The 56,474-nt window shown below is 72.3% G+C and carries 50 protein-coding genes, 2 tRNA genes and 1 pseudogene (1 of these 53 running past the window's edge); 23 read left to right on the top strand and 30 right to left on the bottom strand.

The features are described 5' to 3' along the window. Together C2865_RS19605 and C2865_RS19600 are read left to right on the top strand one after the other, a co-directional pair. Window positions 1-471, top strand: partial view of a glycoside hydrolase family 13 protein gene (locus C2865_RS19605; protein ID WP_106399918.1) — the end only. Its footprint begins 1,026 nt before the window's first position; 471 of the gene's 1,497 nt are visible here — the last part of the coding sequence; its start codon lies off the left edge, out of view; the stop codon is at window positions 469-471. 39 nt (window positions 472-510) lie between these two features. Continuing rightward, entirely contained in the window at window positions 511-1,128 is a 618-nt protein-coding gene (locus C2865_RS19600; protein ID WP_106399917.1) for a hypothetical protein, read from the top strand. Window positions 1,129-1,167: 39 nt separating this feature from the next. On the opposite strand, the gene C2865_RS19595 is transcribed toward C2865_RS19600, so the two are convergent. From C2865_RS19595 to C2865_RS39490, 14 genes are all read right to left on the bottom strand, one after another. After that, window positions 1,168-1,527, bottom strand: a complete 360-nt coding sequence (locus tag C2865_RS19595) for a hypothetical protein (protein ID WP_106399916.1) — start codon at window positions 1,525-1,527, stop codon at window positions 1,168-1,170. A gap of 118 nt (window positions 1,528-1,645) precedes the next feature. Beyond that, window positions 1,646-2,098 carry an acyl-CoA thioesterase gene (locus C2865_RS19590; protein ID WP_106399915.1) on the bottom strand — a complete coding sequence of 151 codons (453 nt, stop codon included), beginning with the start codon at window positions 2,096-2,098 and terminating at the stop codon, window positions 1,646-1,648. Between the two features lie 132 nt (window positions 2,099-2,230). Beyond that, complete coding sequence (ettA, locus tag C2865_RS19585) at window positions 2,231-3,892, bottom strand: energy-dependent translational throttle protein EttA (protein WP_106399914.1); 1,662 nt, start codon at window positions 3,890-3,892, stop codon at window positions 2,231-2,233. Between the two features lie 58 nt (window positions 3,893-3,950). Then, window positions 3,951-4,331: a type II toxin-antitoxin system death-on-curing family toxin gene (locus tag C2865_RS19580; RefSeq protein WP_106399913.1), complete on the bottom strand. Its 381-nt coding sequence runs from the start codon at window positions 4,329-4,331 to the stop codon at window positions 3,951-3,953. Beyond that, window positions 4,328-4,537 carry a toxin-antitoxin system HicB family antitoxin gene (locus C2865_RS19575; RefSeq protein ID WP_106399912.1) on the bottom strand — a complete coding sequence of 70 codons (210 nt, stop codon included), beginning with the start codon at window positions 4,535-4,537 and terminating at the stop codon, window positions 4,328-4,330. Before C2865_RS19575 ends, C2865_RS19580 begins: the two co-directional genes overlap by 4 nt. A 268-nt stretch (window positions 4,538-4,805) precedes the next feature. Beyond that, window positions 4,806-6,089 carry a GGDEF domain-containing protein gene (locus C2865_RS19570; protein WP_106399911.1) on the bottom strand — a complete coding sequence of 428 codons (1,284 nt, stop codon included), beginning with the start codon at window positions 6,087-6,089 and terminating at the stop codon, window positions 4,806-4,808. Between the two features lie 185 nt (window positions 6,090-6,274). Beyond that, a complete protein-coding gene (locus tag C2865_RS19565) occupies window positions 6,275-6,832 on the bottom strand; it encodes a single-stranded DNA-binding protein (RefSeq protein ID WP_106399910.1) in 558 nt (185 codons plus the stop codon). A 304-nt stretch (window positions 6,833-7,136) separates the two neighbouring features. Next, window positions 7,137-9,893: a P-loop NTPase family protein gene (locus C2865_RS40845; protein WP_232835704.1), complete on the bottom strand. Its 2,757-nt coding sequence runs from the start codon at window positions 9,891-9,893 to the stop codon at window positions 7,137-7,139. Further along, complete coding sequence (locus C2865_RS19555; protein WP_110554882.1) at window positions 9,890-11,650, bottom strand: GTPase family protein; 1,761 nt, start codon at window positions 11,648-11,650, stop codon at window positions 9,890-9,892. Before C2865_RS19555 ends, C2865_RS40845 begins: the two co-directional genes overlap by 4 nt. Beyond that, a complete protein-coding gene (gene cobA, locus C2865_RS19550) occupies window positions 11,647-12,879 on the bottom strand; it encodes a uroporphyrinogen-III C-methyltransferase (RefSeq protein WP_198653431.1) in 1,233 nt (410 codons plus the stop codon). Before cobA ends, C2865_RS19555 begins: the two co-directional genes overlap by 4 nt. 90 nt (window positions 12,880-12,969) lie before the next feature. Further along, the gene (cobC, locus tag C2865_RS19545) at window positions 12,970-14,007 is read right to left on the bottom strand and encodes an Rv2231c family histidinol phosphate aminotransferase CobC (RefSeq protein ID WP_269802731.1); all 1,038 of its coding nucleotides are present in this window, start codon (window positions 14,005-14,007) and stop codon (window positions 12,970-12,972) included. Window positions 14,008-14,009: 2 nt separating this feature from the next. Beyond that, window positions 14,010-14,597, bottom strand: coding sequence for a precorrin-8X methylmutase (locus C2865_RS19540; protein ID WP_106399909.1), 588 nt, complete (start codon window positions 14,595-14,597; stop codon window positions 14,010-14,012). Between the two features lie 90 nt (window positions 14,598-14,687). Beyond that, window positions 14,688-15,608, bottom strand: a complete 921-nt coding sequence (locus C2865_RS41465; RefSeq protein WP_269802730.1) for a methyltransferase — start codon at window positions 15,606-15,608, stop codon at window positions 14,688-14,690. A gap of 9 nt (window positions 15,609-15,617) precedes the next feature. Continuing rightward, the gene (locus C2865_RS39490) at window positions 15,618-16,805 is read right to left on the bottom strand and encodes a magnesium chelatase ATPase subunit I (RefSeq protein WP_232835703.1); all 1,188 of its coding nucleotides are present in this window, start codon (window positions 16,803-16,805) and stop codon (window positions 15,618-15,620) included. Window positions 16,806-16,841: 36 nt separating this feature from the next. Here C2865_RS39490 and C2865_RS19520 point away from each other — a divergent pair, with 36 nt between their 5' ends. After that, window positions 16,842-17,675, top strand: a complete 834-nt coding sequence (locus C2865_RS19520; RefSeq protein ID WP_106399906.1) for an oxygenase MpaB family protein — start codon at window positions 16,842-16,844, stop codon at window positions 17,673-17,675. Here the strand turns inward: C2865_RS19520 and C2865_RS19515 are convergent. Next, on the bottom strand, window positions 17,672-18,094 hold the full coding sequence (locus C2865_RS19515) for an ATP-binding protein (RefSeq protein ID WP_106399905.1): 423 nt from the start codon (window positions 18,092-18,094) through the stop codon (window positions 17,672-17,674). The two genes, C2865_RS19520 and C2865_RS19515, sit on opposite strands and share 4 nt — an antisense overlap. A 170-nt stretch (window positions 18,095-18,264) precedes the next feature. Here C2865_RS19515 and C2865_RS19510 point away from each other — a divergent pair, with 170 nt between their 5' ends. From C2865_RS19510 to C2865_RS19495, 4 genes are read left to right on the top strand one after another with little or no spacing between them, the layout of a single operon-like run. Next, complete coding sequence (locus tag C2865_RS19510; RefSeq protein ID WP_106399904.1) at window positions 18,265-19,095, top strand: helix-turn-helix domain-containing protein; 831 nt, start codon at window positions 18,265-18,267, stop codon at window positions 19,093-19,095. Between the two features lie 3 nt (window positions 19,096-19,098). Then, window positions 19,099-19,281 carry a DUF397 domain-containing protein gene (locus C2865_RS19505; protein WP_106399903.1) on the top strand — a complete coding sequence of 61 codons (183 nt, stop codon included), beginning with the start codon at window positions 19,099-19,101 and terminating at the stop codon, window positions 19,279-19,281. A 48-nt stretch (window positions 19,282-19,329) separates the two neighbouring features. Continuing rightward, window positions 19,330-20,334, top strand: a complete 1,005-nt coding sequence (locus C2865_RS19500) for an LLM class F420-dependent oxidoreductase (RefSeq protein ID WP_106399902.1) — start codon at window positions 19,330-19,332, stop codon at window positions 20,332-20,334. 12 nt (window positions 20,335-20,346) lie between these two features. Then, the gene (locus C2865_RS19495; protein WP_106399901.1) at window positions 20,347-21,300 is read left to right on the top strand and encodes an alpha/beta hydrolase; all 954 of its coding nucleotides are present in this window, start codon (window positions 20,347-20,349) and stop codon (window positions 21,298-21,300) included. A 3-nt stretch (window positions 21,301-21,303) separates the two neighbouring features. Here the strand turns inward: C2865_RS19495 and C2865_RS19490 are convergent, their stop codons facing one another. The 4 genes from C2865_RS19490 to C2865_RS19475 form a co-directional block, all read right to left on the bottom strand. Further along, window positions 21,304-22,947 (bottom strand): serine/threonine-protein kinase, encoded by a 1,644-nt coding sequence (locus C2865_RS19490; RefSeq protein ID WP_232835702.1) that lies wholly within the window; start codon window positions 22,945-22,947, stop codon window positions 21,304-21,306. Window positions 22,948-22,991: 44 nt separating this feature from the next. Next, a complete protein-coding gene (locus C2865_RS19485) occupies window positions 22,992-23,954 on the bottom strand; it encodes a quinone oxidoreductase family protein (protein ID WP_106399899.1) in 963 nt (320 codons plus the stop codon). Between the two features lie 31 nt (window positions 23,955-23,985). Further along, complete coding sequence (locus tag C2865_RS19480; RefSeq protein ID WP_106399898.1) at window positions 23,986-24,615, bottom strand: TetR family transcriptional regulator; 630 nt, start codon at window positions 24,613-24,615, stop codon at window positions 23,986-23,988. Window positions 24,616-24,705: 90 nt separating this feature from the next. Further along, window positions 24,706-25,389 carry a DUF4328 domain-containing protein gene (locus C2865_RS19475; RefSeq protein ID WP_106399897.1) on the bottom strand — a complete coding sequence of 228 codons (684 nt, stop codon included), beginning with the start codon at window positions 25,387-25,389 and terminating at the stop codon, window positions 24,706-24,708. A 118-nt stretch (window positions 25,390-25,507) separates the two neighbouring features. Here C2865_RS19475 and C2865_RS19470 point away from each other — a divergent pair, with 118 nt between their 5' ends. Beyond that, the gene (locus C2865_RS19470) at window positions 25,508-26,077 is read left to right on the top strand and encodes a TetR/AcrR family transcriptional regulator (RefSeq protein WP_157963809.1); all 570 of its coding nucleotides are present in this window, start codon (window positions 25,508-25,510) and stop codon (window positions 26,075-26,077) included. 11 nt (window positions 26,078-26,088) lie between these two features. Here the strand turns inward: C2865_RS19470 and C2865_RS19465 are convergent, their stop codons facing one another. Genes C2865_RS19465 through C2865_RS19455 form a run of 3 tightly spaced genes read right to left on the bottom strand, consistent with a single transcriptional unit; the run spans window position 26,089 to window position 29,086 of the window. Further along, window positions 26,089-26,655: a DUF1444 domain-containing protein gene (locus C2865_RS19465; RefSeq protein ID WP_106399896.1), complete on the bottom strand. Its 567-nt coding sequence runs from the start codon at window positions 26,653-26,655 to the stop codon at window positions 26,089-26,091. A 32-nt stretch (window positions 26,656-26,687) separates the two neighbouring features. After that, window positions 26,688-28,187 (bottom strand): cobyric acid synthase, encoded by a 1,500-nt coding sequence (locus C2865_RS19460; protein WP_106399895.1) that lies wholly within the window; start codon window positions 28,185-28,187, stop codon window positions 26,688-26,690. Next, window positions 28,184-29,086: a cobalamin biosynthesis protein gene (locus tag C2865_RS19455; RefSeq protein ID WP_232835701.1), complete on the bottom strand. Its 903-nt coding sequence runs from the start codon at window positions 29,084-29,086 to the stop codon at window positions 28,184-28,186. Before C2865_RS19455 ends, C2865_RS19460 begins: the two co-directional genes overlap by 4 nt. A 167-nt stretch (window positions 29,087-29,253) precedes the next feature. Here C2865_RS19455 and C2865_RS19450 point away from each other — a divergent pair, with 167 nt between their 5' ends. Beyond that, window positions 29,254-30,558, top strand: coding sequence for an FAD-binding oxidoreductase (locus C2865_RS19450; protein ID WP_106399893.1), 1,305 nt, complete (start codon window positions 29,254-29,256; stop codon window positions 30,556-30,558). 146 nt (window positions 30,559-30,704) lie between these two features. On the opposite strand, the gene C2865_RS19445 is transcribed toward C2865_RS19450, so the two are convergent. From C2865_RS19445 to C2865_RS19435, 3 genes are all read right to left on the bottom strand, one after another. After that, window positions 30,705-31,205, bottom strand: a complete 501-nt coding sequence (locus C2865_RS19445) for a methylated-DNA--[protein]-cysteine S-methyltransferase (protein WP_198653430.1) — start codon at window positions 31,203-31,205, stop codon at window positions 30,705-30,707. Beyond that, the gene (locus C2865_RS19440) at window positions 31,202-32,650 is read right to left on the bottom strand and encodes an AlkA N-terminal domain-containing protein (RefSeq protein WP_106399892.1); all 1,449 of its coding nucleotides are present in this window, start codon (window positions 32,648-32,650) and stop codon (window positions 31,202-31,204) included. Before C2865_RS19440 ends, C2865_RS19445 begins: the two co-directional genes overlap by 4 nt. Before the next feature lie 133 nt (window positions 32,651-32,783). Next, window positions 32,784-32,857 (bottom strand) — tRNA-Arg (locus tag C2865_RS19435). Between the two features lie 284 nt (window positions 32,858-33,141). Between C2865_RS19435 and C2865_RS19430 the strand changes: the two genes are divergently transcribed. Together C2865_RS19430 and C2865_RS19425 are read left to right on the top strand one after the other, a co-directional pair. Beyond that, on the top strand, window positions 33,142-34,191 hold the full coding sequence (locus tag C2865_RS19430; protein ID WP_157963808.1) for an FKBP-type peptidyl-prolyl cis-trans isomerase: 1,050 nt from the start codon (window positions 33,142-33,144) through the stop codon (window positions 34,189-34,191). Window positions 34,192-34,393: 202 nt separating this feature from the next. After that, on the top strand, window positions 34,394-36,607 hold the full coding sequence (locus C2865_RS19425) for a transglycosylase domain-containing protein (RefSeq protein ID WP_106399890.1): 2,214 nt from the start codon (window positions 34,394-34,396) through the stop codon (window positions 36,605-36,607). On the opposite strand, the gene C2865_RS19420 is transcribed toward C2865_RS19425, so the two are convergent. Beyond that, window positions 36,604-36,993 (bottom strand): hypothetical protein, encoded by a 390-nt coding sequence (locus C2865_RS19420; RefSeq protein WP_106399889.1) that lies wholly within the window; start codon window positions 36,991-36,993, stop codon window positions 36,604-36,606. The genes C2865_RS19425 and C2865_RS19420 overlap by 4 nt on opposite strands. A 188-nt stretch (window positions 36,994-37,181) precedes the next feature. Here C2865_RS19420 and C2865_RS41835 point away from each other — a divergent pair. The 4 genes and pseudogenes from C2865_RS41835 to C2865_RS19400 all read left to right on the top strand — a co-directional run. Continuing rightward, window positions 37,182-37,517, top strand: a pseudogene (locus C2865_RS41835) (SseB family protein); the annotation flags it as partial. A gap of 3,087 nt (window positions 37,518-40,604) precedes the next feature. Next, on the top strand, window positions 40,605-42,524 hold the full coding sequence (locus C2865_RS40835) for an SseB family protein (protein ID WP_232835700.1): 1,920 nt from the start codon (window positions 40,605-40,607) through the stop codon (window positions 42,522-42,524). Next, on the top strand, window positions 42,521-42,889 hold the full coding sequence (locus C2865_RS19405; RefSeq protein WP_106399886.1) for a hypothetical protein: 369 nt from the start codon (window positions 42,521-42,523) through the stop codon (window positions 42,887-42,889). Before C2865_RS40835 ends, C2865_RS19405 begins: the two co-directional genes overlap by 4 nt. Window positions 42,890-43,582: 693 nt before the next feature. Then, a complete protein-coding gene (locus tag C2865_RS19400) occupies window positions 43,583-44,293 on the top strand; it encodes a hypothetical protein (RefSeq protein WP_106399885.1) in 711 nt (236 codons plus the stop codon). 63 nt (window positions 44,294-44,356) lie between these two features. Here C2865_RS19400 and C2865_RS19395 read toward each other — a convergent pair whose 3' ends face one another. Both C2865_RS19395 and C2865_RS19390 read right to left on the bottom strand, forming a co-directional pair. Continuing rightward, complete coding sequence (locus tag C2865_RS19395) at window positions 44,357-45,175, bottom strand: TrmH family RNA methyltransferase (RefSeq protein WP_106399884.1); 819 nt, start codon at window positions 45,173-45,175, stop codon at window positions 44,357-44,359. Between the two features lie 77 nt (window positions 45,176-45,252). Continuing rightward, window positions 45,253-46,254 carry an endonuclease/exonuclease/phosphatase family protein gene (locus C2865_RS19390; protein WP_157963807.1) on the bottom strand — a complete coding sequence of 334 codons (1,002 nt, stop codon included), beginning with the start codon at window positions 46,252-46,254 and terminating at the stop codon, window positions 45,253-45,255. Between the two features lie 307 nt (window positions 46,255-46,561). Here C2865_RS19390 and C2865_RS19385 point away from each other — a divergent pair, with 307 nt between their 5' ends. After that, window positions 46,562-48,787: a substrate-binding and VWA domain-containing protein gene (locus tag C2865_RS19385; RefSeq protein WP_106399882.1), complete on the top strand. Its 2,226-nt coding sequence runs from the start codon at window positions 46,562-46,564 to the stop codon at window positions 48,785-48,787. Between the two features lie 138 nt (window positions 48,788-48,925). Beyond that, complete coding sequence (locus C2865_RS19380; protein WP_157963806.1) at window positions 48,926-50,452, top strand: RNA polymerase sigma factor; 1,527 nt, start codon at window positions 48,926-48,928, stop codon at window positions 50,450-50,452. On the opposite strand, the gene C2865_RS19375 is transcribed toward C2865_RS19380, so the two are convergent. Further along, entirely contained in the window at window positions 50,449-51,474 is a 1,026-nt protein-coding gene (locus tag C2865_RS19375) for a phosphotransferase family protein (protein WP_106399880.1), read from the bottom strand. The genes C2865_RS19380 and C2865_RS19375 overlap by 4 nt on opposite strands. A 190-nt stretch (window positions 51,475-51,664) precedes the next feature. Here C2865_RS19375 and C2865_RS19370 point away from each other — a divergent pair, with 190 nt between their 5' ends. From C2865_RS19370 to C2865_RS19355, 4 genes are all read left to right on the top strand, one after another. Then, the gene (locus C2865_RS19370) at window positions 51,665-52,300 is read left to right on the top strand and encodes a hypothetical protein (RefSeq protein ID WP_198653429.1); all 636 of its coding nucleotides are present in this window, start codon (window positions 51,665-51,667) and stop codon (window positions 52,298-52,300) included. Window positions 52,301-52,335: 35 nt separating this feature from the next. Then, the gene (locus tag C2865_RS19365) at window positions 52,336-53,274 is read left to right on the top strand and encodes a DUF2510 domain-containing protein (RefSeq protein WP_106399879.1); all 939 of its coding nucleotides are present in this window, start codon (window positions 52,336-52,338) and stop codon (window positions 53,272-53,274) included. Between the two features lie 36 nt (window positions 53,275-53,310). After that, window positions 53,311-53,922, top strand: coding sequence for an oligoribonuclease (gene orn / locus C2865_RS19360; protein WP_106399878.1), 612 nt, complete (start codon window positions 53,311-53,313; stop codon window positions 53,920-53,922). 66 nt (window positions 53,923-53,988) lie between these two features. Beyond that, window positions 53,989-54,064, top strand: a tRNA-His gene (locus tag C2865_RS19355). Between the two features lie 219 nt (window positions 54,065-54,283). Here C2865_RS19355 and C2865_RS19350 read toward each other — a convergent pair. Beyond that, entirely contained in the window at window positions 54,284-54,736 is a 453-nt protein-coding gene (locus tag C2865_RS19350) for a hypothetical protein (protein ID WP_106399877.1), read from the bottom strand. A gap of 241 nt (window positions 54,737-54,977) precedes the next feature. Between C2865_RS19350 and C2865_RS19345 the strand changes: the two genes are divergently transcribed. Together C2865_RS19345 and C2865_RS19340 are read left to right on the top strand one after the other, a co-directional pair. Then, window positions 54,978-55,259, top strand: a complete 282-nt coding sequence (locus C2865_RS19345) for a hypothetical protein (protein WP_157963805.1) — start codon at window positions 54,978-54,980, stop codon at window positions 55,257-55,259. 60 nt (window positions 55,260-55,319) lie between these two features. Next, window positions 55,320-55,835, top strand: a complete 516-nt coding sequence (locus C2865_RS19340) for a hypothetical protein (protein ID WP_106399875.1) — start codon at window positions 55,320-55,322, stop codon at window positions 55,833-55,835. The last annotated feature ends 639 nt before the right edge of the window (window positions 55,836-56,474 follow it).

Genomic DNA, 56,474 nt, shown 5'->3' with positions numbered 1-56,474 from the left:
CAGGGCGAGGAGCTGGGCCTGCCGGAGGTCTTCGACCTGCCCGACGAGGCGCGCCAGGACCCGATCTTCTTCCAGGGCAAGGGCATGGGCCGGGACGGCTGCCGGGTGCCGCTGCCCTGGTCGGGCACGCAGGCGCCCTACGGCTTCACCTCCGGCAAGCCCTGGCTGCCCCAGCCCGCCGACTGGGGGCCGCTGACGGTCGAGGCACAGGAGGGCGACCCGGCGTCGATGCTCTCCTTCTATCGACGCGCTCTTGCCCTGCGGCGGACCCTGCGCGCGGCCCTGCCGCCTACCCTGGAATGGCAGGAGTGGCCCGACCCCGGGGTGCTGGCCTTCCGGCGGGGTGATCTCGTCTGCGCGGTCAACTTCGGGGACGAGCCCGTGGAGTTCCAGGGCGACGTCCTGCTGGCCAGCGGGCCGTCGGCGGAGGGGCGTATCGCGGGAGGTGGTGCGGTCTGGCTGAGGACATGACCGAAGAGCACGGATTCGCTTCTCGACGAGGAGAGCGCGATGTTCATCCAGATCATCCAGGGGCATGTGACCGACCCCGCGGCGATGCGGGAGGCCTTCGAGCAGTGGCAGAGGGACCTGGCTCCGGGCGCTGAGGGCTGGCTCGGCGGAACGGCCGGGATCACCGGGGACGACACCTTCTTCGCCTCGGCCTGCTTCGCGTCGGCGGCCGAGGCCCGGCGCAACAGCGAACGGCCCGAGCAGCACCAGTGGTGGATGGAGACCGCCAAGTACTTCAGCGGCGAGGTCGCCTTCCACGACTGCGAGCGGGGGGAGGTCTTTCCCGAGGGGAAGACGGACTTCTTCCCCGATGCCGGGTTCGTCCAGGTGATGCAGGGGCGGCTGCGCGACCCCGACAAGGTCACCGCCCTCATGCACCGCATGGAGGGCGACATGCGGGAGTGGCGGCCCGACCTGCTGGGGGCCGTCCTGGCGATCCACCCGGCAGGGGACGCCTACACCCAGTTCACCTACTTCACCTCCGAGCCGGAGGCGCGGGAGAACGAGTCCAAGGAGCCGCCGGAGAGGCTCAGGGGGGTGATGGACGAACTCATGGGACTCGAGGTCGGCGAGCCGGTCTACCACGACCTGCGCGAGCACTGGACCGACGCCCCCTGAGCGGAACGCACGGTCGGCCCCGCAGGGCGGGGCCGGTCGTCATCTCACGTACCAGCAGTTCTTCTTGTACGAGAAGTACCAGTGTTTGCCCTTGAGCCGGTAGCCCTTGGAGAGCGCGATCCGGTTCTTCTTGCCGTAGCGGGCCTGGATGCTGAGCGTCCGCGGTTTGACCTTGGCGGCCTTGACGTTGGCCCGGACCTCCGCCGCCCGGGAGAGCGCCAGCTTGCGCGTGCCGCCCTTGACCTCCACCCAGACCGCGTCCGGGTCGCCGCCCCACTCGCACCGTTCGACGCCCTCGCAGGCCTTGGGCGCCTTGACGGGAACGCAGGTGATGCCGGCACTCGCCTGGGTCGCCGCCCCCGTCACCATTCCGCAGGCCATCAGGACGGTCAACAACATACGGCGCAAGATGCCTCCCCGGGAGCGCTGAGGACGCCTACGGTACCTCCTCCGATCAAGGCATCCCAGGGCCTGCGGCGAGAGTCCGCCCGAGAACCCGCGGGCCGGGCGGAGGGGGTCAGGCGTCGGCGGGCTTGAGGAAGCGGGCGATGTACGCGCGCTCCTGGGGGGTGTAGCGGCGCAGGCGGGCGCTCTCGACGTCGAAGGCGACGAGGGTCGAGGTGGCGGTGGCGTAGAGGTTGTCCGCGTCGCGCACCTCGTAGGCGAGCTTGAAGGAGGCGGCCCGCAGCTCGGTCACCCAGGTCTCGACCCGGATGGGGTGGATCACACCGGACAGCGGCACCTTGTAGTCGATCTCGTGCCGGGAGACGACCATGCCCCGCACCGGCTCCAGGCCCGCCCGGACGGGGTCGGCGTGGAACATCGCCAGCCGGGCGTCCTCCAGATAACCCAGGAACTTCACGTTGTTCACGTGCATCTGGGAGTCGATGTCCCCGAACCTGACGTGGAACTCGTAGACGTGGCGGTACCCGGTGTCCTCCAGCCGGTGGAGCGTCGCGGTGTCTTCCATGTCCTCGCCTCGGGGGTCGTGGGGGAAATGTCGGGCGCCTCGCATGCTACAGGGATCCGCGGGGTCCCCCGGAAAGCCGTCAGGCCCGCGACGGGTGTCGCGGGCCTGACGGGACGGCTGGAAGACCGTGGATCAGCGGGTGAGCTTGCGGTAGGTCACCCGGTGCGGACGTGCCGCGTCGGCGCCCAGCCGCTGGATCTTGTTCTTCTCGTAGTCGGCGAAGTTGCCCTCGAACCAGAACCAGTTCGACTCGCCCTCCCACGCCAGGATGTGGGTGGCGATGCGGTCGAGGAACCAGCGGTCGTGCGAGGTGATCACGGCGCAGCCGGGGAACTCCAGCAGCGCGTTCTCCAGCGACGACAGCGTCTCGACGTCCAGGTCGTTGGTCGGCTCGTCCAGCAGCAGCACGTTGCCGCCCTGCTTGAGGGTGAGCGCCAGGTTGAGGCGGTTGCGCTCGCCGCCGGAGAGCACCCCGGCCTTCTTCTGCTGGTCGGGGCCCTTGAAGCCGAACGCCGCGATGTAGGCGCGGGACGGCATCTCGACCTGGCCGACCTTGATGTGGTCGAGCCCGTCGGAGACGACCTGCCACACGTTGGCCTGCGGGTCGATGCCGCCGCGGCCCTGGTCGACGTAGGAGATCTGCACGGTCTCGCCGATGCGCAGCTTGCCCTCGTCGGGCTGCTGCTCACCGGTGATCATCCGGAACAGCGTCGTCTTGCCGACGCCGTTCGGGCCGATCACACCCACGATCCCGTTCGGCGGGAGGTTGAAGGAGAGCTTGTCCATCAGCAGGCGGTCGCCGAAGCCCTTGGTGAGGTCCTCGGCGACGATCACCGTGCCGCCCAGGCGCGGGCCCGGCGGGATCTGGATCTCCTCGAAGTCCAGCTTGCGGGTCTTGGCGGCCTCGGAAGCCATCTCCTCGTACCGCTGCAGCCGGGCCTTGCTCTTGGTCTGGCGGGCCTTGGCGTTGGAGCGGACCCACTCCAGCTCGTCCTCCAGGCGCTTCTTGCGCTTGACGTCCTTGTTGCCCTCGACCTTGAGGCGCTCGGCCTTCTTCTGCAGGTAGGTCGAGTAGTTGCCCTCGTAGACGTGGCAGCGGCCGCGGTCCAGCTCCAGGATCCAGCCCGCGACGTTGTCCAGGAAGTAGCGGTCGTGGGTGACGGCCAGGACCGTCCCGGCGTACTTCTCCAGGTAGGACTCGAGCCAGTTCACCGACTCGGCGTCCAGGTGGTTGGTGGGCTCGTCCAGCAGCAGCAGGTCGGGCGCCTCCAGCAGCAGCTTGCACAACGCGACGCGGCGGCGCTCACCACCGGACAGCTGGGTGACGGGCAGCTCGGGCGCCGGGCAGCGCAGCGCGTCCATCGCCTGGTCGAGCTGGGAGTCCAGGTCCCAGGCGTTGCGGTGGTCGAGCTGCTCCTGCAGCTTGCCCATCTCCTCCAGGAGATCGTCGCTGTAGTCGGTGGCCATCTGCTCGGCGATCTCGTTGAACCGCGCGAGCATGGCCATGGTCTCGGCGACGCCCTCCTGGACGTTCTCCAGGACCGTCTTGCTCTCGTTCAGCGGGGGCTCCTGCTGGAGCATCCCGACACTGAACCCGGGCATCAGCTTCGCGTCGCCGTTGGACGGCTGCTCCAGGCCGGCCATCATCCGCAGGAGCGTCGACTTGCCGGTGCCGTTGGGTCCCACCACGCCGATCTTCGCCCCGGGCAGGAAGCTCAGCGTGACATTGTCCAGAACCACCTTGTCGCCGTGCGCCTTGCGCACACGCTGCATCGTATAGATGTACTCGGCCATGCTCCTAGCCTATTGGCTCGGACCTCTTGCCCACGCCGCCCGCGAGGCGCCCCTTCCCTCACCCCCGCCGGACGGTGACCCGCAGCACCCGCGCGAGCCCTGCGATCTCGGTCCGCGAACAGGCCCCCGCGGTCCCGAGCACCAGATCGAACACCTCGTCGTGGCCGAGCTCCGAGTCCGCCCCGTTCATCAGCAGGAACGTACGGCAGGCCGCCCATCCCGTCCGCTTGTTGCCATCGACGAACGGGTGGTTGCAGAGCACCGAGTGCAGGAGGGCCGCCGCCTTCTCCGCCAGCGTCGGGTAGGCCTCCTCCCCGAAGGCCACGGTGGCCGGGCGGGCGGCCGCCGAGGCGGCGAGCCCCGCGTCGCGGACGGCGGCGGTCCCGCCCAGGTGCCGGGCGTTGATCGCGATGAGCTGCTCGGCGGTCAGGTGGATCATGTGTCGGCCAGCCGGCGGAAGAGCGCGGCGTCCTCCTCGAAGACCTTGTCCACCGCCGCGGTGAAGACCGCCTGCCGCGCCCGCTGCGCGATCCACTGCTCCGCGGCCTGCACCAGGGCGGCGTTGAGCGAGATGTGCTCGGCCTCCGCGACGGCCACCAGCCTGGCGTGAACCTCATCCGGCAACCGGAGACTCAACGTCGTCATACCAAAACGATACCGACCTGGACGGCGCCCCTCCAGCACCACACGAAAGTCCCGCCGCCCTGGCGACGGCACCCTGACCCCCTCGATCTTGGATTCGCGGACGGCGGGCGGGCACGACCGCGACCGGGCTGCTCGACGCGGTAGAAGGCGAGATCAGACGACGGGCGGACACGATCACGACCGGGCTGCTCGATGCGGTAAAGGGCGAGATCAGCGGAGACCGGAAGCCTGGTGAGGGCTTGGCCGGGCGGGCGGCCGGGGCGTCGGGTCAGCTGGACTTGCGGACGGCGGGGAGGCAGACGCGGTCGCGGCCGGACTGCTTGGCGCGGTAGAGGGCCAGGTCGGCGGAGGCGAGGAGTTCGATGAGGTCCTGGCCGTGGGTGCGGTACAGGGCCACGCCGATGGAGATGGTGACCGAGACGGTGGTGTCCTCGGTGGGGACGGCGAGGCGGCGGACGCGGGCGCGGAGGCGTTCGGCGACGCGGCAGGCCTCGACGGTGTCGGCGCCGGGCAGCAGGACGGCGAACTCCTCGCCGCCGAAGCGCCCGACGATGTCGTAGTCCCGCAGCTGGAGGCAGAGGGTGCCGGCGACGCTGGCCAGGACCTGGTCGCCGACCAGGTGGCCGTGGGTGTCGTTGACCCGTTTGAAGTAGTCGATGTCGAGCAGGAGGATGGCCAGCGCCTCGTGGGAGCGTTCGGCGCGGGAGAGTTCGATGTCGGCCTCGCGCTGCCAGGCGCCCGCGTTGAGCAGGCCGGTCTTGGCGTCGGTGCGGGCCGCGGCCTGGAGCTGCTGGTGCATGAGGCTGCGCTGGAGCAGCACCACCGGAGGCAGCACCACCAGCAGGAGGGCCGGCGAGATCACGCAGTTGATCATGATCAGCAGGCCCAGGCACAGCTCGACCACGTCGAGCAGCAGGGTCTCCCTGGTCCACAGTGCGTCCCGCCAGCGGCCCTCGTGCACGGCGCGGATCGCGATGCCGATCAGCACGGTGTTGAGCACGGTGAAGAGCACCGCGCAGCCCAGCGCGGCCAGCAGCATCCGCTGGTCCTCGATCACCCATGCCGAGCCGCCCGCCAGCGGTTCGGCCACCGCCCGGTGGAAGACGAGCGAGGCGGCCAGGCCCGACAGGGCGGTCGCGGAGGTCACCAGGACCCGCCGGTAGGCCAGGGTCCGGCGCACCCGGTAGTGCGACAACAGCTGCAGCGGCAGCGGGATCAGCAGGGCGTAGACCGGCGGCAGCAGCAGCGCCACCGGCAGCCACCAGGCCGACAGCAGGTCACGGGCCACGCCCGCGGGCATGCCCAGGCGGCGCGAGGTCTCGATGCAGACCGCCCCGCACAGGGCGAGCGCCAGGAAGGTCGAGACGTCCCGCAGGCGGTACTCGGTGACGGACAGCTGCCAGACCGCCGACGCCAGATAGGCGATCACCACGATCAGCACATAGGCCACCAGGGGCAGCGGCTGGGCCAGCAGGGAGGACCGGGCGTGTCCGCGCCCCGGCTCGCCCTCATGACGATGCTCGTCGGCGGCTGACTGGTGCACTGCCGTCATGCTTCCCCCACTCGGGCCGCCTATCACGTTAGGTAACACGATAGTTGCAACCTGTGCGTCCCGGGGCGGAAAGCAGTAGCTTTCTTGAGCCCGTCGCATGTGTTCCGGCACACCGTGCGACAACCGGCTCGCCCGGCTCCGCTCCCGGGCGAGAGGTCCCGCCGGCCCGGACCGGCGGGACCCCGTCAGGCGGCCTCCTCCCTGCCTTCTTCCGCCACGTCCTCTTCCTCCTCGGAACCGATCTCGTCCGCTCCCCCGGCCGGGGAGGCGTCCGCTCCCCCGGCCGGGAAGGCAGGGGCGCCGGGCGTCAGGCTCAGGCCCGCGGCGCGGTCGGACAGGGTGGCCGCCTCGGCGCGGTCCTCGATGGTCAGGACGCCGCCCTTGGTGATGCGCTGGAAGACGGCCTTCCCCCGGGTGAGGTCGGGGCCGAGGGCGACCGCCTCCAGCTCGACGGTGAACCGGCGCTCACCGCCCTGCTCGTACTCGCGGACCCGCAACCGCCCGTGCGCGATGATCGGGGTGCCGGGGACCAGGTCCGAGGCGTTGGCGTTCTCCGCCAGCGAGCGCCAGCAGCTCACCGCGAAGAACGTCGGCTCGCAGTCCTCCCACAGCCCACTCCCGCGGTTGAAGCGCCGCGGGGTCACCCCGGCTCGTAAAGACAGGAAGGGCACTCCGCTCCTGGTCACCGTGTAGAGCGGCCGCGCCGCCACCCATCCGACCAGCGTCGTCAACGCCTCGTCCATACGCTCCCCCTCGGAAGCCGGGGGTTCCCCTCGAACCCCGTCCACCACCCAGCCTCCCGCCCCGCCCTCCCCCACGGCCGACCGAACCACATTCTGTGGATTGTCCGGCGCCCATCGGCGACACGCCACCGGCACGTCTTCTCTCCTAGACCACCTGATGCGCCCCACCACACGCTCGGCCGCAGGCGGTGCGACGCCGGGCGGGTGCTCTTCTGTGGATCGTCTGCGGGGCGGCGCGTGTTCTTCGGGGGGCGGGGACGGGGCGGCCCGCCGCCGACGGATCGGGGCGGGCCGGGAGGGTGGGTCAGCGGCGGGCGTCGGCCACGGCGGAGCGGAAGTCGGCGAGGGCGCTGAGCTCGGCCGCGACGGGGGCGAGGACCTTCTCGTCGCCGACTCTGGCTATGCCCTCGCGCATCGTGCTCTTGATCTTCTCGCCGTGCCTGGCGGCCGAGAGGGCGACCATGTTGCGGCAGGCGGCGGCGGTGAGCGCGCCCATGCCGAACAGGCAGGCCGTCAGGATGAGCACCCAGGGCAGGATGCCGGTGTCGCCCAGCAGTTCGGCGGGCGGTTCGGCGAGGCCGAGGGCCCCGTAGACCACCACCAGCGCCGTCCAGAGCACTCCCAGAGCCGCGCAGCCCACCAGCAGCAGCTGCCAGGTCCGCACCAGCCACCACCAGCGGGGCACCTGGTCGAACGAGGGGAGGATCTCCCGCAGGGACTCGCCCAGCGCGTCGGGCAGCTCGGCGGCGTGCGCCCGGGACGCCGCGCGCAGGGCGCGCCGCCACGGGTCGGGGACGTCGGCGGCCACGCCGTCGGTGATGCCGTGCAGCGCGTTGTCCACCTCGCCCTGCTGGGCGCCCATCGGGCCGCTGAAAGCACCGCGCAGCTCGTCGCGGAGCCCGGTCAGCCTGATCATGCGCAGCGGGTCGCGCCGCAGCCGCGCCGCCCAGCGGGCGAACGGCCAGCCGACGTATCCGGCGGCGCGCAGCTCGTAGGCGCTCTCCATCGCCTCGGCCACGGCGGGCGCCCCGGCCGCGACGGTCAGCGCGTCCACCAGGCCCTCGGCCCGCTCCTCGTCGATCTCGACCGGGACGGGACCGCCCTCGGCCAGCTCGGCGAAGCGCTCGACGACCTTGTCCAGGTCGGCTCCGAGCCGTTCGGCGCGGGCGTTCCCGGCGGCGACGGCCGCGGCCAGCACCTCGCGCAGCCCGTCCACGCCGCCCTCGGTGACCGCGGAGGTGGTGATGATGTGCGGCGCGGCCAGGCCCTCGGACTCCAGCAGCCGCCGCAGGTCGCTCACGCAGTCGTCGACCTCCGCGGGCTGGAGCCGGTCGACCTGGTTGAGGACGATCAGCGTGACCGAGGCGTGCTGGGCGAACGGGACGATGTAGTCGCGGTGCAGGGCGGCGTCCGCGTACTTCTGCGGGTCGACGACCCACACCAGGAGGTCGGCGACACCGACGAAGCGGTCCACCTCGGCCCGGTGGACCGCCTGGATCGAGTCGTGGTCGGGCAGGTCGATCAGGACGAGCCCCTCGAGGGAGTTCTCCCCTTCCGCGCCCTTGCGCGCGGGTGCCCCGGCCCGTGCGTACCTGTACTGCTTGTCGATCTCCAGCCAGTCCAGCAGCGGCCCGGCGCCGTCGTGGCCCCAGACGCAGACATGGGCGGAGGACGTCATCGGCCGCCGCATGCCGCTGGGCGACAGCTCCAGCCCGCAGACCGCGTTGAACAGCGACGACTTGCCGCTGCCCGTGCCGCCCGCCAGGGCGACGACGGTGTGCTCGCCGGACAGCCGCATCCGCTCCCCGGCCCGTTCCAGCAGTGCCGCGGCGTCGGCGACCAGCTCCTCGTCCAGCCGGCCCTCGGCCAGCTCCACCAGCCGCCCCAGCGCCGCCAGCCGCGCGCCGAACTCCACGTCCCCGGCCCGTTCCACGGGCTCCGGCTCCGCGGTCTCCTCCGGTTCCGCCACCGGTGCCTCGGGCACCTCGGCGATCTCCAGTTCGTCCTCGGCCGCGTCGTCTTCGACCCCGTCCCGCCGGTCCTCTCCGGCTCCGGCGTCCTCGGGCTCCGCGGGCTTCTCGCCGTCCTCGACCGCTTCCACGGCTTCGACGGGCTCGACGTCATCGTCGTGCTCCGGCCCGACGGCGGCCTCGTCGTCGGCGGCCTTCTCCGCGGCCGCCGCCGCGGAGGCCTCGGCCCGCATCGCCTCCAGCTCGGCCGACCGCGGCACCCGGAACTCCGCGGAGGTCAGCGGGTCGTCCTCGGGATCCCTGGCCCGCCGGGGGCGCGGCACCTCGGCGGCGGCCCCTTCCCGGGCCGCCCGCCATCCGAACTCCCCGCTGGTCAGCGGGTCGTCCCGCTCCTCCTCGCCGGAGCCCCTCTCCCAGAGGTCGGGCGCGGCGAGCAAGCCGTCCCCCGCCACCTCGGAGAAGGACGCCCAGCGGAGGCCCTTCTCGTCGCGGATCTCCTCCTCGGACTCCCGGCCGCGAAAACCGTTCTCCGAAGGCGTGGCGACCGCGTCGAACTCGCCGCTCGTCAACGGGTCCTTCCTCCCCCAGGTGGAGGGCCGGCCCAGCCGGAGGTTCGGCGAGCCGTACGGGTCCTCTCCCGGGAGGGATGAACGGCGAAAGCTCCCGCCGGTCAGCGGGTCTTCCTCGGGCTCGTCCGCGGGGGCGCCGAACTCGCCGCTCGTCAACGGATCGTCCCCCGGCTCGGCGGAGAACCCGCCGCGGAAGGACGAAGGCACATGGCCGCTCGGCGGGGAAGGCGACCGGCGGAAGCCGCCGCTGGTCAGCGGGTCTTCCTCAGTCGTGTCCGTGACGTCCTCCCCGGGCTCTCCGCCGGTCGGCGGGCCGTCCTGGGGGTTGGACGGGAGCGGGCGAAGGCGGAAGGAGGGAGAGGTGAGCGGGTCTTCCTCGGAAGGCGGGCGGCTGCCGTCCGAAGGCGGGGTTTCGGGGTCTCCGCTGGTCAGGGGAGTGTCCTCGGTGGCGGGAGCGGATGTGGCCAGGGCGAGGGGGTCCTCTCCGCGGGGAGGGGTTCCGTCCTCGTTCCGGTGGGTCATCGGGCGACCTCGAGGTTGTACGTGGCCTGGTAGAGGGCGACGGCGAGACTCTCGTCGGGGATGTCGACCTGGTCGATCGCCTGGCTGAAGCGCAGGCTCTCCTCGTCGAGCAGCATGGTGACGCGTTTGCGCAGGTCGGCCTTGGCCTTGGAGCTCATGCCGCGCAGCGACTCGGCGCCGAAGAGGGACTTCAGCAGGCGCTGGGGGACGGCGCTGGTGCCGCCCTCGACGACGACGTCGCTGGTGCCGTAGCCCAGGATGCCGACCATGAGGACGACCGACAGCGCCTCGTCGTCGAAGGAGACGACACGGGCGAGGGAGCGCTTGACCACCCCTTCGGTGCGGATCAGCTCCAGGACGCGGTCCTGCCAGGCGCTGACCGCGCGGGTGATGCGCCGGGGCAGTTCGGGCGAGACGTGGCCGAGCTGGTCGGCGAGGTCGCCGAGCACGAAGCGGCCCGGCGCGTCGGACTGCCAGCGCTGGACCGCCTGCTCGGCGCCCTGCTCGGCGGCGGCCAGGATGAGCGCCTCCAGGGCCGAGCGCAGCGCGGCCTTCAGGGCGTGGACGCGGGGGGCGGAGCGGCGCCGCCGCGCGGAGCCCTTGGGCGCGGTGGCACGGCCGCGCCGCAGGTGCAGGGCGCGCAGGAGGTCGCCCGTGCCGGCGAAGTCCTGCCAGCGGGCGAGCACCTCGCCCTGCAGCAGGGAGCCGTTGCGGGTGGCCTCGTCGAGTTCGGCCAGCGCGGTGGAGTAGGCGGATTCGGCGTCGCGGGCCAGCCTGTCGCGGCGGTCGACCTGCTCCTCGACCCGCTTGGCCAGCTGCGGGATGCGGGTGCGGAAGCTGTCGAGCACCCCGCCGAGCGTCTCGACGATCACCTCGTCGCGGGCCTCGGCGTTCTCGGCGAGCTCCAGCAGCCAGGCGCGGATGCCGGAGATCGTCTCCTCGGGCAGCCGGGAGTCCACGACGGTGGTCTCGGGGATGTCGAATCTGGGCACTTCGCCGAAGTCCCGCTCGGTGAGCATCTCGGTGAAGTGCCCGGCGATCTCCTCGCCGGGCCCCGGCTGCACCCGGGAGAGCACGACGCCGAGGCTGGCACCCTGTTCGCGGGCGCGCTCCAGCATCCGCCACACCTGGGCGTCGGCGTACCGGGCGGCGGTGGTGACGCAGATCCACAGGTCGGCGGCGGCCATGAGCTTGGTCGCGAACTCGTAGTGGTCGTCGAAGAGGGAGTCGAAGTCGGGGCTGTCGAGCAGCGCGAGGCCGCGCGGCACCGCCTCGGTGCGGATGACCACGAGCTGGTCGCCGACGACGGCGTCGGGCGCGGGCCCCTCGACCCGGCCCATGGTCGGCAGCACGCCGGGGGGCCTGCCGTCGGCGCCCATGAACCAGTCGAAGTCCTCGGGGTTGCACACCAGGATGGGGCTGGACGTGGTGGGCCGCAGCACGCCGGTGCCCGAGACGCGGGAGCCCACGAGCGAGTTGACCAGGGTGGACTTGCCTGCGCCGGTGGACCCGCCGAGCACGGCCAGCAGCGGGGTGGCGGCCTGCCTGACCCGCGGCAGGACGTAGTCCTCCAGCTGGTCGCGGATCTCCCTGGCGGCCAGCACCGCCTCGTCCGCGCCCGGTACGTCGAGGGTGAAGCGCAGCGCGTCGATCTGGTCGCGCAGTTCGACGAGGACCCGGCCCAGGGGGGCCGAGGCCTCACCCGGCGCGGACGTGGTCTCGCCGCGCACCGCGCTCTGGTCCGCCGGGGATGTCACGGATCCCGCCCTATATCCGCCGTCAAGTTGCCGATCTCTTCCGCCACGCGCACGACGTCCCCGACGATCACGATCGCCGGTGGCCGCACCCCGCGGGCCGCCATCTCGTCCGCCACGGTGCCGAGCGAGGCGACGAGCGTCCGCTGCCCCGGAAGGGTGCCGTCCTGGACGACCGCTACGGGAGTGTCAGTCGCCCGACCATAGCGCATGAGGGCGTCGGCTATCAGACGCATTCGCTCGACGGCCATCATCAGCACCAGAGTTCCGCCGTTGCGGGCGAGAACCTCCCAGTCGACGGTGGAATCGGCGTGTCCCGGGGGTACGTGCGCGGAGACCACGTGGAACTCCTGCGCCACGCCCCGGTGGGTGACGGGGATGCCCGCGGCGGCGGGCGCGGCGATGGAGCTGGTGATCCCGGGGACGACCGTCACCGGCACGCCGTGGGACGCGCAGTACAGCGCCTCCTCGCCGCCCCGGCCGAAGACGAAGTTGTCGCCGCCCTTGAGCCGGACCACGAACCTGCCGCGCTTGGCGTGTTCGACCAGCAGCTCGTTGATGCGGTCCTGGTGCAGCGCCCGCCCGTAGGGGATCTTGGCGGCGTCGATCACCTCGACGTCCGGGGACAGCTCGTCGAGCAGGTTGCGGGGGCCGAGCCGGTCGGTGACGACCACGTCGGCCTGGGCCAGCAGCCGCCGGCCCTTGACGGTGATCAGGCCGGGGTCGCCGGGGCCGCCGCCGACCAGCGCCACCCCGACGGGCTTGCTCCGGGAGTGGCGGGCGGCGAAGGTGGCGTCGCCCAGCCCCTCGACGACGGCGTCGCGGATGCTCGCGGACCGGCGGGGGTCGCCGCCGCTGAGCACGCCGACGCTGGTCTCGCCGACCTGCCCGGTGGCCGGGGTCCAGGCCGCGGAGGCGTGCGCGTCGTCGGCGCGCACGCACCAGATCCGCGACTCCTCGGCCTCGGCGGCGACGGCGGCGTTGACGGCGGGGTCGTCGGCACAGGCCTGGACCAGCCAGGCGCCTTCGAGGTCGCCGGGGCGGTAGGCCCTGCGGTGCCAGACGAGCTGGTCGAGCAGGTCCTCCAGCGAGGGGGTGATCTCGGGGGTGATCAGTTCGACCACCGCTCCCGCGGCCAGGAGGGTGGGCACCCGCCGTTGGGCGACACGGCCGCCGCCCACGACGACGACCCGGCGCCCTGACAGACGAAGACCCAGAAGATACGGCGGCACCGGAGGGCTATCCCATCTGCAGCAACGGACTCGACAACTGCTGTGACAAAGGTACTCGTCCCGGAAAGCAGGCCCTACCACCAAGGGCTTTCAGCCGGAGATCGTGACGATGTCGGAAGAAACCGACAAGCTGTGAAGTGCCGTGGTGAGCAGCGCGGTGGACGCCGCGTCCCGCACCGCGACCCTGATCCACTCGGGACCCAGCCCGGGGAAGGTGTCGCCGCGGCGGACCGCGATCCCCCGCTCCCGCAGCGCCTCCCTGGTCCCGATGCCGGCCCTGACCAGCAGGAACGAGGCCCTGGCGGCCGGAACCACGTGCAGGCCCAGAGCGCGCAGCCCCTCTTCGAGCCGGGTCCGCTCGAGCGCCAGCTCCCCCGCCCAGGCGTCCGCCTCGGCGAGCGCCCGGTCCGTCGCGGTCGCCTCGATCGCCGCCAGCGCCGGGGTGGAGACCGCCCACAGCGGCTGGGCCCGCTCCAGCTCGGCGACGAGCCCCGCGGGCCCCAGCACGTAACCGGCCCGCAGCCCGGCCAGCCCCCACGTCTTGGTCAGGCTGCGCAGCACCACCAGGCGCGCGTCGTGCGCCAGGCTCTCCGGCTCGCCCGGCACGCAGTCCATGAACGCCTCGTCGACGACGACCGTCCGCCCCTCGCGCAGCAGCGCGCGCAGCTCCTCCGCCGGATGCAGCACGGACGTCGGGTTCGTCGGGTTCCCGATCATGACGAGGTCGGCGTCCTCGGGCACCGCGCTCGCCGTGAACCGGAAGTCCCCGTCCAGGACCACCCTGTCCACCTCGTGCCCGGCCGCGCGCAGCGCCGCCTCCGGCTCGGTGAACTGCGGGTGGACGACCACCGCGCGGCGCGGGCGCAGCACCCGCGCCAGCAGCACGAACGCCTCGGCCGCGCCCGAGGTGAGCAGCACCTCAGCCACCGGACGCCCGTGCCTGCGCGCCACGGCCGCGCGGGCGCGCCGCTGGTCGGGGTAGGCGGCGAGGTCGGCGACGGACGCGCGGACCAGCTCCGCCAGCCACTCCGGCGGGGTCCCGGCCCGGACGTTGACCGCGAAGTCCACCATGCCCGCGCCGACTTCGGCGTCGCCGTGGTGACCGAGATCGTGCCGTACGAGGTCCACGGTCAGCCCTGGTAGTACAGCAGTGCGTTCACGGCCGCCGCGGCCACCGTCGCGCCGCCCTTCTCGCTGATGTTGCTCACCTGCGGCAGGCCGCTGCCGCGCAGCTTGGCCTTGGCCTCGCCGGCGCCCACGAAGCCCACCGGCAGCCCCACCACCAGGCTGGGCCGCACCCCTCGCAGGAGGATCTCCTCCAGCGCGCTGGCGGCGCTGCCGACCGCCCAGACCGCGCCGGGCCCCACCTCGGAGTAGGCCAGCCGGACCGCCGCGGCCGACCGGGTGATCCCGGCGGCCTTGGCCATGCGCACCGCGGCGGGGTCGTCGATCGGGCAGACCACGGGCCGCTCGGTGATCCCGGCCGCCACCAGGGGCACGTCGGCGACGATCGGCGCGCCCGCCCGCAGCGCCTCCAGGCCCTGGCGCAGGTAGCGCTCGTCGGTCACCAGGTCGACCGCGTACTCGAGGTCGGCGCTGGCGTGGACGACCCGTTCGGTGACCGCCCGCCACAGCGGGGGCATCGGCGACAGGTCCACGCGGGAGCGCAGGATCTCATACGAAGCGACCTCGATCGGGTGAGGTTGCCGCACGTTCATCCCTGTCTCCTCCTCCACCGGACCCACCGGACCCACCGGCGCCCCACCGGATGTCCGTTAGGCCGGGATCATCCGGAGACGCACGCTCGGTCAGCGTATCGTCCCCGAGACGACGAGGACCGCGCCCGGCTCCGCCGCCTCCTCCGCGGCGGCGGAGAGCCGCACGGCCTCCACCAGGTAGCCCCCGTCTCGCAGCGCCTCCCGTACCGCACCCAGCCTCTGCGGACCATCCAGGACCGTCACGATCGACCGCGGGGACCGGCGCGCGCACTCCGCGACCACCCCGGGGCCTCCCCCGCCGACGAAGACCGCGTCCGGATCCGGCAGATGGGCCAGGACCTGGGGCGCCTCGCCCCGGGCGACGGCCAGCCTCGTCCCGTGCGCCCGGACGTTGCGGCGCACCAGCTCGCAGGCCGCCTCGTCCCGGTCGACCGCGACCACCGCCGCGCCCAGCCGGGCGCACTCGACGCCGACCGCGCCGCCGCCCGAGCCGATGTCCCAGACGAGGTCGCCGAGCCCAGGCCCCAGCCTCGCCAGCACCAGCGCCCTGGCCCCCGCGTCCAGGACCCGACCGCGACTTTGGAACCCCTCCTCCGGCAGCGCCCAGCCGACGGGCCCCGGACGCCCCGAGACGAGCCAGCCCGACGGCGCCCCCCGCCACCGCGGATCATGGACGATCACCACCTGCGGCCGCCGCCAGGGCCGGGTCGTCGCCTCCGCCGGACGCACGTGCACCACCTTCTCGTCCGGCCCGCCGAGGTCCTCGCAGACGACGAACGAGCGCGGCGTCTGCGGATGCAGCTCACGCCCCAGCTCCGCCGGACCCGCCCCGGGCCCCGCCAGCACCGCCACCTTCGGATGCGCGCGGCACACGTTGACCGCCCGCCGGAACCCCCCCTCGCGCGCCGACACGACGACGGCACCCGCCCCGTCCAGACCCGCCCCGGCGAAAGCCCGCGCGACCAGCCCGAAGACGTCCTCTTCCAGATCCTCGCCCATGACGGTTCCCACACCTCGAAGCTAAGCGACCTGCCCGGTCCCGAGTGGCCCTTCGACGGAATCGGCCTCGTCCGGACCCGGTCCGCCTCCCTCGGGAGACCCGCCCTTCCGCTCTCCGCCGAAGGGGTGGCGGCCGAGGATCTCGTCTATGGTCGCGTCGAGGGCCTCCTCGGCAGGCCGCTCACCGTCCTCGAAGGGGTCATCGTCCGGGTGGTCGCCGCTGTAGTGGTCGATCTCCTTCCAACGGTGCGGCAGAGCCAGCCTGGCCGCCCTGGCGACATCCTCGCGGACCACTTCGGACCGGCCGTTCCAGGCGGCCAGGGCGATCGCCGTGCGCGCCGTGACCAGGTCGGCGCGCAGTCCTTCCAGGGCGAATCCGGTGCACACCCCGACGACGGCCCGCAGTGCGCCGTCGCCCAGAACGACATCCGGCAGCAGGGCGCGGGCCACCGCGATCCTGGCGCTCAGCTCGGCCTCGGCTCCCGCGAAGGAGGCGGCGAACCCCGCGGGGTCGCGCTCGTAGTCCAGTCTGCGCCGCACCGCCTCGGCCCGCTCCCTCGGATCGTGGATGGCGACCGCCTTCGCCGCCAGCCCGAACCTGTCGCACAGCCACGCGTCCCGTCCCATCCGCCACGGACCGCCCGTACCGACCAGCAGGAACTCGGAGAAGTGGCGGAGAGACAGCCCGCGGCGCTCGACGCGTACCCTGCCCGTCACGGCGGCTTCCAGAAGCAGGACCGCCGCGGGTCCGCAGGGCAGATCCACGTCCTCGACGTACAGCACGCCGCGATGGGCGGCGGCCAGCAGCCCCGGCTCGTAGGCCCCGTCCTCGTTGAGGACGCCGGTCAGCTGTTCCTCCGTCACCCCGGCGGGCAGCTCGACCAGCCTGGTGGGGCGCAGGACGGCGCTGCGGTCGTGCGGCCCGTTCAGGCACTCGGGGTCGGGGGCCGCGGGGTCGCAGGAGAAGAGGCAGCCGGGCGCCACCGGAACCGGCGGCAGCAGGCCGACCAGCCCGCGGACGAGGGTGGACTTGGCGGTCCCGGTCTCCCCCTGGACGAGCACTCCGCCGATGGACGGGGAGACCGCGTTGACGAGCAGGGCGAGCTTCAGGTCTTCCAGGCCGACGACGGCGGAGAAGGGGTAAGGGGGCAGCACCCGATCATTCCACACCCTCTTCACCTCGGGACGGAAGCCGCCTACCATGGCCATAAGCGCTCACTTATCACCCCCCGTGAGGAGAGCGGCATGCGGGAATCCCTGCCGTTCCGGCCCGGCGACGTCTCGTGGAAGGTGGGCCACGAGCCCGTCCTGGCGCTGGCCGCCGCGCCGACCCTGCTGCTGCAGGTCTGCCATCCCCTGGTCGCCGCCGGGGTCGCCCGGTACTCCGACTTCGCCTCCGATCCGTTCGCCCGGTTGTGGCGGACCCTGGACATCCAGCTCAAGCTCTCCTACGGGCGTCCCGAGGTGTCGGCGCGCCAGTCGGAGCTGCTGCACCGCATCCACCAGAGGGTGCAGGGCGTCTCCGAGGAGGGCGTTCCGTACCGGGCCCTCGATCCGGAGCTGCTGCTGTGGGTGTGGGCGACGCTCGTCCACGGCCAGCTCACCGTCTACGAGCTGACCTTCGGCGTCCTCTCCAAGGCCGACCGCGAGACCTTCTACCGGGAGCAGCAGCTGGTCGCCCACGCCTGCGGAGTCCCCGAGGGCGCCTGCCCGCCGGACTTCGCCGCCTTCCGGCGCTACTTCGCGCGGATGCTGGAGGAGGAGCTGGAGGTGACCGAGACGGCCCGCCAGGTCGTCTCGCTCGGCAACGACCTGCCTCGGCTGCCGCCCGCGCTGGGCGCCGCCTACAGCCGGTTCAACCTGCTGGCGGCGGGCGCGATGCTGCCCCGGCGGCTGCGGGAGGGGCTCGGCATCCCCTGGAGCCCGCGCCGGGACCGGCTGTTCCGCATGATGCTCCTCGCGGGCCGCGCCGGCGCGCTGGTCGTGCCCGGCGCCGTGCGGGGACGCCCGGTGGACGCCCTGGTCGACCGGGAGCGCCCGCTGCGGCTGTTCGCCGTCCGGCGCGCCCGCGCCGCCTAACGGTCGCAGGTGAACCAGACCGCTTTGCCGCGCACGCGGGGGTCGAGTCGGGCGTGCGCGGCATCGGTCCCCCACCGGCCCCCGCTGAGCTCGGCGACGATGCTCAGCCCTCGGCCGAAGTCGCCCCGCTCCAGGGCCGGCGGAAGCTTGCGGGTGGGCAGTCCGTCGAAGACGGCACAGGAGAACGTGTCGGCGTCGAAGCAGTAGACCCACAGTTCGTGCGGTGGATGGGCGGCCGCGTGCTGGTGGGCGTTGGTCGCCAGTTCGCTGATCATCAGCATGGCGTCCGCGACGGTGTCCCGCGGCACCTCCAGCACCGCCAGCGCCTCGCGCACCAGCGTGCGGGCGAGCCGCGGACCGGTCGCATCGGTGGGCAGAGACCAGGTCCAGGTTCTTCCCAGGTCTATCGCGAGCTCCACAGCCGCCCTTTCGCCAGCGACACCACACCCACGGCCGTCTCGGCCGGTCACAGCCGGTTCCCAGGCCGATACCGCAAAGCGTGTCGTGGGAATCTCACCGGCGCAACTGAGTTGCCGAAGATTCTTGGTTTCTTCTGTACTGACGCATGACTCGGCAGCAAACTCGTCCTATGACTTACCGTCCCACCGTACGAGGCCGCCGGCTGGCACGCGAGCTGCGTCGCCTGCGTGAACGCCAGCGCCTGACCCTGCAAGACGTCGCCGACCGGCTCGGCTGGTCCCGCGCCACCGTGTCCCGGCTGGAGACCGGGCAGACCCGCCCGCGTGACGTGGCCGAGCTCCTCGACCTCTACGGGGTGACCAGCCCCGAACGCGACGCGCTGCTCACCCTCTCCCGGGAGGCCCGCCAGATGGGCTGGTGGACCGCCTACGTCGACGTCTTCAGCGGTTCCTACGTGGGCCTGGAGGACGAGTCCTCGGAGATCCGCACCTGGGACGCCCAGCTCGTGCACGGGCTGCTGCAGACCGAGGACTACGCCCGCGCAGTGATCACCGCGGGCCGCTTCCTGCCCAGCCAGGCGGACGTCGACCGGCGCATCCTCGCCCGCAAGCAGCGCCAGGCGCTGCTGGACCGCCCCGACGCGCCGCACCTGCACGTCATCCTCGACGAGGCGGCGGTGCTCCGGCCGATCGGCGGCCCCTCGGTGATGCGCGACCAGCTGGCGGCGCTGGTGGGCGCGGCGGACCGCGAGAACGTCACCCTGCAGGTCCTGCCGCTGGCCGGCGGGGCTCACGCGGGGCTTGACGGCCGGTTCACGATCCTGTCGTTCCCCGACCCGGCGGACCCCGATATCGCCTATGTGGAAGGCACGATGGGCGACGTGTACATCGAGAGCGCAGAGGCAATAACTCAGCATAGGAACCGGTTTGAGCGCATCGTCGAGGAGTCGCTCTCCCCGGAGGAGTCCATCCGGCTGATCGCCGAGGCGGCGAAGGAGTAGTCCGTGGTCGATCTCATCTGGCGCAAGTCCTCTCACAGCGGATCCGGAGACCAGTGCGTGGAGGTCGCCGCCCTCCCCGGAGGGGGGCGGGCGATCCGCGACTCCAAGCACCCGGGACTGCCGTCCCTGACCCTGAGCAGCGTCAGTTTCGCCAACTTCGTCCAGGGGGTCTTCCTCACGAACTAGAACGTGTTCTAATCTCCAGGTGACCGCAGACCTGGAGGTTGGGGACTCGTGAAACTCGGGATCAACATCGGCTACTGGCAGCGCGACCCGGAGGACGCCACCGAGACGGTGCTGGCCGCCGAACGGCAGGGCTACGACTCGGTCTTCACCGCCGAGGCCTACGGGTCCGACGCCTTCACCACGCTGGCCTGGTACGGGGCGCGCACCTCGCGGATCAAGCTGGGCACGGCCGTCGTGCAGATGTCGGCCCGCACCCCCGCCGCGACCGCGATGCACGCCCTCACCCTGGACGCGCTGTCGGGCGGGCGGCTGATCCTGGGGCTCGGCGCGTCCGGGCCCCAGGTCGTCGAGGGCTGGTACGGCGTGCCCTTCCCCAAGCCGCTGGCCCGCACCCGCGAGTACCTCGACATCGTGCGCAAGGTCTGGGCGCGGCGGGAGCCCGTCACGAACGACGGACCGCACTACCCGCTGCCCTACCCGGGCGGCGCGGGCCTGGGCAAGCCGCTGAAGTCCATCACCCGCCCCCTGCGGCCGGAGATCCCGGTCTACCTGGGCGCCGAGGGGCCCAAGAACATCGCGCTCGCCGCCGAGCTCGCCGACGGCTGGCTGCCCCTGTTCGTCGACCCGCAGCAGATCGACTCCCTCTTCGGCGGCTCGCTGGCCGCGCGCCGCCCCGGCTTCGAGATCACCGCGACCGTCACCACCGTGGTGGCCCCGCTGGAGCAGGCGCTGGCCTGGGCGAAGGTCCCGCTGGCCTTCTACATCGGCGGCATGGGCGCCAAGGACAAGAACTTCCACCTCGACCTCATCGGCAGGCTCGGCTACGCCGAGGAGGCCGAGCGCGTGCAGAAGCTGTTCCTGGAGGGCCGCCGCGACGAGGCGATCAACGCCGTGCCCGACGAGCTGGCCGACTCCATCTCCCTGCTCGGGCCGCTGGAGCGCATCAAGGAGCGGCTGGAGCTGTGGAAGGCCAGCCCCGTCACCACCCTGCTGATCGCCGGGGTCAAGGACGAGCCCACCCTGCGGGCCCTGCGCGAACTGGTCGACGCGTGATGGCGTGATGGAATGAGCCGCATGGAGGACGTGCTGGGGCCGGACTACGAGGCCGTCGAGATCCCGCTGGGCCACGACCGCGAGGGCGCCGTCAGCGCCACCCTGGTCAGCCGCCGGGGCCCCGGGCCGACGGGGCGGGCGGTGCTGTACGTGCACGGGTTCGTCGACTACTTCTTCCAGACCCACCTCGCGGACTTCTACGTGGCGCAGGGCTTCGACTTCTACGCCCTGGACCTGCGCAAGTACGGGCGCTCCCTGCGCCCGTACCAGACGCCCAACATGATCGACAGCCTCAGCGACCACTTCGCCGAGCTCGACGAGGCGGTGCGGATCATCCGGGAGGACCACGATGTCCTGCTGGTCAACGGGCACTCCACCGGCGGCCTGATCACCGCGCTGTGGGCCGACCGGGTCAAGGGCCGGGGGCTGGTGCAGGGACTGTTCCTCAACAGCCCCTTCTTCGACCTCAACGAGTCCGCGCCCAACCGGATCGCCGGGACGGGCCTGGCACGGGCGCTGCGCGGGATCCGGCCGCAGGCGGTGCTGCCCGCCGGGCTCTCGCCCGTCTACGTGACGACGATCCACCGCGACCACCAGGGCGAGTGGGACTTCGACCTCCGGCTCAAGCCGCTGGAGGGCTTCCCCGTGCGGGCCGGCTGGCTGGCCGCGGTCCGGCGCGGGCAGAAGCGGCTGCACGCCGGGCTGGCGGTCGACGTGCCGGTCCTGGTGATGTGCTCGGCCCGCACGGTGCCGGCCGAGCCCGCCGGCGACGGCATCACCGGCTCCGACATCGTGCTGGACGTCGAGCACATCGCCCGGTGGTCGCCCAAGGTCGGGGCGCACCTGACGCTGGTGCGGATCGAGGGCGCCCTGCACGACGTCGTGCTGTCGGCGCGGCCCGCCCGGGAGCGGGCCTTCGCCGAGCTGTCCCGCTGGATCGGCGCCCACCTGCCCGCGAAGGGCTGAGCCTCAGCGGATCTCGGCGATCTGGAAGTCGTCGAAGTCCGCGGTCAGGCCCTTGCCGTCCCAGGCGGTCTGCTCGATGAGCAGCCCGGCGGTCCCCTCGGTCAGCGCCCCGTCGGCGTCGGTCTCCTCCAGGGCGGGCGTTCCGTTGATCCACAACCGCAGCCGGGTCGCCGTGCCCTGCTTCTCGCAGGCGATCTGCAACCTGTTCGCCTTACCGGGAGAGAAGCCCGCCGCCTCCTTCCGGCTGCCGATCTCGGCGTTGCCGCGGTCCTTGGTCACCCGCCGCACGACGACGCCCTGGCCGTCCGCGCGGACGAGGAAGCGGTACCCCTCCTTGTGGGACTCGGGACCGAAGCAGGACAGCCCCGCCGACGCGCTGGGCGTCCCGCTCATCGTGACCGTCACCGAGACCAGGGCCCGGGAGGGGATCCGCCATTCCTTCCTGTCGTTCTTGTAGGGGGAGCCGACCTCGTCGCTCAGCGAGTACTCGCTCGTGACGACCAGCCGGTAGCGGCCCTGGAAGTAGCCGTAGTTGGACACGCCGGGTATGAAGTTGTTGCCCGTCCAGCCCGTGCCCGTGTCGGCGAAGGCGTCGTCGAAGACGGTGGCGGCCTCCGGCGGGCCGTCCTCGCCCGACATGTAGACGAACGTGGTGCCGACCAGCGTCGCCGCCACCGCCACGCCCGCGCCGATCAGCAGGTGCCTGCGGTTGCCGGGGACGCGGCGGCGGCTCCCCCCGTTCTCGCTCCGCATGGCCGCGGTCGTCTCGACGGGCGGCGGAGGGGGCGCGTGGGTGAAGCCGCGCTCGGGGCTGAAGGGCGACTCGGACTGCACGGTCCGCGCGACCTGCGCCACGTCCACCCTGGTCTGGCCGGTGAGCTGGTCCAGCAGCTGCTGGGCGGTGGGCCGGGCCTGCGGGTCGGGCGCCAGCGCGGTCTCGACGAGCTTGCGCACGCCCTCGTCCAGGCCCTCCAGGTTCGGGGTGCCCTGGGTGACCTGGTAGAGGATGGCCGGGATGTTGGCCGCGGAGAACGGGGCGACGCCCGTCCCGGCGAACGCCACCACGCAGCCCCAGGCCCAGATGTCGGCAGCGGGCGTGGCGCCCTCGCCGCGGATGACCTCCGGCGCCATGTAGGCGGGGGTGCCCACGAACGTGCCGGTGCGGGTGGCGGCGGCCACGGTGTCCAGGGCGCGGGCGATGCCGAAGTCGATCACCCGGGGGCCGACCGGGGACAGCAGCACGTTGGCCGGCTTGAGGTCGCGGTGCACGATGCCTGCGCCGTGGATGGCGGCCAGCGCGGTGGCCACCCCCACCGCCAGGTGCTCCAGGCTGGAGCCGCGCATGGGCCCCGAGGCCTGGATGTGCTCGTCCAGGGTGGGGCCCTGCACGTACTCGGTGACCACGTACAGCGGGTCGTTCTCCAGGTCCGCGTCGAGCACGCTGGCCGTGCAGAAGCGGCGGACCCGCTGTGCGGCGACCACCTCCCGCCGGAACCGTTCGCGGAAGACGGGCTCGTCGGCGAGCTCAGCGTTGATGACCTTGAGCGCGACCTGCCTGCCCTCGCCGTCCTGGGCGAGGTAGACGGTGCCCATGCCACCGCGGCCAAGCCGGTTCATCAGCCGGTAAGGGCCGATGTTCTGTTCCATCGGGGGCTCCTCGGAGGGGACGAGTTCGCCCATTCTGGCGTAGTTCAGGGGATCAACAACAACTTCCCCGTGGTGCGGCGGCCCTCCAGGTCCTCGTGCGCCCGCCTGGCCTCGGACAACGGGTACCTGCCCCCCACGTGAACGTTCAGGCGGCCCGCCGCCAGCCAGCCGAAGACGTCCTCGGCACGGGTGCGCAGCTCCTCGGTGGTGGCCACGTGGTGGGCCAGGGTCGGCCGGGTGAGGAAGAGGGAGCCGAGCCCGGCCAGCCGGATCGGGTCGAACGGCGGGACCGGGCCGCTGGCCGCCCCGTACAGGGCGAGCAGGCCCCGCGGGTGCAGGGAGGCGAGGCTGCCCTCGAAGGTGGCGGCGCCGACCCCGTCGTAGACCACCGGCACGCCCCGTCCCCCGGTGAGGTCCTTGACCCGGCGGGCGAAGTCCTCGTAGCCGACGACCTCCTCGGCCCCGGCCTCCCGGGCGAGCCGCTCCTTGCGCGGGGTGGAGACCGTGCCGATCACCCGCCCGCCCAGCAGCTTGACCAGCTGGGTGAGCAGCAGCCCCATGCCGCCGGCCGCGGCGTGCACCAGGACGGTGTCGCCCGGCTGCACCGCGTAGGTGGAGTGGGTGAGGTAGTGGGCGGTCAGGCCCTGCAGCAGGACCGAGGCGGCCGCCTCCGGATCGACGTCCGCCGGCACCGGCACGGCGCGGCCCTCGTCCACCAGCGCCTTCTCGGCGTAGCCGCCGACCGCGTCGGCCGTGGCCACCACGTCGCCGGGCCGGAAGGCGGTCACGCCCTCGCCCACCGCCTCGACCTCGCCGGCGATCTCGACACCGGGCGTGAACGGCGGGTGGGTCTCGTAGCGGCCGGTGCGGTGGTAGGTGTCGATGTAGTTGACGCCCGCGGCGGCCACCCTGACCAGCAGCCGTCCCGGACCGGGAACCGGCTCGGGCAGGTCAGCGGGGACCAGGACCTCGGGTCCCCCGTGCTTCTCGGCGACGATCGCGCGCATCGTTCCTCCAGGCTCTCGGGTCTCCCCCGTCTCAGCCGGAGGAGCACGTCCAATCTTCCCGGAGCGCTCCCAGGGCGAGCGTCACCGACTCCTCGACACGCTTGGCCACCTCGGCCGGTTCGAGGACCCGGCGGCACGCGCAGTCCTCGAACCCCACCCGCAGGGCGCCCAGGTAGATCGAGGCGAGCAGGCGGGGCCGCAGGTCGTCGCGGTCGGCGCCCATGCGGCGGGCCAGCTCGGCGGCGAGCCGGCCCGAGGTCTCGGCGTGCCGGGTCAGGTAGGCCGCGACGACGCAGGAGTTGCCCTCCAGGACCCGGTGCAGCCGCCGCATCCGCGCCAGCTGGGCGGGATCTCCCAGCTCCAGCAGCTCCAGCAGCTCGCGCACCGCGGCCAGCAGGGCCCGCAGCACCGGCTCCCCCTCGGGGCGCGCCCGCACCCGCTCGACCAGATGGGAGTCCGAGCCCGTGATGAGGCCGGTGACCACGTCCTCCTTGGTGGCGAAGTACCGGAAGAACGTGCGCTGCGAGACGTCGGCCGCCGCGGCGATCTCGTCGATGGTGGTGTTCTCGTAGCCGCGGTCGAGGAAGAGCTCGAGGGCGGCGTCGACGAGCGCCAGTCTGGTGCGCTGCTTCTTGATCTCGCGCAGCCCGCCCACCGCCATGATCACTTCCTCTCACCGGACGGCCCGGCCACGGGCCGGACCAGGATATCCGTCGCTCTTCCGTTCCGGCCGGTCCCCGCTCCGCCGCCGTCAGTCCAGGACGGTGGAGAGCTGCAGCCGGGTCACCTGGAAGACGACCGCCATGCAGAGGGTCGCGGCCAGGGCGAGGCCGGCCGCCGCGGCCACCCCCGTCTCCACCGCGAACCGGGCGTCGGCCAGCGTGTTCGCGCCCATGCCGGGGAAGGTGCGGGCCAGCGCCGCGCCGCCCAGCAGGCTCCCCCACCAGGCCGTCACGACCAGCAGGACGCCGTGCCGCCGCGCCATGCGGTACCGGCCGGTGGAGACCCACACGTCGTGCACGATCCGGGGCGGCATCCACAGGTTGGCGACCGGCACGAACCAGGAGCCGACCGTCCAGACCCTGCGGTGCCGCAGCGGGCCGGGCGCCTGGGCGTGGGCCTGCCACAACCAGGCGATGAAGAGCACCCCGGTGACCACGGCGAGCACCGCGGAGATCAGGAAGACGTCGCCGTAGGCGGCCAGCACCGGCCCGGCGGACGCCTCGTCGTAGCCGAAGACGGTCTGATCGTTCAGCCCGGCCAGCAGTCGCAGCATGCTCACCGCCGAGCCCAGCGCCAGGAAGGCGTTGAATCCCAGCAGCGTGAAAAGCCCGATGGCCAGCGCCCGGAAGTCCCGCCGGTGCGACCAGGCGCCGCAGGCGGGACAGCGGACGGAGACCGTGGGGATGATGTCCCCGCACAGCCCACAGGGCATGGTCGCCTCCCGGCAGAGCCTCCAGAACTTCGCCTTTCCCCGCAGTGTACGTACTGCTGACCGGCACTTTGTGTGTCGGATACGCCACGCGGAGACTCGGCCGGGAAACCTACGTGTCATGCCCCGAGACAGCGCAGACGACACCCTCCCCTCCCGCGTCCCCGACCCAAGGCGCACCCAGATCCTCGACGCCGCCCGCCGCTGCTTCATCCGCAACGGCTTCCACGCCACCTCGATGCGGGACGTGACCGCCGAGGCCAGGGTCTCCTTCACCGGGGTGACCCGCTACTTCCGCGGCAGGGACGAGGTGATCGACGCGTTCGCCGACGAGACCGAGGCCGAGGTGCACCGGGTCTTCTCCGCCGCCTTCGGCCGGATGCCCACGCCGGTGGAGGCCTTCCCGCACGTCGAGCAGGGCTTCCCCGGCCTGGCCGTGAAGGTGTGGAGCGCCGCGCTGCGCGCCTCGGTGCTGGACGAGCGGGAGGACCGCACCGCGGCGGAGTTCACCAAGGCGCTGCTGTGGTACGTCGAGCTCTACCAGCGCACCGGCCTGATCACCCGGGACATGCCGGCCCTCAACGTGATCCGCACCCTGGTCGCGCTGGTCCACGGCTACATGGTCCAGCGCACCCTCTTCGGCGACGTCGACACCCGCGCCTTCCGGGAGGGGCTGCGCGGCCTGCGCTAGCCCGGGCCGGGTCAGCCCAGCGGGAGCCAGTGGCCGTCGCGGCGGACCAGCAGGTGCCGCGACAGCAGGTGGTCGCCCCTGGCCCAGACCCGGTCGGCGACCCAGCGCAGCTTGGCCAGGCCCTGCTCGTCGCGGGAGCCGGTGGCGGTGAAGACGTCGCGGGCGGGGACGCCGACGACGAGCTCGCCGTCGACCTCCGCGGCGATCTTCTCCAGGAACGGCTCGTCGAGCAGCAGGCCCGCCTCCAGGTCGCCGCCGACGGTGACGGTCACCGCCTGGACGCCGGGGAACCAGTTGAGCGCCAGGTCGGGGCGGCGGACCCGCAGATTGCCCGAGGCCCTGGCGCGCAGCTGCCCGGGCTCCAGGCCCAGCTCGCGCACCATGCGCGGGGTGACCGGCTCGAAGCGGATCCTGCCGTCCTCGGACGGCGGGTGGTCCAGGCCGTAGGTCAGGTACAGGTCGCCCGACAGCGGCTCGCGCAGCGGCGCCTCGTCCGGCGGGAGCGGGAAGTCCAGCTTGACGTCGACCGGGACCCGGGCGCCCAGGATCGGGACGATCAGGTCGTACGGTTCGCTCATCTTCCGGACCTCCGTGCTCGTGCTTCGGCGGATCACGATAGCGGCTGGTGGAGGGCGCCGCCCGGCGGTAGGGCAGGCAGGCCCCGCGGAGCCCCTCCCGTGATCAGCTTCGCCACGGCCGCGCCGTCCAGGTGCGCGGCGACCAGGTCGCCCAGCGCGTCGAGCTGGTGTTCGCGCAGCGCCGCGAAATCGGTGTCGGGCGCGGGCGTGAAGCGCCTTCCCGACAGCGCCGCCACCTCGGACAGGAAGGCGCGGCGGAACCCGTCGTTCTCCATGGCCCCGTGCCAGGTGGTGCCGAAGACCGTCCCCGCGCGGCAGCCGTCGAGGAAGGGCTCCCCGCCGTGCCGCTCGGCCCGGCCGTGATGGATCTCATAACCGTGGACGGTCTGGCCGTAGTGGGAGCCGACAGGGCGGGCCAGGACCTTGTCCGGGGCGAAGCGGACGGTGACCGGCAGCAGGCCGAGCCCGGCGACCTCGCCGCGCCGCGACTCCACGTCGTCGACGATGGTCTCGGCGAGCATCTGGTAGCCGCCGCAGACGCCCAGGACCGGCTTGCCCGCCCGCCGCAGCGCCTCCTCGAAGCCGTTCTCCCGCAGCCAGCCGAGGTCGGAGACGGTGGCCCGGGTGCCGGGAAGGACGATGAGATCGGCTCCGGCGAGTTCGCCGGGGCTCGTCACGTAGGAGACCGAGACTCCCGGTTCGCAGGCGAGCGCGTCCAGGTCGGTGAAATTGGAGATGCGGGGGAAGCGCAGTACGGCGACCCGCAGCGTCTCCTCTCCGTGCGGCAGGCCGGTGCCGGGCCGGGCGGCGGACAGGCCGAGGGAGTCCTCGACGTCCAGCCACAGGCCGTCCAGCCAGGGAAGAACGCCCAGGGCGGGGCGGCCGGTGAGCGCGCGCAGCTGCTCCAGCCCGGGGGCCAGCAGCTCGGCGGCGCCCCGGAACTTGTTGATCACGAACCCGGCGATGAGCTCCTGGTCGGCGGACTCCAGCAGCGCGACGGTGCCGTAGAGGGCGGCGAAGACCCCGCCCCGGTCGATGTCGCCGACCACCAGCACCGGCAGGTCCGCGGCGCGGGCCAGGCCCATGTTCGCGATGTCGCCGCGGCGCAGGTTGATCTCGGTGGGGCTGCCGGCGCCCTCGCAGACGACCACGTCGTAGCGGGAGCGCAGTTCGTGATAGCTCTCCAGCGCCACCTCGCGCAGGCGGTCGCGGTGGTCGTGGTACTGCACCGCGTCCACGTCGGCGATCGGCCTCCCCCGGACGACCACCTGGCTGCGCCGGTCGCTTCCCGGCTTGAGGAGGATCGGGTTGAGGTGGGCGGTCGGCTCGATCCCGGCCGCCTGGGCCTGCATCACCTGGGCGCGGCCGATCTCGGCGCCGTCGGCGGTGACCATGGAGTTGAGCGACATGTTCTGCGCCTTGAACGGTGCGACGCTCACGCCCTGGCGGCGCAGCCAGCGGCACAGACCCGCCACGACGATGCTCTTGCCGGCGTCGGAGGTCGTACCGGCGATCAGCAGGGAGCCCTTCACCGGCGGGCTCCCAGCGCCAAGGCGGCCGCGGCCAGGACGGCTCCCGCCGCGACGGCGCGGCTGAGGCGGGCGGCGCGGCGCACGTCCTTGACCTCCGGCTTGCGGCCGTCGCCGAGTTCAGGCCTGACTTCCAAGCGTCCTCCGTAAGAGTTGGCGCCGCCCAGGCGGACGCCCAGGGCGCCTGCGGCGGCGGCCTCGCAGCGTCCTGCGTTGGGGCTGGGGTGGTGGGCTCCGTCACGGCGCAGGACCCGCCAGGATTCGGAGATCGCCTCGCGTGCGCCCTTCTCGGCGACAACGGGGGCGGCCAGCACGGTCAACAGGCCCGTGACGCGGGCGGGGATCCAGTTGGCGAGATCGTCCAACCGGGCCGAGGCCCAGCCGAAACGCTCGTAGCGGGCGCTGCGGTAGCCGACCATGGCGTCGAGGGTGTTGACCGCCCGGTAGGCGACCAGGCCGGGGACTCCGGCGACCGCGCCCCACAACAACGGCGCGACGACGGCGTCGCCGGTGTTCTCGGCCAGCGACTCGACGGTCGCGCGGGCCAGGGCGTCGGCGTCCAGACCCGACGGGTCGCGGGCGCACAGGTGCGACAACCGGGCGCGGGCCGCCTCGAGATCGCCGTCCTCCAGGCGGCGGGCCATGATCATGCCTTCCCTGGCCAGGGAGGTGCCGCCGAGCACCGCCCAGGTCGTCGCGGCCGTCAGGAGGCAGCGGACCGCGGGGCGGCGGCTCCGCTCGGCCAGGACCCCCAGCGCGGCCGTCGTACCGACGCACACGCCGGTGAAGACCGCGCCCCTCGCCCGGGAGTCTCCGTAGAGGCGCTCCTCCAGCGCGGCCGCCGCCCTGCCGAAGCCCGCCACCGGGTGCCCCCGGCGGGGGTCGGCGAGCAACGCGTCCAAACCCGCGCCCAGCAGAAGCCCTACGGCCCGCGCACCGGCGAGTCCCGAACGGTTCGCGCCCGATCGCGCCCCACCCGTGTCTGAGCGCACGCCGGCACGTGCTGAACGATCCACAGATCCACCTCTCGGTCGCATCCGATCGACCGTAGTGCACCACAATCGGGAGCATGCTCGAGGAACGGCTCTCCCGGATCACGCAGGTGGTGGCGGACCCTTCGGTGACGGCGGGGTACTGCACCGACTTCACCGGCCGCTGGCGCGGAAGCACCCCGCTGGTGGTGCTCCCCGCCAGCACCGCCGAGGTGGCGGAGGTCATACGGGTCTGCGCCGGGGAGGGGGTGCCGGTGGTGCCCCAGGGCGGCAACACCGGCCTGGTCGGCGGCGGGGTGCCCATGGGCGGCGAGGTGGTGCTGTCCTCGCGGCGGCTGACGGGGCTCGGGCCGGTGGACGCCTCGGCCCAGCAGGTGACGGCGGGGGCGGGTGTCGTGCTGGCCGCGCTGCAGCGGCACGTCCGGGCGGCGGGCCTGGACTTCGGGGTGGACTTCGCGGCCCGGGACGGGGCGACCGTCGGGGGGATGATCGCCACCAACGCGGGCGGGGAGCGGGTCCTGCGCTACGGGACGACCCGGGCGAACGTGGTCGGGGTGGAGGCCGTCCTGGCCGACGGATCGGTCGTCTCCCGGCTGGGCGGGCTGCCCAAGGACAACACCGGGTTCGAGCTCCCGTTCGCCGGCAGCGAGGGCGCGCTGGGCGTCGTCACGGCGGCGCGGCTGCGGCTGGTGCCCCTGCTGGAGCACCGGGCGACGGCCCTGCTGGGGCTGCCCGGCGTCCCGGCCGCGCTGGCGGCGCTGGCCGTCCTGCGCACCCTGGACTCCCTGGAGATGGCCGAGTTCTTCCTGTCCGGGGGGTTGCGGCTGGTGCGCGAGCACACGGGGCTGCCCGCGCCCACCCGCGTGGAGCACGCCGTCTACCTCCTGGTCGAGTGCGCCGCCCACCGTGATCCGGCTCCGGAGCTGCACGCCCTCCTGGCGGCCCTGGACGCGCCCGAGATCGTGGTCGCCGCCGACACCGCCGACCGGTACCGGCTGTGGCGCTACCGCGAGGCGCACACCGAGGCGATCAACGCGCGGGGCGTCCCGGTGAAGCTGGACGTCGCCCTCCCCCTCGGGGAGCTCCCCGCCTTCCTGGACGAGCTGCCCGCGCTCGCCGGAGACGCCGAGCTGTACCTCTTCGGGCATCTGGCCGAGGGAAACCTCCACGTCAACCTGATCGGCGGCCGGGACGCCACCGAGCCGGTCCTGCGGCGCGTCGCACGGGCCGGCGGCAGCATCAGCGCCGAGCACGGCGTCGGCCGCGCCAAGACCCCGTGGCTCCACCTCAGCCGCTCCCCCGCCGAGCTCGCCGCCCTCCGCGCCGTCAAGCACGCCCTGGACCCCGCCGGGCTGCTCAACCCCGGTGTCCTCGTCCCCTGACCGGGCAGCGTCCCGCCGCCCGCCCGGCCCTCCGCGGGGGCGCGGTGCGGGGCCGGGCACCGCGCCTGTCCGGACCGGGCGCATGGGACAGTCCCCCCTGACCGCCCGTGCCGCCCCGGGCCGAAGGCGTGCTCCGGCCGGGCTGGTCAGGGGGCCGCGAGGAGGGCGCCTTCGAGGGTGAGGAGCGCCTGCTTGGCGGGGAGGCCGCCCGCGTAGCCGGTGAGGGAGCCGGTCGAGCCGATCACCCGGTGGCAGGGTCGGACGATGAGCAGGGGGTTGGCGCCGATGGCCCCTCCGATGGCGCGGACGCGGGCGGGGGTGCCGCCGAGGGCTGCGTTGAGCTCGCCGTAGGTGGTGGTCGCGCCGTACGGGAGTGCCTCCAGCGCGGCCCAGACCTGGCGCTGGAAGGGGGTGCCGGTGGTGGCGAAGGGCAGGTCGAACTCCTTGAGGCCGCCGGAGAAGTAGGCGTCCAGCTGGGAGACGGCCTCGGTGAAGTCGGCGGGCGCGTGCCGCCAGGTGTCGTCCCGGACGGGCGCGTTGCGCTGCCCCGGCAGGGAGAGGGAGGCCAGGGCCAGGCCCGTCCCGGTGCGGACGCCGGTGAGCAGCAGGGTGCCCAGCGGGCTGTCGAACGTGGTGTAGAGCGTCATGATCGGTCCTTTCGGTCCAGGGAGTTCCACAGGAGATGGGTGGCGTAGGAGCGCCAGGGGCTCCAGGCGACGGTGTCGGGGTCGCCCTTGCGGGCGAGCGCCTGGCGCAGCGCCACGTCGCCGGGCGGCAGGACGTCCGGGTCGCCCAGGGCGCGCATGCGGATGTAGGCGGCGGTCCACGGGCCGATGCCGGGCAGGGCCAGGAGCTCCTTCTCCGCCTCGTCGCGGTCCGCTCCGGCGTCCAGGACGAGGCGGCCTTCGGTGAGGGCTTCGGCGAGCGCCCGCAGCGCGGCTCGGCGGGCGCGGGGCATCCGCAGCTCCTCCAGGGAGGCGGCGGCCAGCGTCTCGGCATCGGGGAAGAGGTGGGTGAGGCTCCCCGAGGGCTCGGGCAGCAGGGTGCCCCGGGCGGAGACCAGCACGGCGGCGTGGTCGCGGGCGGCCGCGACGGTGACCTGCTGGCCCAGGATCGCGCGGACGGCCGCCTCGTGCGGGTCGGACGCGCCGGGGGCCCGCAGCCCGGGGGAATCCGCCGACTCCGGGCCCAGGGCGGGGTCGTCCGCGAACCGCTCGGTGACGGCGCCGGGGTCGGCGTCCAGGTCGAACAGGCGGCGGATCCGCTGGGTGGCGGCGGTCAGGTCCCGCACCTCGCTCAGCTCCATGGTGCAGTCGAGCCAGCCGCGGCCGCCGTCCGCCTCGTGGACGGCGGCGATCCCGGGGCCGCCGGGCAGGCGCAGGGTGCGCCGGTAGACGCGGGAGCCGGGGGACCCTTCGACCTCCTCCACTCCGGGCACGGCCCGGCGGGCCAGGAAGTCGAAGATCTGCCGCGCGGCGTACGGGCCCCGGTAGGCCAGCCGCAGCGCGATCCCCTGGCCGCCGGAGACCGGGGGGCCCTGCCTGGCGGCCCTGAGCCCGCCCGGGGTGGTCGCGTAGATCTTCCTGATGGTGTCGTTGAACTGCCGGACGCTCGCGAAGCCCGCGGCGAAGGCGATCTCGGTGACCGGCAGGCCGGTGGTCTGCAGCAGCACCCGCGCGGTCTGCGCCCGCTGGGCCCTGGCCAGCGCGACGGGTCCCGCGCCGACCTCGGCGGTCAGCTGCCGCCGCAACTGCCGGGTGCTGTAGCCCAGCCGCGCCGCGAGCCCGTCGACCCCCTCCCGGTCGACGACCCCGTCGGCGATCAGCCGCATCGCCCTGGCCGCCGCGTCGGCCCGCGCGTGCCAGGCCGCCGATCCCGGCACGGCGTCCGGACGGCAGCGCCTGCACGCGCGGAACCCGTCGTGCTGGGCGGCCGCCGCGCTGGGGTAGAAGCGCACGTTGCGGCGCAGCGGCGTGGTGGCCGGGCAGCTGGGCCTGCAGTAGATCCCGGTGGTCCGCACGGCGAAGAAGAACTCCCCGTCGAACCTGGCGTCCCTGCTGCGCACCGCGCTGTAGCGGCTCTCGTCTTCCACGCCTCCCAGTCTGGGCGACGGCGCGGCGGGCTACCGGCGGTTTTCGGACATGGCACGGCAGGGTTGTCCGGACATGCCGGAAATAAGACGACCCGCCGCCCCCGTTCGAACGGTGGCGGCGGGCCATCGGGAACGCGCCCAGAGGGATTCGAACCCCCGGCCGACGGATTAGAAGTCCGTTGCTCTATCCAGCTGAGCTATGGGCGCACGCTTTCGCGCCCCGAGTGTAGGGCAAGGAAGGCCACCGGAACAGCAGATTTATGCCCGATTCGTCCCCGACACGGCATCGGTACGCGTCCCGGCCCGGGGAGCGGGGCCCCCTCGCGTGGGAGGCTGAGGCCCACCGAGCGGCCCCGGGTCCGGGGAGCCGGTATTTTGGGGTGATTTCACTCCGGGCTTAGGCCGGAGCTGGAAGAGTGTGTCCACCCCCTGCCCGATGACGTCGAGCCGAAGACAAGAGGACCATGTCGGACAACGAGAAGACCCCTGGTGTGAAGCTTCCGAGCGCCCGGGACATCAGTCGCACCGACTTCACCCCGCACGGCATCAACAAGGGCAAGGGCTCCCTCAAGCGCCCGGCCAACAAGGCCGAGCTGCGCAAGAAGCGCATCAAGCAGACCGGGGTGACGGTCCTGGTCCTGGCGATCATCGCCGGCGTCGCGGGCGGCGCCTACATGCTGACCCGCCCCTCGGCGGAGTTCGAGATCAGCGGCGCCTTCAACAAGGAGCCCAAGATCGCCTTCCCCGAGGTCGAGCCCTACACCAAGAGCCGCACCGAGCAGCTGATCAAGGGCGGCGGCGCGGAGCTCAAGAGCGGCGACACCGCCTACGTCAACTTCGAGACCTACCAGTGGACCGGGGCCAAGAAGTTCGAGGAGAAGTCCAGCAGCTACGCCGAGACCGGGCCGACCGCGCTGCCCGTCGACTCCCAGGGGGGGAGCGGCTTCAAGGCGCTCGACGAGGCCATCAAGGGCTCCACGGTCGGCAGCCGCTACCTGGTGACGATGCCGGTCAAGGACCTCGGCCAGACCGCCGAGCAGACCGGCCTGAAGCCCAGCGACAACGTCGTCTTCGTCGTGGACGTCGTCACCAAGCAGTACCCGGTCACCGGCGACATGGCCGAGCAGGACGACGACAAGCTTCCCGAGGTCACCGCCCCCGCCAAGGAGGGCGAGGCGCCCGGCATCAAGCTGCCCGACGGGGACGCGCCCAAGGAGCTCACCGCCAAGACCCTCATCGAGGGCACCGGCCCGGTCGTCGAGAAGGGCCAGAAGCTGGCCGCCCACTACAAGGGCGTCATCTGGGACGGCGGCAAGGAGTTCGACTCCAGCTACGCCACGGGCGAGCCCGCCAGCTTCGAGATCGGCACCGGCGCGGTCATCCCCGGCTGGGACAAGGCGCTGGTCGGCGTGAAGGCCGGCAGCCGGGTGATGGTGGTCATCCCGCCCGCCGACGGTTACGGCGAGAAGGGCAACGAGGGCGCCGGGATCAAGGGCGACGACACGCTGGTGTTCGTCGTCGACGTCCTGACCTCCTACTGAGCCGCCGGACGGCCGGCCCCCGGGTGGCGGGGCCGGTCGTCCTCCCTCTTTCCGGACAACCTTTCGCACCTTTTGAGCGTCTTGTAGAGGGTTGTCCGTCACTCTCCCGGGCGGCGGCCGCCCTGATGGAGCCCGCCCGACGGCCGGGAACACGGACCGGACCGTTCAGGTAGGGTCGAAGTAACGGAAAGGTAACGGGGGCATGGTGAACGAGAACGAGGAGCATCCGCACGCCGAGGACGGCGCCGCGGGGACCGACGACGACGCCACCGAGGCCACCGTCCAGCAGCCCGGCATCCCCTCCCGCAGGCGGGGCCGGTGGCTGCGCAAGATCTCCTACGGCGTGCTCGGTGTCATCGGGGCGTTCGTGGTCGCCTTCGCGATCGCCTACATCCTCACCCCCGTGCCCTCCACCCAGCAGCTGGACGCCCGCGAGCAGCTGAACGTCTTCTACTACGCCGACGGCGAGACGGTCATCGCCCAGGAGGGCACCAACCGCCAGCCCGTCCCGCTGGCGGAGGTCTCCGAGTCGATGCGGCAGGCGGTCATCTCCGCCGAGAACCGCAGCTTCTACAGCGACCCCGGCGTCTCCCTCAAGGGCACGGTCCGCGCCTTCTGGTCCACCGTCTCGGGCACCCAGGTGCAGGGCGGCTCCACCATCACCCAGCAGATGGTGCGCAACTACTACAGCGGCCTGAGCCAGGAGAGGTCGATCTTCCGCAAGCTCAAGGAGGTCATGGTCTCGCTGAAGGTGAACCGGTCCGAGGACAAGGACTGGATCCTGGAGCGTTACCTCAACACGATCTACTTCGGGCGGCAGAGCTACAGCATCCAGGCGGCCGCGCAGGCCTACTTCGACAAGGACGCCAAGGACCTCGACCCGGCGGAGAGCGCCTACCTGGCCGCGACGATCCAGCAGCCGAGCCTCTACCAGAAGCTCACCAAGAGCAACCGCGCGCAGCTCGAGGAGCGCTGGCGGTACGTCCTCGACGGCATGGTCGGCGCGGGGAACCTCACCGAGCAGGAGGCCGCGAAGCTCGAACTCCCCAAGCCCGTCAAGCAGAAGGAGAAGAACATCTACCAGGGCCAGGTCGGCTACATGGTCAACGTGGCCAAGAAGGAGCTGCGCGAGGAGCACGGCGTCTCCGAGCGCCGGCTCGCCCTGGGCGGGTTCAAGGTCGTCACCACCTTCCGCAAGCCGCTGATGGACGCCGCGGTCAAGGCCGTCCAGGACAACGTCCCGGCCGGCATGCCCAGGGAGCAGCGGGTGGGGCTGAGCGCGGTCGACCCGAAGACCGGTGAGGTGCTGGCCTTCTACGGCGGGCGCGACTACCTCAAGGAGCAGATGAGCAGCGCCTTCGGGCTGCGCGCCCAGGCCGGCTCCGGATTCAAGCCGTACGTGCTGGCCGCCGCGCTGGCCGACGGCAAGGAGCTCACCCACAGCGTGGACGGCTCCACCTACATCTCCTCGAACGGGCACCCCGTCACCAACTCCGGCGGGGCCCGCTACGGCCATCTCGACCTGGTGCAGATGACCCGCAACTCGGTGAACACCGCCTACGTGCGGCTCGCGCAGGAGATCGGCAACTCCAAGATCACCGACATGGCCGAGAGCCTGGGCATCCCCCGCTCGCAGCTGACCGCCAACGCCGCCGACAAGTCCGAGACGTACGCGCTGGGCGTCGCCGACGTCAGCCCGACGCAGCAGGCCGGGGCGTACGCGGCGTTCGCCAACGACGGCGTCTTCCACGCCCCGCACGTCATCAAGTCCTTCACCAACCGCTCAAAGCGGACGAAGACGGTGGAGACCGAGGGCGTCCGCGTCTTCAGCAAGGACGTCGCCGCCGACGCGACGTACGCGCTGCAGCAGGTCGTCACCGGCGGTACCGCCACCTCGGCGCAGCTCTACGACGGCCGCGACGTCGCCGGCAAGACGGGCACCACGGACAAGGGCGCCGCGGTGTGGTTCAACGGCTTCATCCCGCAGATGTCGACCTCCGTCGGCATCTTCAACAGCAAGTCCCCCAACAAGCCGCTGGACCTGCAGGGCTACTCGGCGTACGGCGGCGTGCTGCCCGCGCAGGTGTGGCGGGCCTTCATGAGCGAGGCCACCCGGAACATGGAGGCCGCGGAGTTCCCCGAACCCTCGACCTACTACACCTACCAGCCGCCGCAGCAGCCCGCCGACGAGCCGGTCAGGCCCGACCCGGGCCCCACCGACACCGGGGAGCCGAGCGACCCCGCCACTCCGCCGGACGAGGAGGAGCCGCCGGTGGAGGAGGAGCCCGAGCCGCTGCCCGAGAACCCGGACGAGGACGTCGTCCTGCCCGAGGAGCCGGGACCCGGTCCGGAGCCCGGCCCCGACGAGCCGGCGGGCGAGCCCCCCTTCCAGGAGGAAGTGCCCCAGTTCCCCTAGTCGCAGGCCTCGACCAGCTTCGCGGGCTGGTCACGCAGGAGCGCGGTCAGCTGAGCGACGTCACCGGACTCGCCGATGGCCGGTGAAGCGCTGCGCCAGGAGCCGGCCAGGCCCGTCAGGGTCTGCTCGAGCTCCTGGTCGTCGGACCTGGCGGCCAGGCCCTCCAGGGAGGCCGCGAGGTCGGCGGCGGCCTGGCCCCACGCGGCGTTGTCGGTGGAGGGCAGGCTCCTCAGCCTCGTCCCGAAGTCGGTGAAGACCTGCTGGGTCTCGGCGCAGATCTCGCTCCTGTTGCCGGTCATGCCCGCCACGACCCCGCACCCCGGCAGTGCCGTGACCGCCGCCAGGACCGTGATGAGGGTGGTGAGGGTGGTACGCCCCGCCTGCATGAGATTCCTCCAGGGATGTGATCCGCAAGGCTCCCATGATGGCGCACGGGGCGGGTTCCGCAGGCTGACCCGCAGAGGATTCACGACGGGCGGGAGGCTCCGAGGTTCGTCCACAGACTGAGCACTGGGCCGCATGGGGTTCGCATTAAGGTAGACGGGTTCGCAGCACGCCCAAGGAGTGGCTTAACGTGGCCGAGGAATGGCAGCCCACCACCGAACTGGAAACCCTTCTGGTCGGTGCGATCGACGCCGCTGACCCCGAGGGGTACTTCCGCGTCCTGGCGGGGGCCGACCTTGTCGTCCCGCTCGACCCGGAGACCGTCGAGCAGGTGCTCGCCGACGCCCTTCCACCGATCTGGCCGACCAACGAGTTCGACGGCCGCACCCATGTGCTCGCCTACACCTCGCCAGAGGCGATGCGCGCCCATCTCGGCCCGCGCTTCCAGCATCACCTGCGCCTGAGGTTCACCGACCTGGCCGCGGCCTGGCCCCACCCCCACTGGTGGCTGGCCGTCGACGCGACCCTCCCCCCGCAGGCCCTGCTGCCCTCCTGGTTCCTGCGCCAGATCACCGAGGGAGACCCCCGCCCCGTCCTGCTGGGCCTCCCCCGCCCCGCGGCCCCGGCCGCCCTCGGCGGGCCCGTCACCCCCGACTCCCCCGCCGTCCAGAACGCGCTGGCCGCCGTTCAGGAGAGCGGCGCGCAGCAGGACACCTCCCAGCAGGCCGCCGAGGTCCTCGCCGCCCTCCGCCATTTCTCCGGCCCCGCCTCGCCCTCCTCGCCCAACGGCGCCCCGCTGCCGCCGGAGGGCCCGCGGCATCCGGCCGACACGCCTCTCGGACAGGCCTTCACCGCGGGCGTCTCGCCCGGACGGCCCTCTCCGGCCGACGCCGGACAGGCGCCTCCGTCCGTGCCCCGGATGCCCGCCGAAGCGGCAGGCCCCCACGCGGAGAAGCCGCAGAGCACCGACGCATCCGCCCCGACGCCTTCCGCAGGCGCGCCCGGCACGGCTCCCGGGTCCGGAGACCCGCTCGGAGACGTCCTCCCCGGCACGGCCCAGCCCGCACCCGGGCAGAGCGCCCCGCACCCGGACGCGCCGAACACCGGGGCCGGGCCGACACCGCCAGTCGCAGGCGCGCCCGGAGCGCCCACCGAGCAGCCGTTCCCCCACGCCGCGGAGCCGCCGAGTCCTGGCGCATCCTCACCGCGGACGGCCCCGGCCGACGGACCCGGCACGGCCGCTCCGCAGGCGGAGGCACCCGGCTCCGCCGACCCGACGCCTTCGGCCGGAAAGACGGCCGACGCCTCCTCCGGGCCTGCGATGGCCGCCGAAGGCCTGCCCGGCACGCTCCCCGGCCAGAGCACCCCGCCCGCAGGAACACCCGGCGGCCCCGCACCGACCGCCGCGCAGGCGGGAGCACCCGGCCTTCCCGGTTCTGCGCCCCTGCCGGAGGGCACGGCCGCAGCACCCGCCGGTCAGAATCCGTCCGCAGACGCAGGCCGGAACACCGAAGCCCACGCACCTGACGCGACCGCCGGGCCGGGAGCTCCGCACGCGGAAGCACCCGGCCTCACCGGTCCTGCGCCCCTGCCGGAAGGCACGACCGGAGCGCCCGGCGAACATGCCGCACCGGGCGTACCCGGCGCAGGTCCCGGGCAGGGCGTTCCGCACGCGGAAGCATCGCGCCCCACCGGTCCTTCGCCCCTGACGGGGAACACGGCCGGAGCACCCGGCGAACATGCCGTACCCGCCCCGGGTCCCGGACAGGGTGTTCCGCACACTCGGGCACCAGGCGTCTCCGGGCCGGTGTCCTCGGCGGAAGGTCCGCTCGGCATGCCCGCCGAACGGACCGACACGCTCGGGAACGTGGTCCCCGGACAGGGGACTCCGCCCGGGGAAGCACCCGGCCTCGCCGGATCCGCAGGCGGCGCGCCCGCCGAACGGTCCGCTTCGCACAGGGGTGCCGCTTCCGGCGGACCCGAGGCGGCTCCCGGACGGGAGGAACCGCGCGAGAGCGTTCCGGACGGCGGGCCTGACGCCGGGCAGGTGTCCGGTGCGGTGCTCGGTGAACGGCCGGCCGTCGAAGATGCCGCGCGGCTCGGTGGTCCCGAAGGGACCGGGACCGAACGTGCGCCCGGCGTGCCCGTGGCGCAGGAGACGGGCCGGGACGGTATGCCGGACGCGTTGGCCGCGCTGCTGGCGCAGCGGGAGGCCGAACGGAACCGGAGCGTTCCAGAAAAGACGCCGGGCGAGGAGGGCCGGGTCTTCGGAGCGGCGGAGCACGCCCGTTCCGTCGAGGACCCGACACAGACACAGGTCGACGGATTCCCGCCGATAGTGGATGTACCCGGAGCACCCGGGACGCCGGGTGCCCCCAGAACGCCCGAGGCGCCCCATGCGTCCGAGGATCTCGGGACACCCGGCACTCCCGAAACGCCGGCGGCGCCCGGCATGCCCGACTCGGCCAGCACGCCCGCCGAAACCTTGAGAACGCCCCACACGCCCGTAGCGCCCGCGCCTGAAGTGCTCGGGGCGTCCGAAGCCCACAGGACGCCCACCGCGCCCAGAGCGACCGGCACGCCCGACGCACTCGACGTACCTGGAGCGATCGGGACATCCGAAGCACGCGGGATACCCGAAACGCCCGGCGCAACCGGTGCGCCTGAAGCACCGGCGGCGCCCGGCGCGCCCGAAGCGCCCGGCGCGTACGGCACCCCTGACGCGCCAAGCGCACCCGGGACGCCCGGCGCGACCAGCACACATGGCGCGCCCGGCATACCCGATGCGCTCGGCGCACCTGGGATGCCCGGGGCACCCGGCTCGAGCGGCGCACCTGATGCGCCGACGACACCCCACGCACCTGAACCGACCAGTGCGCCCGCAGCATCCGGCGCAACCGGGACGCCCGGGGCGGCCGCAACGCCCCACGTACCCGGAACAGCCGACGCGACCAAAACACCCGGAACATCCGAGACACCAGGAACGCCCGAAGCTCCCGGCGCACACGGCATACCCGATACATCCGGCATGTCCGGTACACCCGGGGCGCTCGAAGCACCCAACGCGCCTGACATGCCCAGCGCACCTGGTGCACCCGAGACGCTCGGCACAACCGGCGCGCCCGAAATGACTGGCGCACCCAACGCACCCGGTATACCTGAAGCACCTGGCGTACCCAGCACGTCCGGTGTACCCGAGGCGCTCGGCACAACCGGCGCGCCCGAAGCGACTGGCACGCCCAACGCACCCGGCGCGTCCGGTACATCCAGCACACCCGATGCTCCCCATACACCCGGTGCACCCAGCACGCCTGGCACATCCGGGGCACACGAAGCACCCAGCGCGCCCTATATTCCCGGTACACCCGGTGTATCCGAAGCGCTCGGCACAACCGGCACACCTGGGACGCCCGACATGCCGACGACGCCCCACACACCCGAAACCACCGATGCGCTCGAAGCACCCGGTACATCCGGCACATCTGACATACCCGGGGCGCCTGGTACACCTGGGACGCCCGATGCGCCGACGACACCCCATACATCCGAAACGACCGATGCGCTCGGAATGCCCGGGACGGTGGAGGCGCCTCGAGCGCCTGAAGCGCCGGGCGTGCCCGAAGCGTCGGCGACGGCCGGCGCGTCCGAGGTGGCCGGGGGAGCCGGGGGCGACGGGGTGGAGGAGCCGGCGGCCCGGGGGCGGTTCTTGCCCGCCAATCCGGTGGAGACCGAACTGGTGCGGGCCGCCGACGAGGAGTCGCTGGTCAAGGCGCTGATCGGGGCGGAGTTGTTGCTGCCGGTGCCGCCGGGCACGGACACGGCGGCGCGTCCCAGCCGGGCGGGGTTCCCGTGGCAGCCGGGGGAGATCGACGGGACCCCGGCGGTGCCGGCGTTCACCTCGCCCGAGCGGCTGGTGGACGCGATCGGGCAGGTCGACTACGTGCGGGTGCCGTTCCCGATCGTGGCGCGGCACTGGCCCGACCTGGGCTGGACGCTGGCCATCAACCCGGGCACGCCCGCGTCGGCGACGCTGACCGGGCAGCAGCTGCCGCTGGTGTCGTCCTGGACGGACCAGCTCCTGGCCGAGCGGCCCGAGGCCTTCGCCCCGCAGAACGAGCTGGAGCAGCGGCTGTACGAGGCGGCGCAGCGCCGGGACGCCGAGACGTTCTTCGGGCTGCTCGCCTCCGCCCAGGTGATGATCCCCGCCGACCCGGACACCCCGTGGGGCGCCCAGCCGAGCGAGCCCGACTTCCCGTGGCAGCCGGTGCCGCTCAAGGGCGAGCCGTCCATCATGGCGTTCACCTCGCCGCGCTGGATGCACGAGGCGGTCGGCCAGTGCCGGTTCGTCATGCCCGACTTCCGGGAGCTTGCGGCGAGCTGGCCGGAGAACGGCTGGTCCCTGGCGCTCAACCCGGGCACCCCGATCGACCTGACCGTGCCGGGCGACCGGCTGCGCGCCGCCGTGGCGCCCGCCGAGCCGCAGCGGACGCGCCCGGCGCACTTCGAACCCGGCAACCGGGTCGACCAGGACCTGGACGAGGCGGTGCTCGCCGGGGACTCCGACGACTTCCTGCGGGTGACGCTCGCCGCCGAGGTGCTCGTCCCGGTCCCGGTCACCGCGCCCGAGGACCTCTCGCCCGAGCACCCCGACTTCGACTGGTCGGCCGCGCTGTCGGCGAGCCCGCCCGGTCCCGGCGCGTCCGTCCGGGTGTTCACCTCGCACCTGCGCCTGCAGGAGACCGTGGGCGACGTCCGGTACGTCGCCGTGGACTTCACCGAGCTCATCGCGCACTGGCGCCGCACCGACTGGACGCTGCACCTCAACCCCGGCACCCGGATCGGGGCGTCCCTGTCCGGCGGGCAGGTGCGCGAGCTCAGCGAGTGGGCGGTGTCCGTCGGGCTGCCCGTCCGGCAGGGCCAGCAGCGCGAGCCCGTCCAGCCGTACGCGGCGCCGGCCGAGGAGGCCGGGCCCGAGGCGACCTCGGCGGAGAACCCCGTCGTCGCCGTCCCCGCTCCGCGCGAGCAGGGACCGGGGGTGACGGTGCTGCAGAAGGTGCTGCCGCACGGCCAGGTCGGCTGGTACCTGGAGCAGGGTTACGACCGGGTCGGCGGGTTCGTCCACCCGCTGGCCGACTGCGCGGAGCTGACCACGCCGGTGCAGCTGTACGAGGCGCTCGGGCTGCTGTACGAGGGCTCCTCGTTCGACCCCGCCGACGAGTCCGTGTACGTCCTGCGCTGGCCCGCCCACTGCGAGGACCTCTACCGTGTGCCGTTCGGCGGGCGCACCGAGGAGGACCTGCAGGCCTGGGGCGAGGCCGGCTGGGTGGTCGAGCACGGCCCGTTCGAAGGCGACGGCTTCGCGCCCGGCTCGGCCGGCAGCATCCGCGAGTTCAAGAGCGACAGCACCCGGCTGCCCACCGGCGCCGAGCTGTACCTCGTCGGCAGGGACCGGACGGCCGCCCTGGTCGCCGTCTACGACGCCGACGTCCTGAGCTGGACGTCGGCCCAGCAGGCCAAGGAGGTCCCGCAGTGATCCGGGACGGCTACGTAGCGATCTGGAAGGGCTCGGAGTACGAGGCGAGCCCGACGCCGGGAGGCGAGGTCCGCCTGTACACCACGCAGCCCGCCGAGGGTTTCGCCGAGGCGCGGCCGGGCCGGTACCGCCGCAGCGTGCCGTCCTCGGAGATCGAGCAGCTGCGTTACGTCCGGACGGTCTGCCGCTGGCGGGGCGAACGGTTCATCGTGGTCGGCGAGCACGAGACGTGGCTGCGGGTGGAGTACACCGGCGGACGCGGCCCGGTCGCCGAGCGCCTCGGCCTCGACCGCGTCGACCACGGCGTCTGGCAGACCTGGGCGCCCCGGACAGAAGTGGAGGAACTCCACGAGGAGTTCATTTGAGAATTGCCGCTAACTTCACACTGTTTCATCTCTCGGCTCCGGGTACGGATGAGCGTGGGAACAAGCCACTGAGCGCTCATCGATTCCGAGACGGATGCGGAGGACGGCGGCGTGCGCCTTTCGCGAAGGACAGGCACGACGAGAACGAGCACGGCCCTGGCCGCGGCACTGGTCCTGATGGCCACCGCCACCGCCGCGGCGGACCCCCCGGCGCACCCCGCCCCGCCCCGAGCCGCCCCTCCTCCCGTCAACGCCCCCGAAGCCCGAACAGGCGAGGAAGGCCGCGACCCGAAGGACACGCCTTCGCCGCCCTCTGCGTCACCCGCGTCCTCCACAACGGCTGCACACCTCACCGCTCCGGCTGCTTCCAGGACGGCTGCAAGCCCCGCGGCTTCGGTGTCCTCCGCCCGGCCCCCGTCTCCTGCGGTGCCCTCCGCCCCGGCGGCCGCCGGTTCCACCGCTCCCGCCGGTCCCACGACATCCGCCGGTCCTACGACGTCCAGCAGTCCCACGGAATCCGCCGACCCCACCACAACCGCCAAGCCCACCACTACCGCCGAGCCCACCACGACTGCCGGCCCCACAGCGACCGCCAGCCCCACGACGGCCCCCGACCCCACGGCGACCGCTGATCCCACGGAGCCTGCGGCTCCGGTGGGGCCCCCGGGGACCGCCGAGCTTCATGTCGTTCTCATGGTGCCCGAGCCGGATGTGCGGCCGGGTGACAAGGTGAAGGTCACCGCGCACGTCTACGCGACAGGGGCCGCGGCGGAGGCCGGGAGGCTGAAGGTGACCGCCGACGGCGGTACCCGGGCCGCTCCCGACTGCGAGCTCTCCGCGCATGCCTGCGACCTGGGCGATGTCACGACGCAGGGACGGCTCATCCCCGTCGAGCTGTCCGTACCGGCGAAGGCGGCGGGCACACTGCGCGTCACGACGGCCGTCTCCGCCCGCACCGCGCCCGCCAAGACGGTGGTCCACCTCCTGACCGTCGCGAAGAAGGACGGGGCCACCCCTTCGCCGAGCGGCCCCGGCGCCACGTCCGCGCCGTCCGCCCCGGCGTCTCCCCCGTCGTCCGCACCTCCCGCGACGACCCCTTACTCGACGCTTCCCTCGGGCATCCCGCAGACGCCTCTTTCCAGCGCCCCGGTGCCGGAGAGCGCGGACGACCCGCAGCTTCCCCCGATCGTGGCGGACGCCTCCCCCACCGCCCAGCCGCTGACCGCCCCCCAAACGGTCGCGGCGAACAACCCCGACACCGCGAACACCGAAACCCTCGCCCGTGTCCAGGCCATCTGGCTCGGCGTTCTCCTCGCCCTCTTCGCCACCTTGTCCCTCCAGCTGAAGCGCCGCTCCCTCCGCGGCGCCCACCGCCGCACCGGCCGAGGCGGATTCGCCCGCTGACCCCACCCTCGGAACCCCGCCGACACCGTCCTGCGGAGGCGTTCGCGGACCGGTGCCGGGTGGTCAGCGGGTGAGTGCGTAGCAGGCGATGGCGGCGGCGGCCACGACGTTGAGGCTGTCGACGCCCTTGGACAGGGCGCCGGGGCTCATGGGGATGCGGACGGCGGCGTCGGCTTCGGAGATCCAGTGGGAGGAGAGGCCGTCGCCTTCCGAGCCGAGCAGGAGGCCGACCTTCTCGCCCGAGGAGGCGGCCGCGTCCTCGAGGTCGAGGGCGTCGTCGGCGGGGGTGAGGGCCAGGAGGCGGAAGCCGGCGTCCCGGACCAGGGCGAGGTCCTTGTGCCAGTCGCCCATCCGGGCGTAGGGGACCGCGAACACCGCGCCCATCGAGACCTTGACCGACCGGCGGTACAGCGGGTCGGCGCAGCGGGGCGCCAGGATCACCGCGTCGACGTCGAGCGCCGCGGCGCACCGGAAGATGGCGCCGACGTTCGTGTGGTTGACGAGGTCCTCGAGGATGATGATGCGGCGGGCGGGCGCCAGGACCTCGGGGAGGGCGGGGAGGGGGAGGCGGGTCAGGGAGGCGAGGGCGCCGCGGTGGACGGCGAAGCCGGTGAGGGCCTCGGCGGTGGCGTCGGAGACGAGGTAGACGGGGCAGTCGAGGCCGGGCAGGACGTCGGACAGGGAATCGAGCCAGCGTTCGGCCATGAGGATCGAGCGGGGGAGGTGGCCGGTCTCCAGGGCGCGGCGGATGACCTTGGCGCCCTCGGCGATGAACAGGCCTTCCGCGGCCTCCAGGCTCCTGCGGAGCTGCCCGTCGGTGAGCCGGACGTAGTCGGCCAGGCGCGGGTCGGAGGCTTCGGAGACGTGGATGAGTTCGGCCATGGCGCTGATTGTCCCAGGGTCGGGCGACCGCGGCGAAGCGGGGAACGGGCGGCCGGGGGCGCCCTGGATCGACGCGGTCAGGGGAGTTGGAGTTCGGCCAGGACGGGGCGGTGGTCGCTGCCGGACAGCCGCAGCACGTCGTAGGACCGCACCGCCACCGTACGCGGTACCAGGATGTGGTCGAGCGTCAGGCGCGGGAAGTCGGAGAAGCCCCAGGTGGTGGTGAGGCCCTCGCCGCGCCGGTCGGCGGCGTCGGAGTAGCCGCGGTCCAGGAGGTCGCGGAAGCGGGCGTGGTCGAAGGTGGCGTTGAAGTCGCCCGCGAGGATCCGGAGCGTGCCGGAGCCGGCGGGGGGCAGGGTGGCCAGCGAGTGCTTCCAGTCGGCGAGTCCCTCGCCTCTGATGGGCGGCAGCGGGTGGACGGCCGTCACCTCGATCCGCCGCCCGTCCACCTCCAGCGCGGCGCGGGGGTGGGCCATGACCGTTCCGGGCAGGGCGGGCAGGGCGGTGAGGGGGTACCGGGAGTAGAGCGCGGAACCGCCCGCGCCCCATCTCGGGTCGGCCGCCTTGTGGGGGAGCAGTGCCCGCAGCCCCTGCTCGTCGAGGCCGCTTTCGGCGTCGGGGGTGAACTCCTGCAGGCTCAGCACGTCCACGCGTTCGCGTTCCACGATCCGGACGAGTTCCGCCATGGACGCCCGCCCGAAGAAGACGTTGGAGGTGAGCACCCGCAGTTTCGGCCCGTCCGCCTCGACGGTGGCGTCGGCGGTGGCGCGGGGCAGGAGGGACACCCCCAGCGCGAGGGCGGCCAGTCCCGCGACCAGCGCGGCGCGCGGGCGGCGGAGCAGGAGCGCCGCCACGACGGGCAGCGGCGCGGCCGCCGCCAGGTACGGGGTGAGGGAGACGAGCGGCACCGCGATGCCCTCGAACGGGGTCAGCCCGTCGAGGCCGAGGGCGCGTCCCGCGGCCCAGCCCGTCCAGAGCGCGGCGAGGGACCAGGCCGTCCAGCTCCGGAGCCCTCCGCGACCGCTCCCGGCGATCTTCGCCCCCGCTGACCTGCCCGTTTCCCCTGATTCATCAGACAACTTTTCGGTTACGGCTTCACTGCCCACGACAACCCCAACGAACGGCAGCCGCGGCAAGTTGTCACCGCAGGGCAAGGGATCACTTACGGGGCGCGCACTCCTTGCCATGCAGGCGGTCAAGGCGAAGGCTCCGCACCACTTGTTACCGACAAGTAATCCAATTAAATCAGGACATGTAGCGTTCCGCAGGCAGATTCGCTGTTTCGGCGCCTTTGTAACACCTGCGTGATAAGGCTAAAGTGCCTCCGACCAACGCCCGGTGTCCCCAGGACCAGGCACGGCCCCATGACAGAACCCGGAGAGCACCATGACTCGTCCCCCCGGCGACCTTCCGGGCGAGGGTGGATACGGCTCCTCCTCGGAGTACCCGTCCGCCGACAGCAGCGACTGGTTCCGCCCCCGGGCGGCCGGAGGCTCCTCGGCCGGGAACCCCGCGGACCGGACCGTATCGGATTCCGGCGGGCAACCGGAGTGGTTCGCCCCCCGCGCCTCCGGTTCGTCGTTCGGATCGGGCGGGTTCTCCGGTGCCTCCGACCCGGGCGGTCCCTCCTACTCGCAGAACCCCGCGGCGCAGAACCCCTCGGCCTCCGAGCCCTACCTGTCGGCGCCCGTGCCGCCGTCCGGGTCCTCCTCGGCCAACAGCCAGTTCGGATCCTCCTACGACCGCCCGTTCCCCACCGGCCCCGGCGAGTCCTCGCCCGGCCGCAGCGGGGCCGGCGAGGCCGGCGGCGCCTACTCCAGCGGCGACTACGCGTTCAACTCCGGCAGCTACGGCACCCGCAAGAAGCGCAAGAAGGGCGCGCTCATCGGCCCGCTGGCCGGTGCGGTCGGACTCGCGCTGCTGCTGGGCGTCGCCATCTACGCCTTCACCCAGAAGAGCGGCGGCTGCTCGGGCGCCCCGACCACGCTGAACGTCGCGGTGGCCAAGGACATCTCCGCCGCCGTCGAGAAGTCCGCCAAGGCGTTCAACGACGCCGGCACGGAGATCGGCGGCGTCTGCTACGAGGCGAAGATCACCGGCACCGACCCCAGCGCCGTGCGGACCGTGCTGACCGGTGAGGGCGTCTCGGGCGGCCAGACCAGCAAGCCCGACGTGTGGATCCCGGACTCGTCGCTGTGGTCCGGCCTGGTGCAGGCCGCCGACGAGAAGGCCGTCACCCCCACCAAGGTCTCGATCGCCTCCACCCCGGTGGTCGTCGCGGTCCCGCAGACGCTCGCCGCGTACCTGCAGAAGGAGGGCTTCTCCGAGAACCCCTCCTGGGACAACCTGCTGCGGGCGGCCGGCGGCATGGAGGGCGGCGCGGCCACCAAGAACCAGACCATCAACCCCAAGCTGCTGGACATGCGGGTGCCCGACCCGGTCAACACCGGCACCGGGATGTCGTCGGTCTCGATGCTGCGCACCCTGCTGCGCAGCGACAAGTACGCCGCCACCATCTTCACCGGCATCGCGCAGACGATCCGCAACCACACCGTCCCCACGGTGGACTCGCTCTACGAGAACTTCCGCAAGGACGCCCGCGGCCGCTTCCCGCTGCTCCTCGCGCCCGAGCGCTCGGTGTACACGCACAACAGCGGCAACCCCAAGGAGAAGGCCGTCGCCATCTACCCCACCGAGGGCATGGTGAGCCTGGACTACCCGGTGACCATCACCTCCCAGGACCCGGGCAAGGTGCAGGCGGCCCAGGAACTGGCGGACGCGCTGAGCTCCCCCGAGGCCGTCGCGAACTACCAGGCGCTCGGCTTCCGCAGCCCGGACCGCAAGGCCCCGGACACCTTCACCCAGGACATGGGGCTGAGCACCCAGCGGGTCAAGGTGCTGCCGCTGAGCACCCCCGAGGAGATCTACAAGATCACCCAGGACTGGTCGAAGCTGTCGCTGGCGATCCGGATGCTCTCGGTCATCGACGTCTCCGGCACCATGGACGACCCGATCGCCCCCGGCCAGCCGAGCCGGATGGAGACCATCCTCACCATCGCCTCCAAGGGCCTCACCCAGTTCCCGCCGGACAGCCAGATCGGCACCTGGATCTTCTCCGACCGGCTGGTGGGCGACCAGGACTGGAAGGAGATCGTGCCGGTCGAGCAGCTCAACAAGCGCTTCGGCTCGGCGACCCACCTGAGCCGCGTCCAGCAGACGCTGCTGGGCATCAAGGCGGTCCCGACCGGCAACACCGGCCTGTACGACACGGTGCTGGCCGCCTACCGGCACATGAAGAAGACGCACCAGCCGGGACGCATCAACTCGATCGTGCTGTTCACCGACGGGCTGGGCAATGACGACCCCAACGGCGGCATCAACCTGAAGCAGCTGCTGTCGACCCTCGAGAAGGAGGTCGACAAGCGCAAGCCGATCCAGGTCATCATGATCAGCATCGGCTCGGGCCCGAAGCAGCTGGCGACCATGAACAGGATCACCGGCCTCACCGGCGGCCAGGCCTACACTCCCAAGAAGCCCGAGGAGATCACCCAGATCTTCCTGCAGGCTCTCTCGCGGCGGATGTGCGCGGGCCAGGAGGGCACCAAGTGCTGACCCGGCACTGAGCGGACGGAACGCGGGGAGCGTGGCAAAAGCCACGCTCCTCTCGTATATGGACGTATCGGTGTCAACCGTGGCACAGTGCGAGCCGTCCTTTGAAGCAGATCCCCTTACCTACTGCTGGAGGCCGCGTTGACCGGTTGGACGGGTCGGCCCGACGCCATGCCCCCCGCCTCGCCCGAGGACCAGGCGCTCGTCCGGGCCCTGCGGGCGCGGCACACCGACGCGCTCACCCAGGTCTACGACAGGTACGGCCCGCAGCTCTTCGACTACTGCCACGCGCTGCTGCGGGACGAGCCCTACTCCTCGCGCGTCCTGCACGACACGCTGCTCGCCGCCCAGGCCCACGTCGAGCGGCTGCGCTCCCCCGCGCAGCTGCGCGGCTGGCTGTACGCGCTGGCGCGGCGGGAGTGCCACCGGATCCTCAACGGCCCCGACCGTCCCCTCCAGCGGCGTCCCGCGCCCGAGGTGCCCGACCGCTTCCAGTCCGTCGAGGAGCGCCGCAGGTACCACGAGGCGCGGCTGCTGGCCCACGACACGCTGAGCGTGCTGACCGGACGCCAGCGCGAGGCGGTCGACCTGACGCTCCGGCACGGGCTGACCGACACCGAGCTGGCCGGGGTGCTGGGCATCTCCCTGCAGGAGGCCGCGGCGCTGGCCGAGGGGTCCCGCGACGAGCTCGCCGACGCCGTCGAGTCCCGCGTGGGGCACCGCCGGATCCAGCTCGGCCGGCTGCTGTCGGTCATGTCCGTCGCGATGGCCCCGCCGAACCTGGAGCAGCGGGTGCTGGCCAGCGCGCTGGACCCGGGCATGGACCAGGACCGGGCGCAGATCGCCCGGCGGGCCCTGCCGTTCGACGCCCAGGGCTGGCCCTGCGAGAGCGGCGGCGCCCGCCAGGGGCACCGGGCGCCGGGCGGCGCCGGAGCGGGACGGTCGGCGGCGGCCGGGCGAGGCGGCAAGGACGAGGAGAAGTCGAAGGTCCCCTCCGCGTTGTGGCCGCTGGCGGGCGCCGCGGCCGTCGCAATGCTCATGGGAGGCCTGTTCCTCCTGCGTCCCGGCGAAGGGCTGGGGGAACCGCAGGCCGCCGACACCAGCCGGCTCGTGCCCGGGTACACCGAGGAGCCAGCGGACGGCGCGGAGCCGACGGAGGAGACCGGTCCCAGGAGGCCCGCGAAGACCGACACCCCCACGAAGACGCCGTCGCAGGATCCCACGACCCCCTCGGCGGCCCCCGGCACCACGACCCCGACCAAGAAGCCCAGGCCGAGCGGCTCGCCGTCCACCACCAAGCCCACCACGGCGCCCAAGCCGGGCAAGCTCGTCTTCTCCTCCGCCACCTGCGTCGTCGCCTACCCGGCCCGGACGTGCACGGTCACCATCACGGCGGCGGGCGGCCCGGTGAAGTGGTCGGCCTCCGGATACGACAACGTGAGCGGCGGCGGCGCGGGCACCCTGGCCGAGAACGGCACCCGGGCGGTGCTCTTCCGGGTCGCCCGGGACGAGCCGTGCCTCGAGGGCGAGCTCTCCATCCCCTTCACCCCGGCGGGCAGCGTCCAGGTCTCCTGGGACTGCCCGCCGGTCGAGGAGGAGCCGCCTCTCCCGCCCGCGGACGGGCAGGAGCCGCCCGGGAACGGGGACGGCGGGGAGCAGCCCGTCTAGCCCAGAACCGCGTGCGCCCGGTCGATGAGGACCGGGACCGCGTCGCCGATCTTGTCGAAGCCCTCCCCGACGGTGGCGTTCTGCAGGAAGCGGGCGTGGATGCCCTCCAGGATGATCGCCAGCTTGAAGCAGCCGAACGCCACGTAGTAGTCGAGGCCGCCGACGTCGAAGCCGGTGATGTTCGCGTACGCCTCGACGAACTGGTCGCGGGTCGCGAAGCCGGGCGCGGCGGTGACGGTCGCGCCGACGGGCAGCGCGGGCTCGCCGGCCTCCGCCCAGTAGACGAGGGTGAGGCCGAGATCGGCCAGCGGGTCGCCGAGGGTGGACATCTCCCAGTCGACGACGGCGGCGATCTCCGGCTTCGGCTCCAGCCGCACGAGCACGTTGTCGAGCCGGAAGTCGCCGTGCACCAGGGAGGCGGGCGAGTGCGCCGGGAGCCCCGCGGCGAGCCGGGCCACCAGCTTGTCGTAGGCGGGCAGTTCGCGGGTCTGCGAGCGCTCCCACTGCTGGCCCCAGCGCTTGAGCTGGCGGGCCATGTAGCCCTCGGGACGGCCGAAGTCGCCCAGACCTGCGGCCTTCACGTCCAGGGTGTGGATGGCGGCGAGCGTCTCGGCGAGCCGCTGGGAGAGCTCGCCCGCCTGCTGCGGTGCGACGTCCGCGGCGTCCTCGACCGTGCGTAGGATGCGCCCGTCCACCCATTCCATGAGGTAGAAGTCGGCGCCGAGCACCTCCTTGTCGGTGCACAGGGCCAGCGGTCCGGGCACCGGCACCCCGCCGGCTCCGGCCAGCGCGCTGAGCACCCGGTATTCGCGGGCCATGTCGTGCGCGGTGGGCAGCACGTGGCCCAGCGGCTGGCGGCGCAGGGCCACCGACCGCCCTGACAGGTCCAGGCGGTAGGTGAGGTTGGACCTGCCGCCGGCGATCAGCGTCGCGCCGGTCAGCTCCCCGGCGTCGGGAAGCGCCTGCTCCAGCCAGCGCGACAGCTGGGGGAAGTCCAGGCCGGGTACGGGTTCGAGGCTCATGGCAGACAATTAGAACGCGACTCGGTTCTTTCGCGCCACCCGCCCCCTCCACAAGCGGCCTTTTCTTGCCGTGTAAGGAACTTTCAACTCGGGTAGTGCCTGACTGGACTAACCCCCAGTAAGTGGGTTAGTACGGTAGGACTTGGCCAATCCAGGGCGGAAACCACCGCCCGATTGGGGGTTCGTGTTCGTGGCCGAAGCCTGGCTTCCAGGGGCAGGACGTCTGCCGAGCAGCGACGACGGAGGGAGGCTCAAGGGCGGCGCGCCGCGCGTCGTCTGGAGTACCAGCGAGAACGACCCGCAGACGGTCTCCGCGCGGTCGGTGGCCCAGACGCTGGAGCACGGCGGGACGCCCGCCCATCTCGTCTGGAACCCGCTGCGCGGAGAAGTCGTGCAGCAGGTGCCCGCCACCCGGGCCGCCCGCCTGATCGCGGGGGAGGCCGGCCGGGAGGGGCGGGCCTGCCTGCAGATCATGGTGGTGGGCTTCGCGCGCCTCCCCTTCACCCTGGGGCCGCTACGCGATCTCGACATGGTGCTGGACTGGCTGGACGCCTGGGGTGTCGCGCGGCGCTGGCCCGCCGGACCCCCTCCGGCCGTCCCCGCGGCGTACCAGACGCTCGGAGAACGCCGCTTCTGGGCACGCGGCGGGTACTTCGGGCATTCGCAGGTACCGGACTGCCGCGTGCCGGGGCCCGGCGGGATCGACATCGGCAAGCTGACCGGGCCGGATCCGAGCCCGCCCAGGCCCCGGCCGAACGGCGAACCGCTGGGGCGGGTGAACGCCCGGCCGCTGGAGAGACCACTGGAGGCAGCTGGGGGCATTTGACTGCTTTGTTATTCTTTTACCTTAAGGTCTGTGCCATGAGCGGCCAGACTCCCCCCGGCTGGTACCCCGATCCCTACGGGACCCCCGGTCTCCAGCGCTGGTTCGACGGCACCCAGTGGACCCAGTCGACCCAGCCCGCCGGACAGCCGACGCCCGCTCCCTGGTCGCCCCCCGAACAGGGACCCGGCACGCCCCAGCCCTGGCAGGCCCACGGGCAGGGCGGCACCCCGCAGCCGTGGACGCCGCCCGCCACCCCCGGCTCCGTCCCGCCGCCGCGCAAGGGCAACCAGGCCGTGCTCCTGGGCCTGGCCGGCGGCGGCGCCGTCGTGGTCGTCCTGGTCATCGTGGCGGTGCTGCTGGCCACCGGGGCCTTCGACTCCGACGATCCCGGGCCGAACCCGACCCGGAGCACCGCCTTCCAGCCCCCGAACGACAACCGCTCCCCCGTCGTCGGGACGATCACCGACTCCTCCTCCGGGCTGTCCTGGTCGCAGCTCGGCGGCGAGTGGACGTCCTCCACCATCCCGACCGACAACCCCTACGCCAAGCTCGGCCTGGTCAAGGGCCAGGTCGCCTCGGTGCACAAGGAGTACAACGGGCCCGGCACCGACTACGTCGCCTCCGCCTACTCCGCCGAGCTGCCGACCAGCGTCTTCTACACCAACGGCGACCTCGAGCCGGCCGCCAAGAGCTGGTTCGGCCTCGTCCGGCCCGCCTTCTACCCCGAGCACCGCACCGAGGACGTCTCGTCGCGCGCCTACAGCGTCGGCGGCAAGAAGGCCTGGTACTACGAGGCGCGCGTGTCCTTCCCGCAGGCCGAGTCCAAGGGCTGGAACTTCCGCACCGAGCGCGCCGTGATCATCCTGGTCGACCGGCCGGGCGACCAGCCCGCCGGGCTGTTCCTGTCCTTTCCCGACAGCCACGCCAACCAGGGCGACCTCGCCCTGATCCTCGGCTCCCTCAAGATCGGCTGATCCGGACCGCCCCCGGGGGCCCTTAAGGTTGAGGGCATGAACGACAGACTCGTCTGGATCGACTGCGAGATGACCGGCCTCGATCTGGCGCGGGACGCGCTGATCGAGATCGCGGTCCTGGTGACCGATCCGGAGCTCAACATCCTCGATGAGGGTGTGGACGTGGTGATCAAGCCGCCCGAGGAGTCGCTCGCCCAGATGAACAAGGTGGTGCACGACATGCACACCACCTCCGGCCTGCTCGAGGAGCTCCCCCGCGGGGTCACCCTGGCCGAGGCCGAGGCCACCGTCCTGGACTACGTCAAGCGCCACGTCCCGGACCCCAAGAAGGCCCCGCTGTGCGGCAACTCCATCGCCACGGACCGCTCCTTCCTCGCCCGGGACATGCGGGACCTCGACGCCCACCTGCACTACCGCATGATCGACGTCAGCTCGATCAAGGAGCTCTCCCGCCGCTGGTACCCGCGCGTCTACTTCGCCAGCCCCGTGAAGAACGGCGGCCACCGCGCCCTGGCCGACATCACCGAGTCCATCCGCGAGCTGCGCTACTACCGCGCCGCCGTCTTCGTCCCCCAGCCCGGCCCCGACTCGGAGACCTCCCGCGCCCTCTCCGCCAGGATCGTCGCCGAGGCCGCCGATAACCGGTGACGACCACCCTCCGAAACGCGCTACACTTATCTCGCCGCTTCACCCCAGGGCGAGGCGACGAACATGGTGGGTGTAGCTCAGTTGGCAGAGCACCAGGTTGTGATCCTGGGTGTCGCCGGTTCAAGCCCGGTCACTCACCCCAAGCCCAGAGGCCCTTCCGCTCCGGCGGAAGGGCCTCTGGCATTTCAGCATGTCCGATTCTGGGGGCGAGCTGAGGGTGATCTTGCTTCCCATCTCTTGTCCGGATCAGACTGTGAATGCGCTTGAGCACGGTCGTAGATCCAACGAAGTTGGCGTTGAGCTGGGATCACTCGGATTCTGTTGACTGGTTATGCACTCCAGGTCGGCGAGACGCCTCTCCTCAGAGGCTCCACCGGCAGTACAGCCGGTGCCCGCGATCGATGGCCCGCTGGGCGAGTGCGGCGAGCTCGACCAGGAACTCCGTCAGGTTTTCCGGGTCACCCTGCCCCCAGAACTCCTCGGTTCGCGACCATGGCACCGCGACCTCGGCGAGCTTCGCCCGGTCGGCTTTCGCGAGGGCCTGGACGATGTGATCGTTGAGCGTCACCACGCCATGCTCGCCCTCACCGCCCTTCAGACCAAGAGAGTGTGCAGATCTAGGGTCCTGCAGAATCTCCTCGAAGGACCATCCGACCAGAAGCTCCTCCAGGGTGCCGATCTGCACCGCTGGATCAATGCCTTTCGTGAACACCACGTCAAAGGCACTGTCCAGGTCTCGCCCAGACCCTGTCTCGAGCGCGGTCACCGCCACCTCATCGCCAGTCGCAGCGAAGTACTCATAGATGTTCCCCATGATCGAATGGTGTCAGAGGCCGCTCAAGCCGGGGAACATCAGAGCCTCCACCCAACCCGGACCGCTTCAGAGTTCATGTCGATGAGACCGGGAGCCTCGAGGAAGGCGAGGTTGTCCAAGAGGTGAGGACCACCTCGTCGTTAGCTCGGGGGTGGACGAGCATACGAACGGAAAGTCCCGTCAAGCGGGCTCGGCGTCCACGGCATGGCGTGGCTCTTCGTTCGAGCGCTACGTTGCGCCCATGGACGATGGAGCTTCGCTCTATTGGGACTCGATGCCGCTGGTCCTGGCGCAGAACGACCTCAACGGACTCTGGACCGAGCGCGACTGGAGAAACGTCCCGGGCCCGTTCTACGGGGCGATGACCGACAACTGCGGCACCGGACGACTCCACGCGCCCAAGCGCGTGATGTACACCGAACACGGCCAGGAGATCGTCTACCGCCAACCGCAGAACCCGAAGGAACTCCAAGACCTGCTCAACGCTGCCGAGGCGGAAGCGTGGAAGGCGTTCTTCCTATGATCTAATAACTCAAATTTATGGGGCTGAAGCCCCGATCTGAGGCGAAGCAGGCGGGCGAACATGCGGATCAACGAAGTGCAGGCGGAGCCCGGCGGAAACGTCACGATCACATTCGTGCCCCACGGCTACGAGGTCCAGGGCGTCCACATGAGCACCCGGATGGAGAACTGGTATGAACGGTTCTTCCGTTTTCGCTACGTCCTCTCGGCGCTCATCGGCTCGGTCGCGTTCGGCGTCCTGGCCATCCTCGCTGGCGAGCAGGGAGCCTCCAGCACCACCCAGACCCTGATCTTCGCCCCCGGCATCGTAGGCATCGCTTACGCCCTGCTCTCCTTCGCCGCCTCCAGGCTCACCCTCCTGACCAGCGCCGCCCAGACCCTCCGGATGGCCGACTACAAGCACCACCCGTCGCACACCATCTACCAGGCATGGGCCCACCAGTCCCCTGGCGCCCTCACCGTCACCGTCCAGCACACCGACGGCACCCAGGTCCGCTACACCGCCACCGGCCCCACCGCCCCAACTCTGGGCCAGGGCTTCCACCACCTCCTGGGCCCCCGCCTGACCTCCTACTGACCCGAGCGACCAAACCGGCAGTTTCCCAACCGCCCGCAGCGAGCCGCCACTCAGGTGATCGAGTGACGGGACGGTGATCTGCAGAGCGCGCTCATGCGGACCTGCGGAGGACGGGCCTGTCAGAGGAAGCTGTGGGGAAGATGACTGGTGCGGTCGTCGATGAGGACACCGTGTTTGGGGAATGAGCCGCCTCGCCGACCAAGTCAGCGCCGTAACGGCACCAGGGCGCGCATCTCGGCCACGCACGCCTCGTACGCCGTAGCACCAACATGTAGCGGCCCACCGGAACCATAAAGTTCCAGGCCCCTTCCTGGGCTGGCCGCGTGGGGGCGAAGTGGGGGTGATCATGCTCGGGCAGGTGCGGTCAGTGGCGGTCATCGGATGCCAGTTGCCGTCTTCTACCAGGCGTTTGGCCGGCCGATAGGGTGTTCATCCTTAAATGATCTTAGTTGTGATCCTGGGTGTCGCCGGTTCAAGCCCGGTCACTCACCCCAAGCCCAGAGGCCCTTCCGCTCCGGCGGAAGGGCCTCTGGCATTTCGCCATGTCCGACCCCGGGGGGAGCCGGGACGGGAGCGCCGCCCGCCCCGTCCGCGCGACAGCGGCATCCCGTACCGCCGCCGGACCGCCGGGGAGCCCGG

This window comes from Actinocorallia populi (genome assembly GCF_002995495.1).
Classification (GTDB): Bacteria; Actinomycetota; Actinomycetes; order Streptosporangiales; family Streptosporangiaceae; genus Actinocorallia; species Actinocorallia populi.
This window is presented reverse-complemented; position numbering and strand designations above follow the sequence as displayed.

Excerpts from the sequence above, each read along its gene's own strand:
- C2865_RS19470 (WP_157963809.1), top strand. The coding sequence starts at position 25,508 with ATGCCCCGAGACAGCGCAGACGACACCCTCCCCTCCCGCGTCCCCGAC.
- C2865_RS19365 (WP_106399879.1), top strand. The coding sequence starts at position 52,336 with ATGAGCGGCCAGACTCCCCCCGGCTGGTACCCCGATCCCTACGGGACC.
- C2865_RS19475 (WP_106399897.1), bottom strand. The coding sequence starts at position 25,389 with ATGCCCTGTGGGCTGTGCGGGGACATCATCCCCACGGTCTCCGTCCGC.
- C2865_RS19465 (WP_106399896.1), bottom strand. The coding sequence starts at position 26,655 with ATGAGCGAACCGTACGACCTGATCGTCCCGATCCTGGGCGCCCGGGTC.
- C2865_RS19385 (WP_106399882.1), top strand. The coding sequence starts at position 46,562 with ATGACTCGTCCCCCCGGCGACCTTCCGGGCGAGGGTGGATACGGCTCC.
- C2865_RS19580 (WP_106399913.1), bottom strand. The coding sequence starts at position 4,331 with ATGATCCACCTGACCGCCGAGCAGCTCATCGCGATCAACGCCCGGCAC.
- C2865_RS19540 (WP_106399909.1), bottom strand. The coding sequence starts at position 14,597 with ATGAACGTGCGGCAACCTCACCCGATCGAGGTCGCTTCGTATGAGATC.
- C2865_RS19340 (WP_106399875.1), top strand. The coding sequence starts at position 55,320 with ATGCGGATCAACGAAGTGCAGGCGGAGCCCGGCGGAAACGTCACGATC.
- C2865_RS19495 (WP_106399901.1), top strand. The coding sequence starts at position 20,347 with ATGAGCCGCATGGAGGACGTGCTGGGGCCGGACTACGAGGCCGTCGAG.
- C2865_RS19350 (WP_106399877.1), bottom strand. The coding sequence starts at position 54,736 with ATGGGGAACATCTATGAGTACTTCGCTGCGACTGGCGATGAGGTGGCG.
- C2865_RS19490 (WP_232835702.1), bottom strand. The coding sequence starts at position 22,947 with ATGGAACAGAACATCGGCCCTTACCGGCTGATGAACCGGCTTGGCCGC.
- C2865_RS19510 (WP_106399904.1), top strand. The coding sequence starts at position 18,265 with ATGACTTACCGTCCCACCGTACGAGGCCGCCGGCTGGCACGCGAGCTG.
- C2865_RS19575 (WP_106399912.1), bottom strand. The coding sequence starts at position 4,537 with ATGACGACGTTGAGTCTCCGGTTGCCGGATGAGGTTCACGCCAGGCTG.
- C2865_RS19600 (WP_106399917.1), top strand. The coding sequence starts at position 511 with ATGTTCATCCAGATCATCCAGGGGCATGTGACCGACCCCGCGGCGATG.
- C2865_RS19400 (WP_106399885.1), top strand. The coding sequence starts at position 43,583 with ATGGTGCCCGAGCCGGATGTGCGGCCGGGTGACAAGGTGAAGGTCACC.
- C2865_RS39490 (WP_232835703.1), bottom strand. The coding sequence starts at position 16,805 with ATGGCCATGGTAGGCGGCTTCCGTCCCGAGGTGAAGAGGGTGTGGAAT.
- C2865_RS19375 (WP_106399880.1), bottom strand. The coding sequence starts at position 51,474 with ATGAGCCTCGAACCCGTACCCGGCCTGGACTTCCCCCAGCTGTCGCGC.
- C2865_RS19480 (WP_106399898.1), bottom strand. The coding sequence starts at position 24,615 with ATGGCGGTGGGCGGGCTGCGCGAGATCAAGAAGCAGCGCACCAGACTG.
- C2865_RS19570 (WP_106399911.1), bottom strand. The coding sequence starts at position 6,089 with ATGACGGCAGTGCACCAGTCAGCCGCCGACGAGCATCGTCATGAGGGC.
- C2865_RS19485 (WP_106399899.1), bottom strand. The coding sequence starts at position 23,954 with ATGCGCGCGATCGTCGCCGAGAAGCACGGGGGACCCGAGGTCCTGGTC.
- C2865_RS19520 (WP_106399906.1), top strand. The coding sequence starts at position 16,842 with ATGCGGGAATCCCTGCCGTTCCGGCCCGGCGACGTCTCGTGGAAGGTG.
- C2865_RS19445 (WP_198653430.1), bottom strand. The coding sequence starts at position 31,205 with ATGACGCTCTACACCACGTTCGACAGCCCGCTGGGCACCCTGCTGCTC.
- C2865_RS19345 (WP_157963805.1), top strand. The coding sequence starts at position 54,978 with ATGGACGATGGAGCTTCGCTCTATTGGGACTCGATGCCGCTGGTCCTG.
- ettA (WP_106399914.1), bottom strand. The coding sequence starts at position 3,892 with ATGGCCGAGTACATCTATACGATGCAGCGTGTGCGCAAGGCGCACGGC.
- C2865_RS19450 (WP_106399893.1), top strand. The coding sequence starts at position 29,254 with ATGCTCGAGGAACGGCTCTCCCGGATCACGCAGGTGGTGGCGGACCCT.
- C2865_RS19395 (WP_106399884.1), bottom strand. The coding sequence starts at position 45,175 with ATGGCCGAACTCATCCACGTCTCCGAAGCCTCCGACCCGCGCCTGGCC.
- C2865_RS19590 (WP_106399915.1), bottom strand. The coding sequence starts at position 2,098 with ATGGAAGACACCGCGACGCTCCACCGGCTGGAGGACACCGGGTACCGC.
- C2865_RS19425 (WP_106399890.1), top strand. The coding sequence starts at position 34,394 with ATGGTGAACGAGAACGAGGAGCATCCGCACGCCGAGGACGGCGCCGCG.
- orn (WP_106399878.1), top strand. The coding sequence starts at position 53,311 with ATGAACGACAGACTCGTCTGGATCGACTGCGAGATGACCGGCCTCGAT.
- C2865_RS19595 (WP_106399916.1), bottom strand. The coding sequence starts at position 1,527 with ATGTTGTTGACCGTCCTGATGGCCTGCGGAATGGTGACGGGGGCGGCG.
- C2865_RS40845 (WP_232835704.1), bottom strand. The coding sequence starts at position 9,893 with ATGACCCACCGGAACGAGGACGGAACCCCTCCCCGCGGAGAGGACCCC.
- C2865_RS19565 (WP_106399910.1), bottom strand. The coding sequence starts at position 6,832 with ATGGACGAGGCGTTGACGACGCTGGTCGGATGGGTGGCGGCGCGGCCG.
- C2865_RS19420 (WP_106399889.1), bottom strand. The coding sequence starts at position 36,993 with ATGCAGGCGGGGCGTACCACCCTCACCACCCTCATCACGGTCCTGGCG.